Raw genomic sequence first — 57,671 nt, 5'->3', positions numbered from 1 at the left:
TGCGCCGATCCTGCGGGCATGGGATTTTCGCGCACCATCGCAAGGATGAATCAGACTGTGAAAACCGACAACGACCTCTTGACCCGAAACGTAATAGCGTCCGCATCGGCCGACACCATCGCCGTGGAGGTGAATGGACGCGAGGAGATTCGATCCTGGGATAGCGTTACATCGGCAGGCGCAACGTTCGTGAACCACGGCGAGGCAAAGATATTTGTTATCGCCATCGCCTTCGACGACGGGCGGACTTTCGTAGTGGGCGAGATTGATACGGGTTGGCCGCAGGTGATTGAGTTTCTGCACGTCGGTTTGCCGGGCGTCGAACCCTTCACATCGTGGGGGCCTCGGCTCCTGGCAGAGCCGGGCGTCGTGGCGTTGTTCGATCGAGGGGAGTAACGTTGAGCGGTTAAATGTCGAGCTCGACCGGCAGGCGTTCGGCAATACAGGTGAAGAGCGCGATTGGGTCCGAACCAAGCGCCCGCGCAATCGCGCAGAACTCGATCACATCGATCCGGCGCTCACCGCTTTCGACGTAGGAGATGAAAGGTTGTGGGCGCCCGAGCCGCGAAGCCAGTTCGACTTGCGTAACGCCGGCGTCCTTTCGTGCAGTGACGAGCACGTCCAGTAGGGTCGCGTAGGCGTCGGTGAACACTGACTTGGACAAAAGGAACCGCGCGGAAGTTCGAGGCAGTCCCTTCCCCTAGATATGAACTTCGGATATATGAGTTTCATATATTGCTGGGGGATAGCGATGCGGACGAAACTTGGTGCCGGAGCGGCCATGGCCGCCATTCTTGTGCTGGCCGCGTGCAAACCCGCGACAACGCCGGCAGCCGAGCCCACGGTAGCGGTTGCTCCCGTCCCTGCTTTCAGCGCTTCCGACGAGGCATCAATAAAGGCTGATGCCGTAGCGCGCCTTCAAAAGCGGACGACGGGCGCTGCGATCATGGGCACCCTACATTCCTGCTCCGAATATTTTTCACTCGGCATTCCGCAGATTGTCGATTCCACGCTCGGAGAACAGGCAGGAAAGGTCCGGCTACTGATCCCGATTGCCGTATTCCATCCAGAGCCATCTGGTACAGCGCCCGACATCGGCTGCTACGGCTACGCCCACCCGGGATGGCTGCTCAACCAGCCGTACAACGTCACGTTCGAGTTTCAGGTTGAGCGCTGGCAGACGGGGTGGCGGGTCGCAGAAATACAAGCCAACGGTTTTTGATCGCCGCACTTCTCGAAATAGCGACCGACGTATTGAACAGCCCTGTAGTTTAACAACTATGTGTAATAGGTATCTAATTCGACGTGTGAAAATTAATTGCCACCGAAATGGTTTTATTTGTAATTTGACTTGTCGCCATGCGAGTGAAACTCTCAGCCTTTCCAATCATCGGTCAGGGGGATGCGGATGATCGCCAGATATTTGTCGTGCGGCGTTTTGGCGATGTTGGCCGTTGGAAACGCGCACGCGCAGACGGTGCCTGGCTCATCCGATCCAGCGCGTTTGGGAGACCGTTTCCGTCCCCCAGAGACGCCCCAGGCAACGCCGGAAATAAGGGTGCAGGGCGACAATGCGACTGCACCGCCCGAGCAGGCGACAGACACGCATTTTACGCTTTCAGCCGTCACCATCGATGGCTCTACCGTCTACGCGGCCGCTGACTTCACGCCGCTGTATCAGTCGATGCTAGGTCACGATGTCACGATTGCTGACATATATCGGCTACGCGACTCGATAACCGCCAAATACCGAGCGGCGGGATACATTCTCTCGCAGGCCATCGTGCCGCCACAGAAGATCGAGGGCGGTGTCGTACATATCCAGATCGTCGAGGGATCGATCGGCGCGGTCACTATCGAGGGCGATGGAGGGAATACGCAGCTCGTGAGCGCGATGGTGGACCGCATCAAACGGTCCAGTCCTCTGAACGCTCGCGACCTCGAGCGATACACGCTGCTCATCGACGACCTTCCCGGCGTTTCGGTGAGCACGATCTTGAAGCCGTCAGTGGGCACGCCAGGAAACGCCGATCTCGTCGTCACCATCACGCGAAAGATGGTCGAGGGCTTTGCGAGCAGCGACAATCGCGGATCGCAGGCGATCGGCCCTTTTGAGTTTGCTACAGGTCTTTCTTTCAATTCCGTGCTCGGGTTGAATGAGCAGGCTTCGGTGCTGTTGGCGACTACGGCGCCCACTCGCGAGTTGCGGTATGTCTCGGGCAAGTATGCTCAGGTGTTGAACCCGGAAGGGCTGCGGCTCGACCTTGCAGGATCATACAGTCGCTCGCAGCCGGGCGGTTCACTTCACGTGCTCGATGCGCGAGGCTTCGGCACCATTCTGAGCGTCGCGCTTAGCGAGCCCGTTATCCGCAGCCGTTCCCAAACGCTTCGGATCGGCGCGAGCTTCACCTACCAAAATTCGCGCACCGACCTGCTCGGCTTCCTCTTCTCGCAAGACCGGGTGCGGTATGCGACGGCCCGCGTCTCATATGATTTTTCCGACCTCGCACTCGGGAACGCATATCCCGCCGCCAACCTCGTCGAACTTGAGATCAATCATGGCTTCGACATCTTGGGAGCCAGCCGCACCGGCTCGCCAACCCTCAGTCGCGCAAACGGGCATAGTGATTTCACGACGCTTGCCGGTGAACTCTCGCGGGTGCAGCGCCTTGGCCCGCAGTTGAGCCTTGCGGCCTCAGTGAGTGGTCAATTCGCCTTCGATCCGCTTCTCTCGTCCCAGCAATTCGGGCTTGGTGGCAGACGCTACGGTCGCGGATACGAACCGTCCGAACTAACCGGCGACAAGGGCCTGGCGGTTTCGATCGAGCCGCGTTTTGATCTGCCACGCGGGGCGCTTCCGTTCGGCGTCCAGCTTTACGCCTTCTACGAGGTCGGGAAGGTGTGGGCGAAGGCTCCGCTTGCCGGGCAACCGGGACATGAATCGTTGTCGTCTGCCGGCGGTGGCGTGCGTCTGTCGATCGCCAGCCACGTCTCCGCCGATTTCGAACTCGCCAAGCCACTCACGCACGACATTGCCTCGCGGGGGGATCGCAGTTGGCGTCCCTTGTTCGATGTCTCCGTCAGTTTTTGAGGAACGCGCCATGTTAAGCCTTCGCGCCCGCCTTCATGCCTCCGTCGTTGGTTCGGTCAGTTTTTCGCTGTTGCTCGCGTCCATGCCAACGCCAGCTGCAGCCGATCCAACCGATGGTATGGTCGTCGCTGGCGCGGCCACGATCGCGCAGCCTGCGCCTGGCACCACAGTCATCACGCAGACCAGCCAGCGCGCCATCATCGACTGGCGCTCATTTACTATCGGCGAGAACGAGTCAGCGCGCTTCGATCAGCCCAATTCCTCGTCGATCGCGCTTAACAGGATCACGGGCGGCGCGCCCACAACCATACAGGGAAGCCTTCTCGCCAACGGCCAAGTCTGGCTGATCAATCCGAACGGTATCGCGTTTGGGCGCGGGGCGCGGGTGGATGTCGCTGGGCTCATCGCCACGACGCTCGATATCGACAACCGCGACTTCATGGCGGGACGGTACACGTTCACTGGGCCAGCCGATGGGCGCGGCACGGTCACGAACGCAGGACACATCACCATCAGGGATGCAGGCCTCGCTGCGCTGGTTGCGCCTGGGGTCGAGAATTCCGGCATCATCGAAGCACACTATGGCAGGGTTACGCTCGGCAGCACGACCGGCTTCACCGTCGATTTCTATGGCGACGGCCGGACGCGCTTTCTTGCCGGTGACAGGCTTTCACGGGTGCTCGATGGTATCGGGAACGACAAGGGCCGTGTCGCGGTCACCGTGAACGCGGCCAAGGCCATCGTCGATCATTCGGTAAACCTGGACGGCGTGTCCGAGGCGACGGGACTGAGCGTCTCTGGCGGCTCCATCACGCTCACCGGTCCAGCCACCGGAAATGTATCGGTGTCAGGCACCGTCGACACTTCCGGCCCAGAGGGTACTGGCGGACATATCGACGTGACGGCGAAGGACGTGCGGCTCGCAAACACGGCGATCCTGAACGCCTCGGGCGGTAATCAGGGCGGCATCGTGCGCATTGGCGGCGACTGGCACGGGCAGGGAGATCTTCCGACCGCCAGCGCCACGACCATTGATGACGGTGCGCTTATTCGGGTCGATGCAGCGCAGGGTAACGCTGGTTCGGCGGTTGTCTGGTCAGATAACCAGACCCGGTTTGCCGGGACCATTCTCGCGACCGGAGACACGTCCGGGGGAAGCGTTGAGGTATCGGGCAAGCGCCGGCTCGACTATACCGGCGCCACCGACCTGCGCTCCGCAAGCGGTCGCGTCGGCACGCTTCTCCTTGACCCGCAGAATGTCAGGATTGCGACCACGGGCGCTACGCCCACGCTGCCCGCAAGCGGCGCGACCACGTTTGTGCCATCGGACGCAGATTCAATTCTGTCAGTTGCGACGCTTCAAAATGCTTTGGCGCTTGGAAACGTGACCGTCACGACCGGGACCACCGGCACGCAAGCCGGTGATATTACAGTGGCGAATAGCTTCTCGTGGAGCAGCGATACTTCGCTGACCCTTGCAGCCTATCGGAATGTAAATATCGCCTCTGGTGTCACGATTACCAGCACTGGCTCAGGGACCTTTGTATCCCGGGGATCGATCTTTTCAAGCTCTTTGAACTTGATTCTCCGTGCAGATACCACCGGCACAGGCATAGGAACAGTTTCCTTCGCGGACTCGACATCGAAGATTGACTTTTCTCATACTAACGGGCTTGTCTCTATATATTATAATCCCAGCGTTGATTATGCCCATCCGACGGATTATTCTGCCTTTGTTAATTTCGGTTCTGGTGATATTCGTCGACCCATATCTTATATGCTCGTGAATTCTGCGCAGAATTTGCAGGATATTAATCAGAATATCAGCGGAACGTATGCACTTGGTCGAGATATAGACGCAAGTGTCACTGCCACGTGGAATAGCGGCCAGGGATTTGTGCCCATTGCCTCCTCAAATGGTAATCCAGGAATAAACGGTCAGGACCAAGGGTTTTCAGGCCTGTTCGAGGGAGGCGGACACACCATTTCGCATTTAACGCTTAACTACGGGGCGTCAGCCAACATCCAGCAATTTGGTCTGTTCGGAGTTTTGGCCGGCGACGGCACAATCCGCAACGTGCGGCTCACCGGCATCGATTACACTGTGGGTGGAAGCACCGCCAACAGCCGCTCGGTCGGGGGCCTCGTTGGCTACGCCAATCGTGGAGGCACGTTGATCGAAAACGTTGAGGTCTCTGGCACTATCAAAACGACGTCTGGTCCTAACATATCTATGGATGTCGGCGGTATCGTCGGTACGAGCGCGGGCACCACGCAGCGAGTGCGAAGCAACGTCGCTATCTCGTCCAATGGCGCGAATGTTGGTGGCGTCGTAGGACATTGCTACTCAACGCCGGGTCCCGCCGCCTGCTATGTTTTTGAGGCCGAAGCGCGCGGATCAATCACAGCGACGCTGTCTGACCGGGAAGCCGGGTCATATGGCGGTATTATTGGGGTGCAGGAAGCAGGCGCATCGCTTGCCCTTATGAACTCGTTTTCATCCGAAGCGATCACGGTAAGTGGCGCGACCCCTCAGGCTGGTTATGGCGTCAACGTCGGAGGCTTGGTCGGAAGTGCTTCATCAGACCCGTTTTCGCCCCCTTCAACTCAGTATTCGATCGCGGTCGGCAAGATCACCGTAGGGAGCTCCTTACTTTCCTCAACGAACACGCATGTCGGTGGCGCGATGGGCCTCTATCCCGCTACGGGCGATTTTCAGCGTGATCAGGCCGTGCACGATGTCTATTGGGATACCGACACTTCCGGGCAGGGGACCAGTGCTGGCGGACCAAACGTCAAAGGCAAACGAACTGCCGATTTAAAGAGCGCGCTGCTTACTGGCTTTGACACCTCGATCTGGGCTATCGATCCAAGCGTCAACAATGGATACCCGTTCCTCAAGTGGCAATTTCCGCAGAATGCGGCCGGGACGGATGTGTCTTTCGGCAATCCGTCGCCGACTCCTACACCAACTCCGTCGCCGACACCTGCGCCAAGCCCGACGCCGACTCCAACGCCGACCCCCACCCCCACTCCAACACCGACGCCCAGTCCCACGCCGTCTCCGACACCTACGCCGTCGCCAACTCCTACCCCCACACCAACTCCCGCTCCAACGCCTTCGTACCCACCCAATACCTCCCCTGAGGCTTCAGCAGCAGGGATTACTCAGACAAGTCGTCTTTTAAATGATGTCAACGCTCTCGCCCCCTCACATTACGGAATCGGAGATTGGATAGGCAACGCCTATAGCGAAACCGTTGGATTCATTCTGGATAGAATTGGATTCGGGACTTTTGGCAATGCTGTTGGTGCCGCAGGAACAGCGAGCGATGCCGCAAAGGCGGTCGCGGGGCTTGCAGCGAATAAGTTAATTGAACTAAATACTCCCGGAAGTAACTTCAATACGATAATTAGTCTGCACGTCGATGATTTGAGAATCTACTCTTTAGGCGAAGTCACCAAGCAAACATATGGCGACTTAAAAGGTACTAGTTACAACGCATTTTCGGAAAGCGACGTGAGAGCCGCTTTGATAATTTTGGCTAAGAAAAACGGGATTATTCCGAGATAGGGCCTCGCTTTAGTAGGATAAAAAGACTGGCGTAATCATAAGTGCACAAGTTACAATTATTATTAAATAAAATGGCGATTTAGTATAGCCGCCGAATATAGAATTTGATGGTGATGATGTATCTAATTCGTCAAGGCGAAACTGAATAAAACATACGCCTAAAATCAACAGCGCACTCCATGCCACGAATACAACGCTTGAAGTAAAACCAGATTTATACCATTCGTAAATAGCAGTAACGGAAGACAATATTAGCAATATTTGCATGACAAAATTATATCATGGTGAAATTAACCTATTAAAAATCCATGTAATAGGGCGTAGACAATGAGACTTGGCATAATTCTATCGGTATTGGCTCTGACTGTGGCTTATCCTGCCTCAGCGGAAACACTAACTAACCGCGCGATCATCGCCTTAAGCGCCAGCGGCATTGGCGACGAGGCGATCATCGCCAAGATTCAATCTTCCGATGCGAAGTTTGACCTTTCCACCGAGCAGATGCTCGCGCTAAAGAAGAAGGGCGTCTCTGGCCCCGTCATTGCCGCCATGATCGCAGCTGACAATCAAAGTAAGCAGCGGGACGCTCCCCAGGCCACTGCATCGTCGGGGACGCGTGAACGGCCGTCCAGCGGAGGCGTGCTCGCGGCCAGACGCCCCGCCGGCATATATCTCGTGTCGGGCGGGCAACTCATACGCATTGATTTCAACGTCTCCGGTCAAACGAGGACTGGCGGAATGCTGGGGACGATGATGACGGGCGGTATCGCCGCCACGAGCATCAAGACGATTCTTCAAGGGGAAAGTGCTCGGGTGAAGACGAGCGAGCGAACGCCTACCTTCTATTTCTACCTCCCCGAAGGAGCTAATCAGGCCAATTTGAGCAGCTTTGAAGCCCAATCAACGACTCCCGTTTCGCCAAACGAATTTTCCCTCATTCGCCTAACGCGCAAGAATGGTAGCCGCGAGGCCCGTGTCGGACGCGTAAACATCGGCGGCGCCAAAACAGGCGTGATGGACAAGGATCGGATCGATTTCCAATATGATGAGGTTCGCCCTGGCGTCTTTTCCGTAAGGCCAGGCGTCCCGCTCACACCGGGAGAATACAGCTTCGTAATGATCGGGGCCGGTGGCGCCAAGCTCGCCCGGTTCTTCGATTTCTCGGTTCAATAACTCATATTGACGGGCGTTTCACAGGGGCGGGGCCAGAATGTGATCGATAGTGGACAAGCCCGCACGAGGGTGCCGGCAATCGCCGTTCTGACCTTGTCAGTCATCGCTCCAGCGGCAACATATGCCCAAACAGGAGCAGCGGATGGCACATATTCGCAGCCCGCTGACATGCGAACGCTTGGCGCTCAGGAGGGGCATAGTGCGCCGGCCGAGGCATTTCGACCCGAGCTGACGTGTAAGCGCCACAACGAATGCCTCATCGTCATCAATAACAATCCCGAGTACCTCGTCAGCGGCTTCTACATCAACGATGACGGGGCTAAAATGCACGACGGCTCGATAAAGTGGTCGGGCAACCTCTTTCGCCCCGATTTCATGCTACAGCTTCACCGGGCATGGTGGGTTCACCGATCGACGAAGCTCGGGTGCCTCATCCTTGCCAAAGCCGAGATACGCGAGCGCAAGCATCGGAATCATTTGTGGGAAACCGAGGTGCAGCGCTTCGACACGTGCAAGAACGCCATCCCGTACACGATCCTCTATGTGAACCCGCTTCCGGAAGATCGCAGTGCAACGGCGCCGGCCACCAAGACCGCCGCTCCAGAGGCTGAGCATTGAGCAGGGCGCCTACTGCTGACATGCGAGACAGAGATCCTCAATGACCAAGCTGGGTATCAATTTGGCCTTAATTTCGTGCCTCGTGGCCTCAGAATTCGCGATGCCGCCTGCCCAAGCACAACGCGTACGTGACCTAAGCGCCCCCGGCTGGGTGCCGATGGATTTACGTCCTTTGGGCGTCGCGCTCGGGGTACGGGCCCCTGATCCGGAAGTCTTTCGAACGCCTCCCAAGCAGGTATGCGGCATCCATCTCGGGTGTATCGTTATCGTGAACATGACCACGAAATGGGACATCGTTGGCTTCTCGTTTGATATCAGCAAGCCGGGTCACAAGCCCGTGTGGTTCAACCAGTTCACCGGGAAGCTTCACCCCAAAAGTGCAACGATATTGATGCGCATTGGCGATAAATTCATGACCGACGTCCCGTTGAAGGTCATTTTCCGTAATCGCGAGACGGGCGAGAAAATTGAGCAATTGTCATCCGTTAACCTCTTCGACGACCCGGCGCACACCAACATCATGCTAAGGGCGAATGTTGTAAATCCGCAGGTGATCGTTGAGTCTTCCCCCACCGATGCTCACTAAAAAACCGGGCGTCCGACGACGCTATAGGTGCCGCGTTGAAAACCGCCTCGTGTCTGGCATCCGCAGAGCAGCGATAGCGCATTTGGGCTGGAAGCCATGCGATTGTGGAGGCGCTTTCGCCGCCATTCAATGCACCGTCGGTCGTTCGGTGACGATTCCGCCGAGCATCTGCCGGCGCGCGCGGGTGCATGACAGTACCGTCTCGTGAATCTCGGACTCCATGATGCGGTTGAGTTCGCGTAAACCCTTGAAGGTCGCGTCGAGCGCGGTGCGGTCTGCGGCAAAGGGGTCTGCCGATACAAGATCGCAAATGCCAGCCATCATGGCGCGCAGTTCGCCGAGCTGGCCAACAGCTTTGTGGGCGCGCTCCGGCAGGTCGAGCACCTCCTCCCCGTTGAACAGCCCTTCGATAAAGCCATCCAGTTCCTGCAACCGAATCTGACCAAATCGTGCAAGATTTTCGGCGGTCGGTTCCATTGGCACCCGCGACAGACGAAACGGCTGGCTGCGTTTCTGGTGTCGCGTCAGGTCATTCCACAGTCCCTGAACCAGCGCGCCGAGCAGGTCGTTGACCTCGTCCATGCCGTCGAACACCGGTAAAGATCCGCCCCACAAGCCCTTCACGATCTGCAAGGGCGAAACCGCGAGTTCCGGTGAGGCAATGCCGCCGAGAAATCGCGTGCGCACCGCGTGGAACGGCACAGGGCAGGCGTGCCGCACAAGTAATGCCCGGATCGCTTGCTCGCCGGGAGGTTTCGTCGCCGCCTTGGTCGTCATTTCGGCTACAGCATATCAATGGGGAATTGTCGGGCCAACCCATCATCACCATCCAACAGAGAAATGCCGATCGACGTTGACGCAGGCACTGCGCGCCCGGCTTTATGATCTGCCAATATCCATCACGCCCCGCGTAGTGACCCACGGCTCTTCGAGGAGTTCCGAAAGCACCGCTTTGGGGACGCGCCAATTTGCGCCGAACGATGGCTCACTGGCGAAGGCGAACTGGCCAGAATATTGCGGTTCACCCAGCCGTTTGATGTACGCAAGGATGTTGCGCGCGTGCGTGGCGTTGGTCGTGACGGTTAAAACGTGCAGGTTCGGCAAGCCCCAATGGGTGCGGTAGGTTTGGCGACGCAGTATATCGAGATAGCCAGCGATCTTCGTGCCGAAAGCATTCTGCGCAATGTTCCTGCGCTCGATGCTTTCGGTGTTCCGATCGACCTCAACTGCAAAGAAGCGGAAACCGACGCCTGGGTATTCCAAACCGAAGAGTTCGTCGGGGATGAGCGCCTTTTGACCCATGCCCGCGATCGGGATCGCCATGGGGTTGATGGCGTCCTTCGTTTCCTGGGGACACCGTGGATGGGTGAGTATTTCCCAGCGCGGGATGTAGCGCAGGCCCTTTGATGGTGCCGTGAGTTCAAACGACGCCCCGACGCACGCCTGCATGAGTTGGTGCAGAAATGGGGCGGTGCGCAGGGGTGCGTATCGGGAGGTGATCCCGCGTTCCGCGAGCAGGGCCTTCGCCCTTGGCGCGAGATCATAGACGACGTGTTGATAGCGAGCATTGAAGCCCGCGAACTGCTGGGGTGGCCGCAACAGGAGCGGCCCGTTGGCATCACCGTTGTAAAACTCGGTCAGCCGGTTTTGGAGGTGGGTATAATCTCGCCGCAGATGGCGGGTGAACTGATACAAATAGTGCGTCGGGAGCGGCCCATGGCGGTTGATGGCTTCCAATATGATATAGTCCGCGCCGGTCAGAACGACCTTTCGGATAAGCGCGTTCGGCGGCGCAGATCGCAGGCGTCGATTGAGTTGGTCGGTTTTCACGCACAGCCAGATATCGCGTTGAAAGAACGCTGTAAAAGGTCAACATAGTTCGCGACGGACACCTTTGCGCAGCTACGGTAGCGGGTGAGCAGCCAAATTTTTTCACCACTCTGCTGAAATATCTTCGTCCGGCTGCTGTGGAGGACCGCGATCGGCAGCGGCCTGCTGAACAGACGCCGAAATTGATACCCGCGCCCGGTTGCGCTCAATGAGCTCTTCAAAGGCGTCAGGCGAGAGTTGCGGCATCAGCGCGGGAGGTTTGATCGGGATGGACACCGCCTGCGGCGTCACGTTCCGGATGTGCGCGGCGAATTGATAGCGGGGCTGGTCGAGCAGGAAGTCGGCCGTGGTGCGCATCTCCGCTGCCATCGCTCGCGCGTCTGCCGCCGACAGGCCGGATGCGAACTTGATACTGGTATTGGCGTGCAAGGATGATTTGAGGCTGCCGGTGGCCTGGTCGAGATACTGATGGGCGAAGACGCATCCACATTTGTATTTGCGCGCCTCGGTTAGCAGATCGTCGATATTGCTGCTGAAAAACGACGCGGCCTCGTCAACGATCAGGAATGTCGGCTTGCGATCGGCTTCCGGGATTGCGGCGCGTTCGAGCACGGCTTGCAGCACGAGCGAGATGAACAGCCGGCCGAAGGTGGAAGAATTCTCCTTCAGAAAATCCTTGGCCGTATCGACGAGGATCACTGCGCCTCGGTTCATCTCGGTGAAGAGGTCGACCTTTGTCTCAGGGGACGTGAACAGCCGCGCCATGGTCGGGTTTTCAATGATGGCCTGGAGGCGATACCGAATCTGCTCCTTGGTCTGCTCGAAGGTCTTGCTCATGAAATCGCGCAGGAAGAATTCGCGCGGGATCTCCGGCAGTGCTGCGATGGCGTCGGCATAAGGCGCCGGGTCGCTCATCAGCTTCATCATATCGAGGATGGTCGCGTTGCGGCCCATGGTGTTGGGCAGCGACAGCATGAGCCGGGCCACATAGCGGAAGAATACGTCCTGCTTGCCGGTGAGGCTGAGGTTTGTGAGGCCACCAAAGAGATAGTTGAACGTCTGGATGACGCCGGCCGTCACCTGCTCGCGTGTTGCCTCGTCATATTCTCCCATCCGCTCCCGGTTGAGGGCGAAGATGTTGAGTGCGGGCGGATGCTGCGTGTCGCGCGGGTCGATTATGATCAGGCGATCATCGATGCCGAGGTCGGCGTGCGTGAGCCGGCGGACCAAATCGGAATGAGGGTCGATCAGGACGATGGTGGGCGGATCGTCAGATTTGAGATCGTGCAGGATCAGGTTTTCAATCAGGGTGGTCTTGCCCGCGTTGGTGCCCCCGATGATGTGCATGTGGCTGAAGCGGTCTTCTAGCGTGAGCTTGAGCGGAACCGGGGTGGTGAACACGTCATGGAAGGGCGTGCCGGCGAGATAGGCATCCACCAGCTTGTCGAGCGGAAGCGTGCTGTCGTCGGGCAGGATGATGGGTTTCTTGCTCGCCCCGTCGTCAGGGTCCCTCCCGGTGATGGCGCACATATTTCGATAGAGCTTGCGCGTGACGGCGACAAAGAGGTGCTGCGGGAAATAGTCGTCCAGCGTCCCCCAGACTTTGGCGACAGTCAGCCGCGGCTCGGGCAGCGCATAGATGAGGGGGATGGTGAATGGCGTCGGTGCCTCCATCTCGGGTAGGTCTTCAAGGAAGCCATAGACGAGGCGGATAAGCCCGCCCTTCAATAGCCCCAGTTGCCCGTCCTTGTTGGAGAAGAAATACTGCTTGGCGTAGAGCAGGTTCCGATATTCGACGAATTCCTGCATGCTCATGCGGTGGAAGTCGGGCGGTGGCAGCTCCCAAATCTGCGGCTCAAGATCGAGCAGATCGTGCATCACGCCGATGAGGATATTGTCGATGTCATCCGGCAGGTACGGGACGGCACCATATACCGCCTTGCCCACCGTTATTTTGGTCTCCGCGAATGCGTCCTGATGCGCCTTCACCCAGGCATAGAGGCGCTCGGTTTCCTGTATCTCCCGCTGCTTCTCATTCGTGAAGCGGCGGAAGAACGGGATATAGGTCGAATCTCCGCTCAAAGGACGTGGCAGGAGTGGAGCATGAACAAGAACAGGATGACGCCGCCCGCTATCATGATTTTCTTGCGCGTTGCCGGGTCGTTCCAGTCGAACGGGAGACCGAAGGTTTCCGGTTGCGCAACGTACTCCGGATATGCGGCGCCCGGCGCCGACTCCCCATCACGATACTCCGACGCTGGCGTATAACTGAGGGCTGACGCTGGGGCGATGATCTGCGGGATTGGCGTGGTCGTCTGGGCTACGATCGTCGGCGCAGCGTTGTTGAAGTCGATGAGGATTTCCCGGCCGTCGAACGCTGACGCGGCGTGCAAATATCCCTTCAGATTCTGGCAAGCTTCCATGATCGCCTCTTCAGCGCCCATCAACTCGTCCAAGCTCTTGCACTCGATATGCTGGCCGCGCTGGAGGCTCGCGATCGAGATGTTGAGTTTCAGGCCCACCATGGCGAGCGTGGCAAGGGCTTTCAGGCTGCCCATGGTCGAGCCGTCCTGCTGCGCCGCGCTCTTGTCCAAAAGGCGTTTGGACGCCTCGCTGTTATAGATGACTTGGCTGGCAAGCTTGTACCGGCTGATGTCTTGCGCTTCGGATGGCGTGAACTCGATCCGGGCATCGAGGCAAAAGATGACGTTGGTCGTCATCACGCCGCCGGTTTTCTGCGAGCGTTTAAGCTTAAGTTGCATGATCAATTCCCCCAAGACGGGAGGAAAGCCAACGCGCGAAAAGAGTCAAGTAACGTGCTGTGATACATCCATTTTGGCTGTATTATTAGGACCGTCGTGGTTCGGTTTCGTCTATTGGATATGCGAGAGCCGAAGATATCAGATAGATTTCCTATTGTTCGTCTGCGGTTGTGTAGCGCAAACGGCAACCTCTCTTTAGGGGCGATGCCGGTTAGGCGTCGTCCCGGTCCTAGAATAAGGAAAAGAGAGGTGGGTCGGGGTGGACGTTCGGCGAATTGTGTAGCGAAATCAGTGCCAAGCCTGGGATATTCACCGGCATACACTATACGGGTGCGTATGCCGGTGTCGTGTGTCGTGTGGCGTAGAGATATGCCCATTTTGCGGTGTCGACACTGCGGGGCCGCATATCGCCGAGCCCGATGATCAAACATCGGTTTCGGTAACCACCTCGGCTTTCGGCGTGCGGATTCTGAGCGTGACCTTGGCGGGTGGGGCTTGGGCTTGCAGCCAAGCCCGAGCTTTGCGGCAAGTGCGCGGCGCAAGTTGGCGTAGGAGGCGGCAACCATAGGGTCATCGCGAGTGAGGCCGAACGCCTTCCAGTATGTCACTGGAGTATAGCAGTGATCTACTTTGCCCCGGACGCCGGACGCACCTCAACGGACAGTACTGGCTTGCCGACTACGTATAGTTTGAGCACACGTTGTACGTCGCCAGGGGTAATCCGCTCGATCCCTGATATCTCATCACGGTAAACGATGGACGCTCGGGGATCACGTAGCACGCGCTCGATACGCCCTGCCCAGTAGCCGTTCGTCTCGCGGGCCTTTTTGTGCGCCTCGATAATTGGTGCCTTCGCCCGTGCGAACGCATCGGCGTCGATCGGTTTGGTCGCCATGGCAGTAAGCTCTTCGGCAAGGACCTGCCGGAATTCGCCGAACTTTTCCGACGGTACCTCTATCCCAGCGAGCAGATAACCCTCACCCGGCAGGTCGAGATCATTGGTCACGGCGACGAACGGGGAATAGGTAAGCCCAAGCTTTTCACGGACCGTCTCAATCAATCGACCGGCCAGCAGCGCACGCGCGACCTCGAGCGCGTAGCTGTCGGCAGGCGCCGCGTAATAGTCCGTCGTCGCCCAGAGCTGTACCGCGACCGCCTGATCAGCGCGACCGTTGTGGTGAAAAACAAAGGGCGAGGCGCTTGGCCCGACCGCTGCAACGTGATCCTTGAAGAGCTCGCTCCTCGGAGAAATGGCGCTAGGGAGTGCGCCGAATGTTGGGGTGACCGCTGCGATGGCCTGATCCACGGTAAGGTCTCCGACCATGATAACATCGGCGGGCGTCGTTGTCGCAGGACGGATAAGCGGCGCGAGGTCGGCTGGCGTCGTGGCCGCGACATCGCCGACATCCGGCAGGGCTTTCCATCGTGGATCGCCGTTGTGGGTCAGAGGACCAAGGACGCGCGCAAGCACCGTTTGCGGATTGCTGTCGATTGCTGCCAGCTGGCCCTGCACCTGACCCGTGACGCGGGTGACGCCATCAGGCCGATAGGCAGAATCGGCGAAATAGGCGGCAAGAAGCTGTGTCTCGAAAGGTAGCTCGTTCGTGCGCGTGTCGCCACCTATGGCAAAGTTGGTATCACCGATCGCAAGCGACAGACCCGCATTATGCCCTTCCAACGCGCGCTGCATCGCTCCCCAGGTCAGTTTATTCGTACCGCCCTGCAACCAGGCTGGCCCGCCAAACGCTGCCAGCCACCTGCTGTGAGCCTGCTCGGGCTTCAGGCTGACTATACCGCGCCCGAACGAGACTTGTACACTGACGCCGCCTGCGATGAATTTGGTTGGCTTCACCGCGAGCCGCGTGCCGTTGGCAAAAGTAACAATTGTCACTCCTACCTCGTCGGTCGTACGCGCGATGACGTGGCCAGGTGTGCCGAAGCTGGAATAGGGCCAGGCGACCACGCTTTCCTGCCCGCCCGCTGCCAGTGTCACGTCTCGCGCCGTCGCGAGGGCTGCCGCGAGGGCCTTGTCATCTCCGCTCGTAGCGTTGCTCGATGATCGAAACGCGAGTGGACCTGATCCTGCGAACGCATCGCGGAAGGCTGTTGTCGCGTTTTCAGGCGTCACGGTTCCGGCAATTCTGTCGACAGTCGCCAGATCTTGCGCGGGATTGGTGACGACCTCATCATCGGTCACCGCGCCCACGATGGCGTTCGCGATGGCTGGGTTCGACCGGGTCGCGGCACCATCGGCGCTGGCCTGAAAGCCCGGGCGCAGAAGTGCCATCGCCCGTGCGATGTCTGCAGCGCTGATCCCCTGCCTCACCAGTCGCCTCTGTTCCACCAGCGCACCAGTCAGCGCCTCACGCCAGCGTCCGGGCGTCGGAACAATGTTCAGGGTCGTCACCTCGGCGGTGCCGAGGGCATGGTTCGACTGCACGGCGGCTGCACTGAATGGCGCGTCGGCCGCTTGTGCGCGCTCGCGAAGCCGAAGATTGAGAGCGACGAGTCCGATCAAGCGAATGAACCCCTCGCGTTCGCGCACTACTGTGTCAGCTCGTAGATCCAGCGGCCGTGTCCAGGTCAGCGTCAGCGATTCGCTGACGCCAGGTACCGTGAAGCTTTTCTCGGCGATCGGGCCTATTCGCGGCGCGCGGACAATGAGCGTCTCGCCAGAGCCGACACCATGCCAGTCGCTAAACCGCTGCTTGAGCTGAGCCTCGACGGCAACGGGATCTACCGCGCCCACGATGACAATCGTTGCGTTCTCCGGCCGATAGTTTGCCTCGTAGAAACGGCGGATTTTGCCGGCCGTTGTTGCCTTTATGCTATCGATCGTGCCGATCGGCACTCGCTCGGCCACCCCGGTTCCCGCCAGCGTGAGCGCCAGTTGCGCCTCTGCCGCCTCTTGGTTGGCCGACGCGCGCAGGCGCTCCTCAGACAGAATAACCCCGCGTTCGGCATCGACCGCAGCAGGGTCAATCTTCAGGCGTCCGCCGATCTCGCGGAACAGCGTCATTCCGGTGTCCAGTGCTGTCGCGTCCGCTTTTGGGAAGTCGAACTGGTATACCGTCGCGTTAAAGCTCGTGCCGGCGTTGGTATCAGCGCCGAAGGTGAGTCCCTGCCGCTCCAGAATGTGGACGACGTCGCCATCGGCGATATTGGCACTGCCGCGAAACGCCATGTGTTCAAGATAATGCGCAACCCCACGCTCATCGTTGCGTTCGGCTAATGATCCCGATCCGACTATCATCCGCATTGACACTGCGTTCTTCGGCGTGTCGTTGCGCTTTATCGCGTAGCGCATGCCGTTAGGCAGCTGGCCGAACCGAATGTCGGGGTCGGCCGGGCGCCCTGCATAGTCTTGCGCCCATCGCCCGTGCTGCCGCTGCGCGCCAACGATGGCCGTTGATGTGGGTGTGACTGTCTGCGAAAATGCCGATGGCGCAGGAACCACGATCGCGAGAGCAACAATCAGAGCAGGTATTGTCTTCATACTAACGAGTTCCACTTCGCGACGCGACATTTTGGGTTACTCCGTGCTGCCGCTGGACGCTTGCGTCAGCGACGGTATCACCGAAACGTTTAACGACACAATCGAGGCGCAAGCCTTCGCCCATGATGGTATTTCCCCGTAAAGCACAGACATATCAAGGATTCCACAATGATTGACGACACAAGTATTAGAGGTCCGGCACTTTTTGATCCTGCCCACTCCACTTGCCACCGAAACATGGTTAGTCGGGCAGGCGCTGAGATTCGAACGAGATCGCGCTCGGCGTGATCGAAAGCCTGACCTGTCAACACCTCGGGAAAAGCGGTGCATCTGGCGCTCTGATGCCCACAAGAAGATCACGGGGCAAGCGCCGCATCCTCGCCGACAGCTAAGGGTATCTCGTCCAGGCGATGAGGAAGCAGCGGGACATCTAGAAAACCGACGAGTCATTTGTTCAATATCTGGTTTGATAGTTGCTCGCGGATCGGATCGAATTGAGCAGTAATATCGCTCAATGTTCCATTGGTTGCTGCGTAGATTCGATCCGCTGATATAATCGTTTCCAGCCGGTGCGCGATAATCACGCGCGTGATGCCCATTTTTGCGATAGCAGCATTGACCGCTTGTTCGCACACTGGGTCTAGATGGGAGGTTCCTTCATCCATCACCAGGAGCTTGGGCGCCCGGTACAGTGCGCGCGCCAGGAGCAAACGCTGCTTCTGCCCTCCGGACACAGACGATCCCATGTCGCCGACTAACGTCTCAAACCCCATTGGCATTTTGGCGATGTCTTCTGCCAATGCTGCAGCTTGTACCGCAGCGGTGACTCGCGTCATGTCTGGCGCGTCATCGAACAGCGCGATATTGTCGGCTAGACTGCCTGCAAAAAGATGATCGTCTTGAAGAACCGCACCAATCTGCTCGTGGAACTGCTTGTGCCCGAACTGCGCGAGCGGCACTCCGTCCACCAGCACTTCGCCTTCGTCGGGCTCGACCAGCCCGAGCAGAATTTTGACCAGGGTCGATTTGCCACCGCCCGAAGCCCCGGTGATCGCGACATGGTCGCCGGGCTCAACGACAAAATTGACGCCGCGCAACACCCAAGGGTCGCTCGGACTGTAGCGGAAGCTCACGTCGCGCAATTCCATCCGCCCGGTCAGCGTCCGCTCGCTATGATCGTGGTGCGCGAAGCTGGTGTCTTGGTCGGCCAGCGCGATGTCCGACAAGCGATCGAGGTGGAGCCCGAGCATTTTGAAGGCGATTGCCTGGTCGATTAGGGATGTCGCCTTTTGCAAGAACTGCGTCTTGTAGGCGATATAGGCGAACACCATGCCGACGCTGAAGCCGCCGTCGATCACCAATCGGATCGCCAACCAGACACTGATGATGGTCTCAAGTCCAAAGATCAGCGTGTTCGCGACTTGTTGCCATACGCCGATCCGTGACAGAGCGATTCCTGCGTTCATCGAATCGGTCAGCCGGGTCTGCCACAACGCATGGCGTTGGGTCTCGCGGTTGAAGAGCCGCAGTGTAACGATGCCCCGCAGCGACTCGATCATGGTGGATTGCTCGCGGCCTGCCATGATGATGGCTTCTTCCTGCGCCTCGCGCTGGACGCCATAAGACACCGCACGCACGACTCCGTAAAGCGCGAAGGCGGCGACCGTCACCACGCTCAACAGCGGGCTATAAAGCAACATCACTGCCAGCGTGAACACGGTCAGCGATCCGTCGAGCACCGATCCAACCGCACCTTCGGTGAGGAACTGGCGAATCGGCGTGATCGACTGGAAGCGCGACAGGACATCCCCGACATGGCGCTTCTCGAACCATGCAACCGGCAAGCGGAATAAACGGCGGGCGACATTGGTCGCAATGCCGTACCCCAGTGAGGTACCCGCCGAGAGCAGAACGAACTGCCGCAGCAAGGTCGCTCCGGCATTAATCAGCGTGAACAGGCCGAAGCCGAGCGCGAGTACCGCCAGCAAGTCGCGATCCAGCGCGGGCAACGCACTGTCGAGCGCGACTTGCATGTAATAAGGGGAGGCGAGCACGAACGCCTGTAGCACCAGTGACAGGACCAGCGTCTGTACCAGAGCACGTTTGAGGCCGGTGATGCGCCGCCACAGCTGCGACAGTCGCAACTGTTCGCGTCGCTGCGCCGGTTCGAAATCGTCGGCCGGGCGCAATTCCAGCGCGACCCCGGTGAAGTGGTCCGACACTTCGGCGAGCGCGAGCCACCGCGACCGCCCATCGGGATTGTGGATGAGTGCTTTGTCGCCGCGAACCGCCTCGAGCACGACATAGTGATTCATATCCCAGTGCAGGATCGCGGGCAGGTGCAATTTGCCGAGCTGGTCGAGCGGTAGCTTGACCGCGCGCGGCGTCATCCCCAGCTGGTCGGCGGTGGCGATCAGAGACTTCAGCGCAGCGCCTCGCAGCGAGGGCTGGAAGCGCCGCCGCAGCGTACCGAGGTCCATGTCGAGTCCGTGATAGTTTGCGACCATCGCCAGCGAGGCGAGGCCGCATTCGGCAAGTTCGGTCTGCCGAACAAGACGGACGCGCTGTCGCCGCAGCAGGGCAACGTCCAGGAGAAAGCTCATCGGTCGCGCACCGCAAAAATGGGTTCGAACAGCCATTCGAGCAAGCTGCGTTTCTCGGTGATGATTCGGGCTGATAGCGCCATGCCGGGTAGAAGCCGCTGTTTTCGGCCGAACGCCTTGACCCACGGCTGAATCAGGTCGGCGGTGACCAGATAGACCGGCACTTGGCCGCTCGCAGCCTGACGTGCCACCGCAGCAGCCGAAATCTTCCGGATTCGCCCGGGGATTGTACCAAAACTCTGATAGGGAAAGGCATCCACGGAGAACCGAACTTCCTGCCCTTCGCGCAGGAAACCCGCTGCTGCAGTCGGCACATAAAGCTCGACGCTTAGTACCGCCTGTGTCGGCAGCACCATCATTAGCTGTTGCTGCGGACTAACCGGCTGGCCGATACGCGCGGTCAGCGCGGTCACCATGCCATCGACCGGCGCGACCATTGCGTAACCCCGCGACAGATCGGCTTGCGCGATCTGCTGGAGCAATGCGGCACGGCTCGCCTGCGTATTCGCGACTTGGGCTTCGGCTGATGCACCCGACTGGTCAATCGAGCGTTCAGCGGCGGCCAATTCAGCCAACTTGGCGGAGCGCAACTGGCTGAGCTGCGAAAGTTGCTGTCGACGCGACAGTAAAGTTGCTTCTCGCGTATCGATATCATGCTTGCTGATAAAGCCGTTGGCCGCGATTTGCCGGGCGTTGTCGTAGTCGGATTGCGCTGTGACGATCAGCCGCTGCTGATCGTCAGCCTGTGCATTCAGGCTAGCGAGCTCTTGCGACCCGCCGTGGACCTGTTCGCGCAGCCGCGCCTCGTCGGCTTGGGCGGCGCGCAATGTCATCGCGTTCTGGGCGACGAGTCGCGCATCCTGTTCGTTTAGCGCCCGCCGGATCCGCTCGGGGGCGGTGTTCCCGCCGATCATCGCTTCCTCCGAGCGGACATAGAGCAGCACCTGCCCGGCGTGAACATGCTGGCCCTCCGTCACCGCCATAGACTGCACTATGCCCGGCCGCGACGGAATGATCGTGGCCACGCCGCGGTCGAGTGTCACCTCGCCCGGCACCGTCTCGACGCGCGCATACGATCCCGTCGCTAGAAACGCCGCGGTTGCGATCAGTGCCGCCAAAAGCAGAAAACCAATTGCCTGCCACGCCAGTGGCGTTGCCAAACTAACTGTCCCTTGGAGACGATCGGTGCGAAATCGTAACACCTCCTCTCGAAACAGGGGAGTGCGCTGCTCTGCCCCTAGTCCAGTCATTCAGGCTTTTCCCGTCAAAGTATTCACGTCAAACGGCCCATGATCCAAAGGAAAATACGAATGCTATCAGCGTTAAGGTTGAGCCTCATAAACAGAATCCCGCTCGCCGGACCTAAATAATTTCGGCTTTGCGAGAGCGAAAAGCTGAAGAGAGAAAGCAGCAGTTCGGGCGGCCTCGGCTATTACTGCCGAACAAGGTGCTAACGGGTGCGGTGGTCGAAGCCCGGCGGTCAATAGGCGGCAACATCTACCTGTTGAAAGCCAGTCCGGCGCTACCTCTGGCCCGCGCGACGAGTAACCGAATTTACGACTGCCATTGTTCCTGTGACAGCGGTCACCTGAGCGTCCTGCTACAAGTCGATATCGTACTTGACATCGGCAACGAGAGCCCGATCCATCTCCACTAGCGCGAAGAGATTTGAGAAAAATTCTCTGCCGGGAAATGCCGCTGCTCGTGCTGCTTGACAGCGACTACGCCGAGCAGCGTCTACATACCGCTCGATCCTGACGCCCGCTAAATGTGTGACTATGTTAGCATTTCGAATGTTCCATCGCCGGCGCAGTGCCGGGTCGGGTAACGGGAATCGACCTGGAAGCGCGCACTGTCCTGAGCGCTTCCAGGCCGGACACCGTCAGGGCGATCCCGAACAAAAAACCCAGAAAGAAGACCCCAGACGATCCCGTTCCCAGTGGGGTGTACCGCAACGCGAACACGGATGCAGCAAAGAAGACCAGAATTCCCGAAATTGCGATCTTATGCTTGGTCATGACCAGCCTTTCAAAAAACGGCCCTCGTTGCGCATCTCGCAAAGGTATCGGTAGGCTATTTTTCAGCAGTCGCAAGAGTGGCAGCGATGAGCATCGTTCCGACGATCGCGCCACCCACGCCCAGCGTGCCGATCGCAACTGCGCCGATGCCGATGTACGTAAGGGCCATCACCGCTGACATGCCGCCATCGACGAGATCGCACTCTTCAAAGGAAAGTTCTTGGATCATCGGTGTATTTCCCTATTCAAAGATGGTAGGTTCAATTACTTTAGCAACTCTGCAGTCGCGCCGAGAAACGTCCCGGCAATGACCAGACCTACCCCACCGGTCGCGACGCCGACACCCACTGCCACTGCGCCGATCGCCATGTAAGTCAGATAGGCTCCGGCGGAGAGTCCGCCATCAACCGCATCAATCTCCGTCGAGCAAAGATCGACAATCGAGCCGGCCGTCCCGTGCTGGTCAGTCATGTGTTCCCTTTCAATTCAGACCGTAACCCCTTTGATCACAATCCAAAGCTCTTTGACCATAAAAGGAGGAAGTGGTCAACGCGCGATCAGGCGATGCAACCAATGTGGATGTATTTGTTGTAACCAATGTGGATGTATTTGTTTCTTTGTTCCCAGCTTGCGCGAGGATCGTACGAATACGCGTGCCGTGCAGCGCTCAACCTCAATCAGGCTACTCAGAGTTTTCCTCCGGAGCACAACTGTATGGTGGTCAGATACAAAAAAGGCCGATGGTTTCCCATCGGCCTCAAGTGACTCCGTTCAGGAGCCGGGTGTATCGCGTTCTGCGATGCGTGCGGTGAGCCAGTCGTGTACTTCCTCATCGACCCACCCAACCCTTCCAGGGCCGAGTTGCACCCGTTTGGGGAACTTCCCGGCCGCCTCCAGGCGGGCAATGTGCTGTGGGCTGTACAAGACCATCTCACGCACGTGCTTCTTCGATAGCAACCTCATGTCATGTCACTCCCGTTAGGGAGCGTCATGACGCCCAGGGTTAAGCCTCGGCGAGCAACCGTACCATGAACGCTTCGTACTTCGCCAGAGCTTCACACTTTTCTTCTACGCGGTCGTAACGATCATAGATTTCGTCGAGGACTGTCGGCGCGTGGTTGATGAGTACCTCGCAAATCTCGCGGGGTACTTTGAGCCGCGCCATGTTTGATCGGAACGTGCGGCGGATGTCGCGAAGCGTCCAATCCTTGGTCCCCGTCTCTGCCTGAATCTCCGCCTTTATCCGATTGAGGGAGCCGGCGGTGAGAGGCTTCTCGTTGCTGTACCGGCCGGGGAAATAATACGCGCCGGTGTCGGGGCGATCGGCCAGCACGCCTTGCGCGAGCGGGAGCAGCGGGATTGCGTGATCTCGGCCGTTCTTCGTGTGCTCACCTGGAATAGTGAGCACGTCATCGACGCGCCATCCCCGGTTTAAGACCGTCGTTTCCTCGTTCCGGGTGCCCCAGAGTATGAGGAGCCGAACAACGACCCGCGACCCCTTTCCCGAGGCCTTCCAAACGGCCTTGAGTTCGGCGTCTGTTAGCGTGCGGGTGCCTTTCGTATCTTTGCCGGGCGGCTCGTATCCCTCCATCGGCGAATGCTTAATCCACTTGCGCGGAGGCCGGGTGCACCATTTGAGAAAGGTACGCGCGGCGCGGTACACGTGAAGCTGTGTCGATGGTGTCTTTTTCAGCTTGTCGAGCACGGCGCTGATGTCCGTATCGTTGATGTCGGCAAGCCGGCGATGGTCGAGTCCCTTGAAGTGCTTCGTGAGCATGAGCTTCATGAGGTGCGGCCAGCGCGAGGTCGAACCCTTGTAGTTTTCGGCAAGGAATTCGTCGCGCGCGACCGCCCATGTTTTGGATACGACCTTGGCTTCAGGCGTGGTCGACAAGAGCTTTTTCGCTTCTGTGCGGGCATCAGCAAGCGAGAGGTCTGGGTATTTGCCGATCGCTTGTTTCGCGCGGCTGCGATCTCGCACGACAATCCATGTTTTCGATTTCTTGCCAACACGAATGCCGAAGCCCGCTGTCTTGGTGTCAAAGAACGTCTCGTATTTGTCGGACCCTTTCAAGGCCCGCACGCTGACGTCGGTCAGCAGCATCTTCGCCATGATCTGGCTCCTTTCTGGCTCCAAAATCTTATGGGAAAGAGCCAGAAACAGTGTCTCACATGAGCAGGGTATGAGACAAGAAATAACGTAGTTACAATAGTTTGGTTCACATATGAGCAGCCATGAGAAGGCAGAAATCGAGCTTCCCAAGCTTACGACGGGGGTTCGATTCCCCTCACCCGCTCCACTTTCCTGCCCGCCGGTGTTCGCCCGCGACTGGACAATCCCTAGAAATCCGCGCTATTCTGCCGAAATCAGGCCGTAAGCGTTCGCCCGTATTCGAATGAAGCCGCCCTAGGATGGGGGTATCATTGGGGGGTACTCGTCAAAGGCCGTTTTCCGTACCCCCGACCGATGGGGGTATCTTGGGGGGCGATTCCCCGGAAGGGCGAGGCAAATGGCGCTTACAGACATAGCGATCAGGAACGCGAAACCTGGGTCCAAGGCGACGAAGCTGACCGATGGAGCTGGCATGTTCCTTCTGGTGACGCCCGCTGGCGGTAAACTTTGGCGGCTGAAATATCGGATTGAGGGACGCGAGAAGCTGTTGGCGATCGGTGCCTATCCGGAGATCGGGTTGAGCGAAGCCCGGAAGCGGCGGGAGGATGCCCGCGCCTTGATCGCGATTGGCAAAGATCCGTCACGCGAAAAGCAACGCGGCAAGGTCCGCTCCCGAATCGACGCCGAAAACACCTTTACCGCCATCGCCGCCGAATATTGCGCGAAGCGGCGGCGCGACGGGCAGAGAGCTTGGGCGGAAGCCACCGCCACCCGTAGCGAATATCTCTTGTCCCTATTGCGCGGACCTATCGGTCATTTGGCGATCAATGAGATTGAACCGGCGGACGTTCTTACCGCTATCCGCCGGATCGAGAGCAAGGGTAGATTGGAAAGCGCGCGGCGAACGTTGCAATTGGCCAGCTCTGTTTTTCGCTACGCTGTCGCGACCGCTCGGCTGGCATCGGACCCGACCCGAGACTTGCGCGGTGCACTGACTGCGCCAACGGTAACGCATTATGGGGCCATCACCGATGCCGCTCGCGTTGGCGAATTATTGCGCGCTATCGATGACTATGACGGACAGGGGTTTACCAAGCTGGCCATGCAGATTGCTCCGCATGTGTTTGTACGTCCCGGTGAGTTGCGCCACGTTGATTGGAGCGAGATCGATCTGGACGGAGCGCTTTGGACCATTCCGGCGGAAAAGACCAAGATGCGCAAGCCGCACCATGTTCCGCTATCGGTGCAAACGGTCGCGCTGTTCCGCGAAGTCCGTTCCGCCACCGGGCCGACGGGCTACGTCTTCCCGTCGATCCGTACGCGCTCCCGTCCGATGAGCGAAAACACCATTAACGCCGGGTTGCGGCGGCTCGGTTACACTAGCGATGAAATGACCGCGCACGGCTTTCGGGCGATGGCATCGACCCTGTTGAACGAAAGCGGCAAGTGGCATCCCGACGCAATCGAGCGCGCGCTTGCGCATGGTGACAGCGACAAGGTTCGTGCGGCCTATCATCGCGGTGCGCACTGGCAGGAACGGGTCGAGATGGCGCAGTGGTGGAGCGATCATCTCGACATGCTGCGGGCCGGCGCTTCGGTCCTGCCATTTCCCGATCGTGCAAAAGCTTAGGAAATGTCGGGAAGTGGGTGGGAAGTCGACGGTCCGCTTTCAGATGCCGGAAAGCGAAAGCTGCCGTTGTCAGCTTTTCCAGTTTATGACCACGACGACGACAAACGGGATGATGGAAACCAGCGTGTTTCCGATCGCAACCCGCTTCGACATAGGCGAGCGGGCATAATGGGCAAGTCTCACGCCCGCGCGCAGTGTCCATCCCCAGCCGACGACACACAGCCCAATCGTAGCAAGCATTTGCCCAGTCATGCGGACTTCATAACCCATCTCGATTTGGTCCGCTATCGGATGCGGATCAAGTACGTCGCAATGGCAACAAATTGGGCGCTTGCCGCCGGGCAGCTTTGCGTCCCGACACCTGCCGGTCGGCTATCAGGCGGGCCGCGTAAATCGACGGCGCCGGAACGGCGAAACGTGGTGGAAACCGGACACTGAGAGTGGACCCTACATGAGTGCGGGGTATTATGGCTTAATGGACCGACACGCCGCCATCGAAATGCTCAAACGCGAAGGGTTCCACGCGTTTGAACTAACATGGAATTTCGGAGACACCATTGGGGTTGCCGCCTTGCCGTCACAGGATGGTAATATTACCTGCTATGGACTTGTGATGTATATCTTTCCAGTCGATGGTAGTCGTTGGAGTATCTTGGATACGAGGGAGGTATCCGCACCAGAACACGACTGCAGGCTCCCGCTTCGCGAGGCTGTTACGATGACTGTCGATTTCATGCGCGAGGCCTTGACGGCCACTCAGTGATATTGACCGCAACTGGGGCGGCTTGCCGTCGGGCCGCTTTCCGCCCCAAAACCTGTCGGTCGGCTTTCAGGCGAGTCGCGTCGATCGATGGCCCCGGAACGGGGAAAAGTGGTGGGGAACGGGCCGTCCGGTTCTAGTCAGTCTCGCAATGTAACGGACATACGTGTGAGGTGCGCCAGCTACAGAAATCCAAAAATAGCGGCAGACGACAAACCAAATATTCCCAGCCCGAACAAAAGACCGAAACATGCGGACCCGACGAAAAACCAAAACTGGAACGGGTCTGCGGCTCTGTCGTAATGCTGCCCTTTCACATTGATGGCCTTGTAGGCGGCCATGACATAGAGGCGATTTACCATGAAGCCTGCGACGCCGCCGGATACTACGAGCAAGGTAATGGCTATCAGCATAGATTGACTTTCAAATCCTTCGGCTACTGATAGTGGCCGGCGGCTCCAAAGTTAAACAAATGTCCGCTTTCAAGATTGTAGCTGGCACCTGCAAATGTCGCAAACTGCGAAGGATATCGGGCGCCGGCAGGCGTACGATATCCTCCAATGTAGGAACCCGCGGGCCGCGCGCGGTAGGCTATGGGGTTTTCGGTTTTTGAGGGTTTCCGGGGATCGCGCTGGCGCCTGTGCGGCGGATCAGACGTGATGCCGACGGGCCAAATTTTGGCGGGATCGGACGATGTCGTCGATGTGGCAGGGCGCAGATCGGGGCATGATCGAGGTCGATGACGGTGGTCGAGGCGCGCGGGGTCATTGCCCGAAGCGCGGTTGCTCGGGCAGATAGCGAGGCCAAGCCATGCCGGATCATGGCGCGATCTCTCGGTTCGGCGATGTGCCGGATGGCGGTGCGCGCGGCTGGCACCAGCGCTCGAAGGCTTCGATGATGACCATGTGCCCACCGCAGCACGGGCACGGTGGGCGGACGTCGGCGGGTTCCTCGATCCTGTGGTCATTGAGCGGCGGAGCAACGTTCAGCAGTTCGCGGGCGCGTTCGAGGCTGGCCTTGCGGGCGGAGCTGGCGAGCAGGCCATAGTGGCGGATGCGGTGGAACCCGCGTGGCAGGACATGGAGCAGGAAGCGGCGGATGAACTCGTTCGTCGTGAGCGTCATCACCTGCTGTCGGTCGGCGCCGCCACGGCGATAATCCTTGTAGCGGAATGTGACGCCGGCCTCATCGAAGGCGAGCAGTTGTGAATCGGCGTCCAAATCGGGACCCCCTGTGATCTTGTCGATAAGCGACTGATGAGTCCGGAGAAAGGGGTGATCGGGTGGGGTCCCAAGTGGCGCCGATTTCACGGTAACTCACCCTTTCAAATCGTTCTAGCTCAATACCTTAGCGAAACTTGATGGGGTCCCGCGTTGGACGCCGATCCACAGTTATCGGACGCAACATGCAACGCCACCGGCATCAGGAGTTCAACCGCTTCCTCAATGCGGTCGAAGCCGAGCTACCGCCCGACAAGGCCGTCCATGTCATCCTCGACAACTATGCCACGCATAAGCAGCCCAAGGTCCGCGCCTGGCTGGCTCGGCATCCCCGGTGGACCTTCCACTTCGTGCCGACGTCCTGTTCGTGGCTCAATGCCGTCGAGGGTTTCTTCGCCACATTGACCCGGCGGCGACTGAAGCATGGCGTCTTCCACTCCATCGTCGACCTGCAGGCCGCCATCAACCGCTTCATCAACGCGCACAATCAGCAGTCGAAGCTCTTCGTCTGGAAAGCCGATCCCGACCAGATCATCGCTGCCGTCCGGCGTGGGCACCAAACGTTGGAATCAATCCACTAGCTCGCCGGCGGTGTAACGCTCGCTCAGGAAAGCCGCCGCGTCCTGGCGCGGCGAGCCGGGGACTTGCCATGCGCGCGACAGGCATAGCCCGGGTATCGATGCTCGACCGCATCAGGAAGATGGAGCCCATCCACAGAATCCAGCCCCAGCCGAGGTAGAACGAGCTCGAGTCAAGATAATTCATCGGGAATCCTCCTCTGACGGCCGGCAACCAACGCAGATTCCATGACTGATCGGCCGATCGGCTGAACGGTGGCGAGGAGAACAAGATGACGTTCGCCAACCCTGGTGGCGAGCGACGGAATCTAAGCATGCCTGCGGCCTTGACGGTCGCCATGTCGACAATCGGCTGCGTAGTTTTCGGATCCTTTAGCGATGACGGATCGGCACCGCGACCGAGCGGGTCGATGATCAGACCGTTCCCGCCGATACGCAAAACGCTGATCGAGTCGAAAGCGGAGTTCCAGACCTTGCAGACGCTCGTCAAACGCTGCTGCCATTCTGTCCAGCGTTCCGGCCGCTTTGCAGCTTCGCTGTCCCCAAGCACGGACCGATCCCAAAACGCGCGTCGGCCATCGCCGCTTGAAGGGCAAAAGGTGGACGCTTCATTGACTTCGCGGCGATTTATCTTTTCACAGGCAAGGTTCGCGGCGCAATCGGCCTCATGATCGCGAGCACCATGTATACGACCGTGGCTTATGTGATCCACGAGAATGCCTGGGCGCGGGTGACGTGGGCGTGGTGGCCACATAGACGTCAGAATGTGGCCGCGGGGAAATGGTGACAGGTATTCCTGTCCTGCTTTTCGTTTCTTCGGCGGGTCCGAACAATTGTACTAGGATTACCAGCATGAAGCCACATATGCTTCCAAACAATTTGCGTGAAAACCCTTTCAAAGGGGAGCTGACTGATGAACAGTTTCAGTCGATTTTCGCGCAAAATATTTGCTATGGCGTACTCGACGAAAACTCAATCATCGCTATTACTGATGTTAAAGGTTCAATAAAGTATGCAAACGAACAATTCGTTACATTATCAAAATACTCTCTGCCAGAGATTATCGGAGAAAATCATAGAATTCTAAACTCAGGGCGCCATCCGCGCTCATTCTTCGAAGGTATGTTTCGCGATATCGCAAAAGGGAAAAAGTGGCGCGGTGAAATTCAGAACCGCGCGAAAGATGGCTCCTTCTATTGGGTCGACACGACGATCGTGCCGATCCTTGGCGAAGGGAATAAACTTCTCGGTTACGTCGCGATCCGGACCGACATCACCGACCGCAAGCAACTGGAATTTCGCCTCGCGGAGCAGGCGCAGGATCTCCTGCGCTCCAATGAGGAACTGGAGCAGTTTGCCTATGTGGCCTCACATGACCTGAAGGCGCCTCTTCGTGGCATTGAGAACCTGGTGAGCTGGATCGAGGAAGATCTCGAGTCCTCGCTTACCGGCGATACCCGCACCAACATGGACCTTTTGAAAAGCCGCGTGCGGCGGTTGGAGAGCCTGCTGGACGATCTGCTCGCCTATTCCCGTGCGGGACGCGGTGAAACGGCCAGTGATCTCATCGACACCAAGGCGCTGGTCGGGGAGCTTGTCCTACTCGTCGGCGCCCCGCTGGGCTTCAGCCTTGTCGGCGGCGAGACCCTGCCAACCTTGCACACGGCTCGTGCGCCCCTAACCCAGGTGCTGCAGAATCTGATCAACAACGCGATCAAGCATCACGACAGCCCGGCAAATGGACATGTGTGGATCGAAGCGGTTGCGTTCCCCGACGCCACCGAGTTCACCGTTACGGACGACGGACCTGGCATCCCGGAGCGTTTTCGAGAGCGCGTCTTCGGCATGTTCCAGACGCTCAAACCTCGCGATGAAGTTGAGGGTAGCGGAATGGGGCTTGCGATAGTCAGGAAGTTGGTTGACCGTCAGGGTGGAAATGTCTGGCTAACTGAGAGGGAGGCCGGGCAAGGCCTTTCGGTTCACTTCACCTGGCCACATAAATAACGGGAACGCATATATGGCGCCGATGGTAAATCTGCTGCTGGTTGAAGACGATGAAGTCGATGTCCAGGGGCTTAAGCGCGCTTTCGCAAAAAGCCGGATCGGCAATCCGATCACAGTCGCGCGCGACGGCATCGAGGCCCTTGAGATTCTGCGCGGCGAGAATGGTCAGGTCAAACTCGCCAAACCACACCTGATTCTGCTCGACCTGAACATGCCGCGCATGAACGGGCTCGAGTTTCTCGAGGCGATCCGCGCCGACGAGGATCTGAAGGCGTCGGTCGTCTTCATGATCACGACATCGAAGGCCGAAGAGGACAAGACCCGCGCCTACGAAAAGAATGTTGCGGGCTATATCGTCAAGCAGGATCCCGCCAACACCTTTATGCAAGCGGTAGCGTTACTGGAGCATTATTGGAAAATCGTCGAATTTCCCGAGTAGAGACATGACTACCCTGACCACAATTCTCCTGATCGATGACGACAAGGTCGACCGCACGATGGTGCGGAGGGCCCTTGAGAAGTCTGGACTTGAGCATATCCTCGTCGAGGCGCCGGACGGCGCGACCGGCCTTCGTCGCGCGGAAGAGCAGACGTTTGATTGCGTGCTGCTCGACTACCGCCTCCCTGATGTCGATGCCTTTGAATTACTGACTGTTCTTCTGTCGCCGAAGGGGGGTGGCCAAGCGGTCGTGATGTTAACGGGCGAGGCCGACCAGGAGATCGCCGTTCGCCTGGTGCGGGCGGGCGCGCTCGATTATCTGACCAAGGCCGAGGCGACGCCCTCGAGCCTTGCTCGGGCAATCCGCTACGCGAAGGCGCGACGGCAGTTCCTCACCGAGCTCAATGTGGCCCGTCGCGAGGCCGAAGAAAAATCGCGCGCGCTCGACATCTTAAATCGGCAGAAGACTCTTCTATTTTCAATCATCGCTCACGATCTCCGTAATCCCTTTCAGGCGCTGCTCGGCCTATCGACCATTCTATCCCAAGCTGTGTCCGCGAGAGATATCGCCTCAATCGAGCGTCGCGCCCAAGGCATCAAGGAGGCGGCGGCACAAGCCTATGCATTGATGGAAAGTCTGTTCGCGTGGGCGAGCCTGCAAATGGATACGGCGACAATTCGGTTGGTTGACGTCGACCTTGAAGAGATCGCCCGCGAAACGGTCCGAGGCGCGGCCAAGGCGGCGACTGAGAAGAATATCTCTCTTTCAACCAGCTGTTCGAGCATCCAGGTGCGCGGGCATCGCGACATGCTCGCCGCGGTGCTGCGCAATCTCGTGAACAATGCCATCAAGTTCACCCCGCCCGGCGGGGCGGTCACAATCACCGCCTGTCCGCGCAACGATCTCGTTGAAGTTGAAGTTACCGATACAGGCGTCGGTATGCCTCCACACAGGATTTCCAACCTGTTCAAACTGGACCAACGCACTTCCACGACCGGAACCGTGGGCGAACAAGGCAGTGGCTTTGGTCTTCTTCTCTGCCGTGACCTTGTAGAACAGCTCGGTACCGAGCTCACAGTCAGCAGCACTGTCAACCACGGCACAAAGTTTCGTTTCATGCTGGCTGGCGTCTTGGAACTGGCTGGGTAACCCGATCTGGGTATAAGATGCCTGTCGCGCGCTGTTCGGTCAGGCTGCCGCGCTGTCGCCGCCGACGACGTTTGGTGCGCCTAGGCCTGCGGAAGTGGTGGAGCGGCGGCTCCCCACCCTCCAGCGACCTTCCGAACGTCTGCCAACGGGCAGAAGTGCCATCAGTCGGGCGAGATGTAGCCGGGGCATATTTCTGGGCAGGGGTCTTTTCAAAGTGGCGGTGGTGTGATTCACCCTGTCGATGTCTCGCGGACGTTCTGGCCTTTTCGATGATGTCGCGTTGTCGGATGTTCGGCGCGTCATTTCGGCTATGTCGGATCAACTTGGAGCTCTTCAGGAAGCTGTAGCGACGCTGACGGCGGAAAAGTCGTCGCTGAAGACCGAGAACGAGGCGTTGAAGGACGAGATCGCGCGGCTGAAGGGATTGCTGCCGCGGCCCAAGTTCACGCTCAAGCTCAAGCCATTGGGGATCGCCTGCGCCCACTCGCGCGCTTCGACGATCCGATAGGCGGGCCAAGGACCGAGGGTATCTTTGTGGATCCGCTTCGACGCAGGGACTCGCCGCGTGTAGCGGAAGATTTTTTTCCCAGAGGGCAGGTATTCGAGCAGAAGCCCGGGGGTCTGGGGATCGGTCAATCGCCCGGTACGAAGCGCGTCGATCTGTGAATCGGCGTCCAAATCGGGACCCCCTGTGATCTTGTCGATAAGCGACTGATGAGTCCGGAGAAAGGGGTGATCGGGTGGGGTCCCGCGTTGGACGCCGATCCACACCAGAGGGGCTGGCAGGCGCGCAAGCAGCTCCATTCATTGGGGGCCTTATTGGGGGCACTTTCTCAAAGCGCTGAAATTAACAAAATGAGATAAAAAGGAAATACTATGGGAATTGGATTCCCCTCACCTCCAGCTAAGCCACAGAAATTCCTGTTTTTTTGGTTTTGCCGTCCATGGAATCGCTGCGAAATTCCATGTCGTGGGAACCCGGCGGGAACTGCTGCGGCGCGGGCACCAAATGTTGCAATCAATCTGCTGGCGAGAGCTCGACGCCATATAGGGCATGGTGCGTAAGGATGAAGAGCGTGCGGCCCTTCTCGCCTCCGACGAGCAATTGCAACGGCCGCGCCGGCACGTCGATGCGACGGACCAACTTGCCGTCGGCGGCGTAGACGAACACCTGCCCGTTCGCGACATAGAGGTTGCCGGCTGCGTCGCGCGCGACGCTTTCCCCGCCCCGCTCGGCGGCGACGCGCAGTGTCGTAACGCTGCCATCCGGACCGACCACGCCGCTATAGGTGCGGTTCTCCGAACTGTTGGTCAGGAATACGCGCTCGTCGGGATGGGCGGCCACGAGCCCATAGGCATCGAGCGAATCCGACCAGCGCCAGTTGCGATAATCGTCGGCTCCCTGATTCCACACGCGGAAGGCGGGAAGCACGAGCGATCCATCGGGCGAAACATATTCCCGCGCCTTCTCGGCGGACATCTTTTGCACGAAGAAATCCGCCAGCGGCGGGAACTGGTATGTCGCGGGATCGATGCGGTCGGCGAATTCGCCATTGGCCCAGACATTGCCGGGCAGCAGCGTCGCCGATGCGTCGTGCGGCACGGCCGGGGTGGGCGCGATCAGCTTCACGTCGGCGGGCTTGGCCGGATCTACGCTGTAGACGGTGGCGTCATGGCCCGCCGAGGACAGCACCAGCAGATTACCGGAGCGATCCACCGCCAGGCTGACCGGATCGAGCGGCGCGTCGGCGACGATCGACAGCCCTTCGCGCCGCGACCAGCCATGGATGCGTTGAAAGTGCCGGTCGACGAAATAGAGTTTGCCCTTGGCATCGACCGCGCCGCCCGCGATCGAATAGAAGCCGTCGGCGAGCTTCTCGACGCCGGGCGAGGCTGGCACCCCCGCCGGCATTGCCGCGGCGGGGAGAGACGGCAGGTCGAGCCGGGCGAACTCACGCTCGCGCACTTCCTGGCCGCTGGTCATGTCCTTGATGGCATTTTCGAACGGAAACTTTCCGGCGCGCAGATAGGTGCCGCACCCCTTGTCGTCGCAGCTCGCAAAGCCGCTCTCGCCGTTCACATGCAGGTTGCGGAAACGGATGTCGGCAGAATTGGTCAGCCTTACTGCGGCATCCATCGGCTTGATCGAGCGGGTGACGCGGTAGCCGTGGTAATTGGCGAACAGGATGTTGCGCGAATTGCGGAACTCGGTCGAGGTCGCATCGACGCCATCAACGACTTCCTGTTCGGTCTGTGGCGCGAGAAACTCCCAATTTTCGACATGGTCGAGCACGATCTCCGAGCGGTAGTGATGCTCGGCCGACAGTTCGTAGACATGCCCTGCCGTCTTGGTGCCCGACACGTAGAAACCCGCCTGGGCCAGCGTGTTGGGCGACCAGATTGCCGCGAAGGTGCCGCCGCCGCCATCGGTGACCCAGATGCTGGCATGCTGGCCATCGAAGCGCGCGCGCGCGTCCCCGAAACCGATCGGGCTGCCCTTGGTCAACAGGGTGCCGCCGCCGCCCTGGATCTTGACGTCGTTGACCATCGACGCCGCGCCGGCCTTCCACAGCAAGGCGGTGGCGCGCGGATTGACGCCGCCGGTCCACAGGCCGAGCCCCGAGACGATCGCGTCGCCGCCGCGCGCGCTTTCGAGCAGCGCTTTGGCGCCGCCGACCCCCCTATAGGCGGGCGTCTCGTCGGGCAGGTACAGGTGCGTAAGGCTTGGATGCAGCGCGATGAGGACGCTGTCGGGACGCAATCTGATCGTGTCGGTAACGCGGTAGCGCCCGATCGGGAGATAGAGCACGCGGTGCGTATCGACCGCGCGCTGGAGCGCCGCAGTATCGTCGGTCGCGTCGTCGCCCGCCACGCCGAGATCGTGGACATTGATCCAGTCGCTGACCGGTGGCAGCGCGGCAATGGCAGGTTGGCGCCGTGCCGGCATGCGCGCGAGCGGCACTATCGTCACATCGGTGGCGAACGCACCGATCGTGCCCAGCCCGGGCAGTTTCAGGCCGTGGGAGAAGTCGCTGACGCGATATTGCCGGCCATTGCCGGCCACCGTCCTGCCGCTGTCGCGAAAGCGCGCGAAGACCGGCGTGTTCACCGCGAGCGCGTTCTCGAAGCCAATCTGGGTGAAGACGCTGTTCTCCTCGGAGATCAGCACGCCCGCATGCGACACATTCTCGAACCGGACATCCTTGCCCCACAGCGAGTCCGAATAGCCGCGATCGATCTCAATCCCGATCGGCACGTCGCGGATCGCGACGTTGACCAGCGTCAGGTCGACCTCATGCTCGCGGATCGCGGCGTCGCGCTGCCCCTCGAAATCGGAATCGAGCAGCGTGAACTGCCACGCCGGCGACGTCTTCTCCGTGAGAATGCCATAGCGGCCGCCATGGAAGTGCAGATCTTCGGCCTCGTTGCCGGCCTGATAGATCCCGGCCAGTCCCGATCCGAGGCGGAAATCGATGTGGCGCAGGAAGCCGTGCTGCGCGACGCGAAAGCGCACCGCGACGGCACCCGCATTGCCGGCGCCGATCTCGAAATCGACATTCGACAGGGCCGAATAGAAGGTGCCGGAATTGGCGTCGGCGATCCCCTTGTCGAACGGCACGCTGGTCGGCGGCGGCACGGGCACCGTACCGACGCGGTATTGATCCTCGCCGGTGAAGCTGACCATCGCCGCGACGCCCGTGGCGAAGCCGGCGGCATTGTCACCGAGAATGATGACGGGCCTTGTCGCGCCGACGCCGAACACGCGCACCGCCGGTCGCACTAAGATCGTCCGGCTGATCCGGTAGCGACCCGATGGCAGAAAGACCACGCCGCCGTTCCCGCCCGCCGCCGCCGCGTCGATCGCGCGTTGCAGCGGGACGCTGTCGTCGGCGCGTCCGTCGCCGACGCCTTTGACGATGACCGCCTTCGGGTCGTTCGGCAGGCTGCGATAGACCGAGGTCGATCCGGCGAGCGCCGGGACGGGCGCGAGCAGCAACGCCGCGCACGAGAGGCGAAACACCCTCATCTTCATTCTCCCGATCCAACCATGCGATAACGTCGCCCTGCGTCCTTCACGCGCGGAGCACCGCGCGCCGGATCGTGATCAGGACGTGAGCAGCGTGAGCGACTGTGCCGCGATCGCGACCTGCGTGCGATTGCGCACGTTGAGCTTGCGCATCAGCGCCGTCATATGCGCCTTCACCGTTGCCTCGGCGATGCCGAGGTCGAACGCGATCTGCTTGTTGAGCTGGCCCAAACGGACACCGCGCATCACCTTGAGTTGGGTCGGCGTCAGCCGCACCGGCGCATCGGCCGCCGCCATGACATAGGGCAGCGCGACCGGCGCGGTCATGTCCCGATGAGAATTCTGGGCGTTCGCCGTCATGTCATCCTCGCTCCCTTGGCTCTTCCGCCTGTCGTGTCGCGGATCGCTCGCGTAACCTGATCCGGTCCCGTTCCGGTTTTTCCAGAATCAGTTGGACAGGTTTCAGTATGTTCGTCAAATATGCCCCGGATCAAGCCTTTTCTGTAGTGCGACGTAAATATCTGTCCTACAGGTTGCGCAGGACCGGGAGATGAATCGACCGCCGGAACAGGGGAGGACGGCGATGCCGGAAGCGTTTGAACGTCGTGCACTGCGGCTCGGGTCGCGACGGTGAACGGTGCCGATCTCCGCCTGGTGATGGCCGCGGTCGCCGGCATCGCGCTGGCGATCCTGATGATCGTGCGCGGGCGCCTTCACCCCTTTATCGGCCTGCTGTGCGGCGCCTTCGCGGTCGGACTGCTTGCCGGCCTGCCGCTCGCCGATACCGCCAAGGCAGTGCAGAAGGGCGTCGGCGACATTATCGGCGGCACCGGGCTGGTCGTCACGCTCGGCCTTTCGCTGGGCGCCATGCTGCATCTGTCGGGCGCGGCGGCCTCGCTCGCCACCGGCGCATTGCGGCTGACCGGGCGCAAGGCCGCGCCCTGGGTGACGCTGGTGGTCGCGATCATCATCGGCCTGCCGTTGTTCTTCGAAACCGGGCTGGTGCTGCTGCTGCCGATCGTGGTGGCGGCGGCAAAGGCACTGCCCGATGATGGCGACCGCGACGGCGCCAAACTCCGACTGATCATGCCGGCGCTCGCCGGCCTGGGCGTGGTCCATGCGCTCGTCCCGCCGCATCCGGGGCCGCTGCTCGCGGTCGAGGCGTTGCACGCCAATCTCGGCCTGACGATGCTGTATGGCATCATCATCGCGATTCCGATCGCGATCCTGGCGGGACCGGTGCTGGCGCGCTTCACGACGCGCGGCGTCACGCTGGTCGAACCCGTGCTTGAAGATCCCGTGCTCGACCTGGCGCCGCCGCTGCGCAGGGTGTCGCTGTTCATCGTGCTCCTGCCGGTCGTGCTGATCGCGACGGGCGAAATCGGCAAGCTGGTGCCCGGGCTCAAGGATTCGACATGGCTTGCCGCGGCGGCCAATCCGGTCCTTGCGCTGCTCGTCACCAACCTCCTTGCCCTGCCGCTGCTGTTCGGTCGCAGGCTGAGCGAGGCGACGATCCAGGACGCGGTGTGGCACGAGACGATGGGCGCGGCCGGGGCGATCCTGCTCGCGATCGGCGCGGGCGGCGCGCTCAAACAGGTATTGGTCAGCGCGGGCCTGTCCGACCTGCTGGCGCGCGTGGTGATGATGTACGCCATTTCACCGCTGCTGCTCGGCTGGCTCGTCGCGGTAGCAATCCGGCTCGCCGCCGGATCGGCGACGGTCGCGACGATTACCGCGGTCGGGATCATGCCCGGCGTGGTCGCGGCATCGGGCGCGTCACCCGAACTGGTGGTGCTGGCGATCGGTGCCGGCTCGGTCTTTTTCAGCCATGTCAACGATCCCGGCTTCTGGCTCGTCAAGGGCTATGTGGGCACGAGCACGCCCGATACGTTCCGGACCTGGTCGATGCTCGAAACCGTGATTTCGGTGGCCGGACTCGCCATGGTGGCGGGGCTCAGTTACATTGTCTGACCCGCGGCACCGTCCGCGCACCGGCGTCGAGAGGTCTTTCGTGCAAGAGGGAAGGCTGGCGGACCGCGCGTACACCGCGATCGTCCAGATCATCAATAATGACGACCTCGCCGTCGGGGACCGGCTGCCGTCCGAGGCACGGCTGGCGGAAACCTTCGGCATGTCGCGCACCATCGTGCGCGAGGCGCTGGTCCGGCTCGCCGCCGACGGCATCACCGAGGCGCGGCGCGGCGCGGGCTCCTATGTCAAGCGTCGGCCGTCGGAACGGCTCGGCTCGCACATGCCGTTGCAGGGGCTGGCGGCGACGCTCGGCACCTATGAAGTGCGTTTCGTGCTGGAGGCCGAGTCCGCGCGGCTGGCGGCGCAGCGTCGCTCACATGAACAGATGGAGGCGATCGAGTCCGCGCTGGCCGCCCTGCGCAAGGCGCTGCTGTCCAGCGCGCCCGCGCATGACGAGGATTGGGTGCTGCACCGCGCGATTGCCGAGGCCACCGGCAACAGCGCCTTCGTCGCCATTTTCGATCACCTGCAGGAGGAAGTCATCCGCATCCTGCGCGCCGGAGTCGATATTTCGCGCTCGCGCCCCCCCGAGGTGATCGGCGCGATGATGGACGAGCATGATGCGATCGTCGATGCGATCCGGGCGCAGGATGCGGACGGCGCGGCGCTGGCGATGCGCTGGCATCTGTCGCAGGGCCGAAAGCGACTTATGCCGTAATCAGCGTGCGTACAGCCTGACAGCGTTTCGCGCCCAGGCTAGCGCATCGGCGCACAACGCCTCGGCCGGGCGATAGGCGGCCAGCGTGATCGCACGCTCGTCCGCAGCCGGTCGCTCGAGCGCCGCGAACTGGCTGTCGATCAAGCTCGGCGGCATGTAATGCCCACCCCGTTCGGCGAGGTGCGCGGCAATGTCGTCGCGATCGCCGTCGAGCAAGACGAACAGGAGCGGCACCTTCGCCGTCGTTTCGAGCCGCTCGCGATAGGATCGCTTGAGCGCCGAACAGGCCGCAACCGCAATGCCTTCGCGCACGACCGCCGCGCCCACCGCGCCGCCGAGCCGGTCGAGCCACGGCCAACGGTCGGCGTCGGCGAGCGGCTGGCCGGCACGCATCTTGGCGATGCTCGCCGCGGCGTGAAAATCATCCCCGTCAAGGGCCGGGCATGCGAGGTGTGCCGCGAGGTGAGCGGCCAGCGTCGATTTTCCGCATCCGCTGACCCCCATCACGACGATCGCGGAAGGCGGCAGGCCGGTCATGTCCCGCTGAAGTGGCACCGCGCGTCCTCGGCTTTCGTTGGCGTTCGCGCGCGGCTTCGGCCACGCATCCGGAAGCGGTGCTATTGGATGCGCGGCGGCCTTTGACCATTGCGACCTTTGTCGCAGTCGCCGCCACGCGTGCTTGCGCCTATCCGCGGTGATATCCGGCACCGCGATGCCGAGATCACGTGAAAGGTGGAGAGCGATGGCGGCCAGGGCAACGAGCAGAATCGCGGGGTGTCTGATCGCCGCGACGCTGCCGACCGGCGCGGTCGCCGCCGCACGGCCGACGCCATCGGTTTCGGTCTTCGCGACGGCCCCGAACGACCCCCGTGCGGTACTGGTCAAGGCGCGCGGCGATGGCGTGACCGACGACACCCCCGCGATCCAGGCGGCGATCGACGCGGCTGCGGCCAAGCCGGGCGGTGGCATCGTGTTCCTGCCCGCGGGCCGGCATCGCCTTACCCGCACCATTTACATATGGCCGGGCGTGCGCCTGTTCGGCGTCGGCAAGACGCGGCCGGTGCTGTTGCTCGCGCCCGCCACCCCGGGCTTCCAGCGCGGTGTCGGCAGCATGGTGTTCTTCACGGGCAACCGCCCCGGAACGCCGGGACCTGCCGGTGTCGTCGCGAACAAGGTGCCGGTGCCGCCGCCGACCAGCGTGCCCTTCGATCCGGCGATTGCCGATGCCAATTCGGGCACCTTCTATTCAGCGCTGTCGAATGTCGACTTCGAGATCGGCGCGGGCAATCCCGCGGCGACCGCCGTGCGCATGCACACGGCGCAGCACAGCTATCTCAGCCATATCGACTTTCATCTCGGCTCCGGTCTGGCCGGCATCTACCAGGTCGGCAATCTCGGCATGGACCTGCGTTTTTTTGGCGGGCGCTATGGCATTCTGGCCGAAAAGACCTCGCCTGCCTGGCAATATACGCTGCTCGATTCGTCATTTGAGGGTCAGCGCGATGCCGCGATCCGCGAGCATGAAGTCGGCCTGACGCTCGTCAACGTCGCGATTCGCAAAGCGCCGGTCGGGATCGAGATCGACCCGGGTTATTCGGATTCGCTGTGGGGCAAGGATGTCCGGTTCGAAAATGTCTCGCGCGCCGGCGTGATCATCAGCAACGAAGGCAGCGTCTTCACCCAGATCGGTTTCGACAATGCGCTTGCCAGCGGCACGCCGGTCTTCGCGCGCTTTCGCGACAGCGGCAAGACCGTGGCGGGACCGGCACCGCGCTATCGGATCAAGAACTTCAGCTACGGGCTGACGCTGCCGGCACTGGGCCAAACCGGCCAGTTCGCAACGCAGATCGATTCCGCCCCGCTCGCCGCGCTGCCGCCACTGCGCGCGCCGGCAATCCGCCGCTTCCCGGATACGGCCTCGTGGAGCAATGTCCGCGATCTCGGCGTCAAGGGCGACAATATCGCCGACGATACTGCCGCGCTCCAGCGCGCGATCGACACACACCGCGCGCTCTATTTCCCTGCCGGCTTCTACCGCGTCACCAATACGCTCAAGTTGCGCCCCGATAGCGTGCTGATCGGCCTGCACCCCGGCATGACGCAGATCGTCCTGACCGACGACACGCCGGCCTATCGCGGGGTCGGCGCGGCCAGGGCGCTGATCGAAAGTGCCACCGGCGGCGATGCGATCATCTCGGGGCTCGGACTCTTCACAGGCGGGGTCAATCCCCGCGCGACCGGGCTGTTGTGGCGCGCCGGCGAGCAATCACTGGTCGACGACGTCAAGTTCCAGGGCGGGCACGGCACCGACCTTGCCGATGGCAGCCGCTTCGATCCCTATAACGCCAACCACAGCGCCGACGCCGACCCACGCAAGCGCTGGGACGGGCAATATCCCAGCCTGTGGGTGACGGGTGGCGGGGGCGGCACCTTCAACGGTGTCTGGACGCCCGATACCTATGCGCAGGCGGGGATGTACGTTTCGGATACGACGACGCCGGGCCATGTCTACGAACTGTCGGCCGAGCATCACGTTCGCGCCGAGATCGTGCTCGATCGGGTGCGCAACTGGGAATTCCTCGCGCCCCAGACCGAGGAAGAAGCCGGCGAGAGCCGCAACACGGTCGCGCTGGAAGTGCGCAATTCGCGCAATATCCTGTTTGCCAATTATCATGGCTACCGCGTCACGCGTTCGCTCCAGCCGGCGCCGACAGCCATCAAACTCTATGGCGCGACCGACATCCGGTTCCGCAACCTCCACGTCAACGCGGAGAGCGGCTTTTCCACCTGCGACGCCAATGGCTGCGGGACGTATCTGCGCGCGAGCAAATATCCGTTCGAAAACGCGATCCAGGACGTGACGCGCGATGCGGAGGTGCGCGAGCGCGAGTTCGCGGTGCTCGACGTGACCGACGCGACCGCGCCCGCCGCCGCGCTCACGCTTGCGCCGGTCGAACGGCTCGCCGGCGATTTCCACGCGCTCGGCGGCGGCGCCGTCGATGCAGCGGGCAAACTCTATTTCATCGACCGCCAGGTTCATCGCATCCATGGCTGGTCGGCACAGGAAGGGCTGACCGTCATTGCCGATGCCCCGCTCGATCCCGTGAACCTCGCGGTCGACCGGTCGGGCAACCTGCTGGTCCTGTCCTCGGAAGGGTCCGAGGCGACCGTCTACAGCATCGCGCCCAGCGCGCCGCACATGGTGCAGGTGATCGCGCCGACGCCCGCTGCCGATCGACCGGACGCGCGCATCGCGCTGCCCGGCAGCTTCTGGAACAATGGCGAGTTCCGCGACCAATATGATCCGGCGACCGACCATTTCACCACCCTCACCGAGATGTTCGCGCGCGATGTGGCGGTGCCGACGCGCCGCAACTATGTCTCGCCCGACGGCAGCCTCGCTTTGCCCGCCTATCGCGTCTGGCAGCAGGGACCGGCCAATCATCTCGGCTGGCGCTTCTCCGACACGCTCGATACCCATGGCTGGGTTACCGGCAAATCCGGTGAGCGCGTCTATGTCGCCAACGGCTCAGAGGACCGGACCTATTCCGGGCTATTGGGCGCCGGCGGCGCGGTGACCGACCTCAAGCCCTTCGCCGCGCGCGGCGGCGAGAGCGTCGCGGGGGGGCCCGACGGGCGCGTCTATGTCGCGAACGGCCAGGTGTTCGTGTATCGCGCCGATGGCAGTGAAGTCGGCCGGATCGACGTGCCAGAGCGGCCGTTGCAACTGCTGTTTGGCGGCGCGGACGGGCGTACGCTGTTCATCATCACGCATCACGCGCTCTATTCGGCGCGGCCATAGCACGCTGCCTGCCGCCCTCTTTGCGACCATGGTCGTAGATGAAGGCAGCGTGATGTTCCGGTACAGGCAGGAAGAGAATGGCGCACGGTCTTACCGAGATCGATGCGCCGAAAGACAAACAGGGGATGGATGATGGGGATGATTTCACGTGATCGCGGCGCGCTGACGAGCCTGCGTGTTACCGCTACCAGTATTGCCGCGCTCGCCACCGCGCTGAGCGTCGCGCCCGCCATGGCGCAGGCTGGGCCGGCGCAGTCCGCCAACCTGCCCGCGGCGCCGGCGCCGGAGCCGGACAAGGGCGGCGACATCGTCGTCACCGGCTCGCGCATCACGGCGAGTGGCTTCACCGCACCGACCCCGACGACGGTCATCGGTGAAGAGCAAATTGCCAACAATGCGCAACCCAACCTCTTCAACACGATCGCGCAGCTGCCGTCGTTGCAAGGCTCGACCGGCGCAGCGACGGGTACCTTCAGCACCTCGAGCGGCCAGCAGGGGCTCAGTTCCTTCTCGTTGCGCGGCCTCGGGGCGATCCGAACGCTGACCTTGCTCGACGGCCAACGCGTCGTCGGCGCCAATGTGACGGGCGTGCCCGACATCAGCATGTTCCCGCAGCTGCTGGTCAAGCGCGTCGACGTGGTGAACGGCGGCGCGTCGGCGTCCTACGGCTCCGACGCGGTCGGCGGCGTGGTCAATTTCATCACCAACACGCGCTTCGTCGGCTTCAAGGCCAATGTCGAGGGTGGCATCACCCGCTATGGCGACGACAAGCAGGCGCTTGCCCAGGCGGCCTGGGGCACGGCACTCTTCGATGACCGGCTGCACCTGATCGCCAGCGGCGAATATGACCATGAGGACGGTGTCGGGCCGGGCGATTTCGGCACCGACCTTGCGGGCAGCCGCAACTGGTATCGCGCCTCGACGCTGGTCAATACCGGCCAGGCCAATAACGGCCTGCCGCAGTTCAATTATCGCGACTATGCCCAGCCCTATCAATATGCCCGCTACGGCCTGATCAACAACGGCCCGCTGCAAGGCATCGCGTTCGACCAGAACGGGGCGCCGTACAATTTCAATTACGGGTCGAATGGCACGCCCACCGGCACCGGCGGCGTGACGGGGTGCTTCCCCGGCAACGCCTTTTGCGTCGGCGGCGACCTGAGCGGTGCGCCGGGCTCGGGCGCGTCGCTGAAATCGTCGCTGGAACGCATCAACGGCTTCGGCCGGATCGGCTTCGACTTCGCCGAAAACAACGAGATCTACCTGACCGTCAATGTGGCGCAGGTGAAGACCAGCAACCAGCCGAGCCCCGGCTACAACCGGCCCAACCTGACCGTCCAGTGTGCGAACCCGTTCCTGCCGCAGCTGGTGCGTGACCGCTGCGCCACCGCCGGCATCACTCAGTTCAACTTCGGCACGAGCAACGGCAATTTCCCCGATCCCAGGGTCTCGACCAATCGCCGGCAATATCGCTTCGTCGGCGGATTGAAGGGCAAGTTCGATCTCGGTGGGACCGACTGGCATTATGACGCCTATTACGAGCATGGCACGACCATCTCGGACATCGACGTGGACGACATCGTCCTGCAGAACCGTTACGTCGCCGCGACCAACGCGATCACGCTGAACGGCGCGATCGTCTGCGCCGATGCGGGTGCGCGCGCGGCGGGTTGCCAGCCCATCAACATCTTCGGCAATGCCACGCCATCGGCAGCGGCGCTGGCCTATGTCACGCCCGCCAACGGCCCGTTCCAGCACACCAAACTGACGCAGGACGTCGCCAGCCTCAACTTCTCGGGCCAGCCGCTCAATCTATGGGCGGGGCCGCTCTCGGTCGCCTTTGGCGGCGAGTATCGCCGCGAGTTCTATACCGTGAACGCCGATCCCTACGGCGCGGGCGTCTCTACGATCAGCCCGAACAGTGCAGCTTATCCGGTCGATCCGCTGCTCAATTCGAGCCTGGGGAGCAACTGGGCGGCCGGCAACTACAAGAATGGCGGCGGCAAATATGACGTTTATGAAGGGTTCCTCGAACTCGACGTGCCGCTGTTCAAGGGTGACTCGATCGGCCGAGCGAACCTGAACGGCGCCGCGCGCGTCACGCATTACAGTACGTCCGGCACGATCTGGGCATGGAAGCTCGGCGGCACCTGGGAGACCCCGCTCACCGGCCTGCGGCTGCGCGCGGTGACCTCGCGCGACGTGCGCGCGCCCAATCTGTCGGAGCTGTACGCCGCACCGACCGTCACCACGCTGCCGAGCTTCAACGACCCGTTCCACAATGTCGCGGTGCAGGCGTTCCAGAACACGGTCGGCAACCCCAATCTGAAGCCCGAGACCGCGCGCAACACCGAAGTCGGCATCGCGCTGTCGCGTCCGTCGTTCCTGCCGGGGCTCAGCATTTCGGTCGATTATTACAGCATCAAGCTGAGCGGCGTGATTTCCACGCTCTCGGCGGCGCAGATCGTTCAGTTCTGCAAGGACGGGCTGCAGACCTTCTGCGGCGGCTTTGTGCTCGACAGCCCGGTGCAGGGCGGGAACTTCATCAACGTCCAACCGTTCAACCTCGCCTCATGGAAGACCAGCGGGTTCGACATCGAGGCGAGCTACCAGTGGCGCCGGCCGCTCGGCCTGCCGGGCAACTTCACGATCCGCGCGCTGGGCACCAATGTCCGCGAATTCCTCGTCGCGGCGGGGATCGCCGGCGTCGACACGGTCGATCAGGCCGGCGCCAATACCGGCAACACGCCGCATTGGAAGTGGCTTGCGACGCAGACCTATGACACCGAGCGGTTCAGCATCACGCTGCAGCAGCGTTGGTTCTCGGACGGCGTGTTCGGCAACCAATATGTGGTGTGCACGACCGCATGCCCGGCATCCACCGCGAACCACCCGACGATCGACTTCAACAAGATGAAGGGTGCGTTCTACTTCGACATCGGCGGTACGCTGAAAATCACCAAGGGCATCGGCGCCTACTTCAAGGTCGACAATGTGTTCGATCACGATCCCGCGCCGGCGCCGCAGACCAATACCGGTCTCGACGTGAACCCGGCGCTCTACGACACGCTCGGCCGCATCTATCGCGTCGGCGTGCGCGTGACGTTCTGAAGCATCGACTGAGTCCCTCCTCCGAGTTGGCGAAGGTCGTGGCAATCGCGCTGTTCCGGGCTGCAGGATGCGGCCCGGCGGTGTGCGGCGGAACCCTCGCCAACTCGTTTTTTTTGGGGCGGGCCCATGTCAATGCGCGCTACGCGCCACATTGGCAGATCGCCGGCGGACCTAGAACAGGATGTTATCGGTTTGAATCGCATCCTGCTCTATAATCCTTTGTTGTCGCGGGATTTGTAGCGAAAAATCGGTTCCCACATTTTTGCATCCCGCGCTAGGGGCGGGCCTCGGCGAGTTGGGTTCTGCTTCGGCTCATTGACGAAGGCGGTACGGCTTTGGCAAGCCGCGACCGGACACCGCGCTGGCTACCGCCGATCGTAAACTTGCCGGCCTGTTCGGCCAGGAGCGTCACTTCGTTGGAGAGATTGCGCGCGGCGGCCGAGGTCTCTTCGACCATCGCCGCATTCTGCTGGGTGGCATGGTCCATCGCGCCGACCGCGCTACTGATTTCGCCGACCGCGGCCGATTGCGCACCGTTATCGGTCGCCATGCCGGCGAGCAGCTTGTGGACCTCGCCGACATCGCCGGAGATGTTCGCCAGAGCGCCATCGACCTTCTGCACCAGGTCGACCGCTGCGACGATGTCGGTCTGCGTCGCGGTAAGCTGCTCCCGCGCACGGCCGGCTTCTTCCTCGGCACGCATCGCCAGTGCCGAGACCAGATCCGCAACGACCGCAAAGCCACGCCCGGCCTCACCGGCCCGGCCTGCTTCGACCGCGGCGTTCATCGCCAGCACGCGGGTCTGAAAGGCGATCTTGTCGAGCCCTTCGATCACGCCATCGATGCCCTTGGCGCTCTCCGCCACGCGCCCCATCGCCTGGACCGCCTCATCCGCGATCGCGCGTCCGCTCGAGACGGTCGTGATTGCGTCGTCGGCGCGATCGACCGTGCGCCCGGCGGCAAGCGTGGTTGCCTTGAGCCGCTCGCTCATCTGGGCGATCGCGGCGGAGGTCTGTTCAAGGCTTGCGGCATTGCTCTCCGTGCGCCGTGCGAGATCCTCCGACGCCGTCGCGATCTCGCCGGCGCCGCTGTGGATCGTCGTCGTGCTCTCGGCAACCGAGCCGATCAGCGTGCGGAGATTGCCGACTGCTTCATTGTAGCTGTCTTCAAGCGCGGAAAAGTCGGACGGCAATCCGTTCAGATCGCGCGACACGTCGCCCGACGCAAGCATGGCAAGCGCGCCTGCCAGCGTCTCGATTGCCGCTTTCCGTTCGACCTGGGCCTGTTCGAAATAGATCGAAACCGACAGGTCCATATCCAGCAGCGCCGCCTTGACGATCGCGATGCTCGCATCGCGTGCGCTCGCGGTACGGAACAGTTTCATCAGGCGGCGCAGTGGCGAATGCTCCCGCGCGATACCCTTGAGCAGTTCCTCCAGCACCAGGGCATAGGCACCGATATACCAGCGCGGCTCGAGTCCGATTCGCGCATGGACCGATCCGACCCGGCGAACACTCGCATGGAACTCGTCGTCGAAACGACCCCCCGCTATACGCAGCCAGTGGGCCTCTTGCGCGGCGCTGGCGCGGGCCATGTGCGCATCGTCCTTGAAGAAGGCGCTGGTGGCGGGAGTAATACGCGCCTGCGCATAGAAGCGGGCGAGCGCACTGCCGATGATCTTGCGGACGAATGGCTGGAGGCCGGCGAGCTGGGCGCGTTGCGCGTCGCCGATCGCCATGAAGGCGAGCCGCGTGCTGATTTCAGGGTTCGACATGGGATCCGGTTCCTCCTCGGTTCGGAGGTCTGCTCCGGGGCCAACGCGCTCTTTTTGATCTTGGTTAATTATAGCGCGGCGGCGCATGTGAGCGCGCCAGCATGGAAATATAAGCTGTTTGGCGCGCCTGCGTTTTTTTGAATGACGGGGGCACGTGCGACCGCCGTGACGCGCGGAACCGGAACAACGGTTGACGGCAATTCTATCGTGACATATATTTCTGTCATGACAGAAATTGCAGTCGAGTCGCCAGGCCTGCCTCCCGCCATCGAGCAGTTCGTGCTGCGCTGGGGTGACATGGGCGGGCAATGGGGCGTCAACCGCTCGGTCGCGCAGATCCATGCGTTGCTCTATGTCGCGGAACGCCCGCTGACCGCCGAGGACATTGCCGACACGCTCGGCATGGCGCGCTCGAACGTCTCCAACAGCATTCGCGAGCTGCTCGCCTGGAAGCTGATCCGCCGCGTCCCGATGCTGGGTGACCGGCGTGACCATTATGAGGCCGAGACCGACCTGTGGCAGATGGTCAGCCGCATCGCGCAGGGGCGCAAGGAGCGCGAGATCGACCCTGCCGTCGCGGCGCTGCGCCATGTGCTCGATGCCGCCGAGGGCGATACGCGCGTCGGCAATGTCGCGCGCGCGCGGCTCCACGAATTGCAGGGTTTCGTGACGACAATCGATGGCTGGTACGATCAGATGCTGACCGTCCCGCCGGCCAAGATCATGGCGCTGATCAAGCTCGGTGCGCGCGTCGTGAACCTGCTCAGCTTCGGTCGGGGCAAGGCGACGAAGGCACCGCCCGGTTGAACATTTGCCTGTAAATTTCTCTTTCAACAGAAATATCTGAAAGAACTTCGAAGGGACGGGACATGATCGCGACCAGCTTCGTTCGCAGTATACCGACCAAGCACGACAGACCCACACCGGGGCAGCGGGGCGAGGTCGCCCGGCTCGATAGCCGCTTCCGCGCTTTGCTCGGCGCGGCGGCATGGGCGCAACTGCCCGCCGCGGTGCGCGCGCGCTTTGCGCACCGCGCCGGCGACGATGTGGTAACGAGCTACACCGGCGCCGTCGTCACGTGCCGCATGAACCGTGCCGGCTGGCTGCTCGCCCAGGCCTGCCGATTGATCGGTGCGCCGCTGCCGCTGGGTCGCGACACGGGGATGCCCGCCGCGGTGGTGGTGACCGAGGATGGCGCCAGCGGGGGCCAGCACTGGACGCGGCTGTACGGTCGGCCACGCGGCTTTCCCCAGGTGATCCGCAGCACCAAGCGCTTCGTCGGCGTGACCGGGCTCGAGGAATATCTCGGTGCCGGCTTCGGCATCGCGCTGCGCGTCCGGGCCGACGCGACGGCGCTGCACTTCGACAGCGATCATTACTTTCTCGCGCTCGGCGCACGCCGGCTGCGCCTGCCGCGCTGGATCGCCCCCGGGGCGCTGACGATCAGCCATATCGATCGCGGCGGCGGCGCGTTCGATTTCGTGCTGGTCCTGCGCCATCGCTGGCTCGGCGAGCTGATCGAGCAGCATTGCCGCTTCCACGATTGCCCTGCCGGTCCCGCAGCGGGGAGTCTGGCATGACCACTTTGTTATGGATCGCGCTCGCGGCGCAAACCCTGATGGGGGCGTTCGATACGATCTGGCACCACGAAGGAAGCGAGCGGCTCGCCTGGCGGCCCGCCCAGGCGCGCGAGCTGCGGCTGCACGGCGTGCGCAATCTGATCTACGCGGCGCTCTTCGCGGTGATCGGCTGGCGCGAGCCGCATGGCCTTGCCGCCTGCGGCCTGCTCGTCCTGCTGGCGATCGAGCTGGTCATCACTTTGTGGGATTTCGTCGAGGAGGATCGCACACGCCACTTGCCTGCCAGCGAGCGCGTTACCCATACCCTGTTGACGCTGAATTATGGCGTGGTGCTGGCGATGCTCGTGCCGCTGTTGCTCGGCTGGGCGACGCAGCCGGGCGCGTTCGTCGCGGTCGATCATGGTGTGTGGCGCTGGCTCGCCACGCTCGCCGGCGCGGCGGTGGCGCTGTCGGGCGTCCGCGATCTCGCGGCGGCGCGACGCGCGGTCCGGTTGCTCGCCTCCGACCCGGCGTCGCTCGCTGCCGGCCTGTTCGGCCATTGGTCGGTGCTCGTCACCGGCGGCACGGGCTTTGTCGGGCGCCGGCTCGTCGCCGCGCTGGTCGCCGCCGGGCATGAGGTGACGGTGCTGACGCGCGACCGGGCGACAGCGGCGCAGCTGCCGGCACCGATCCGCATCGTCACCGCGCTCGACCAGATCGCGCCGGAGACGCGGATCAACGCCATCGTCAATCTCGCCGGCGCGCCGATCGCGGCCCGCCCGTGGACGCTCGCGCGGCGGCTTCACCTGGTGCGCTCGCGCGTCGCGATGACGCGCGCAATCGTCGCTTTCGCCGCGCGGCTGGATCGTCGGCCCGATGTGCTGATCAGCGGCTCGGCGATCGGCTGGTACGGCCTGCACGGCGACGCCTTACTCGACGAACGCAGCGCAGGGCGCGAATGCTTCAGCCGTCGCCTGTGCCTCGCCTGGGAGCGGGCAGCGTCGGGCGCCGGCGATCACGACATCCGCACCGTGCTGTTGCGGACCGGGCTGGTGCTCGACGGCGAGGGCGGCATGCTCGCGCGCCTGCTGGCGCCGTTCGAATTCGGCCTTGGCGGGCGGCTCGGCAGCGGGCGGCAATGGATGAGCTGGATCCACCGCGACGACCTCGTCCGCCTGATCGTCCACGCGATCGCGCGCCCCGACCTTGCCGGGCCGCTTAATGCCACCGCGCCCACCCCGGTCACCAATGCGCACTTTACCGCGGCGCTTGGTCGCGCCCTGCATCGACCGGCGATCCTGCCGGTGCCGGCCGCGCCGCTGCATCGCCTGCTCGGCGCCTTCGCCGACGAGCTGCTGCTCGGTGGTCAGCGCGTCGTGCCCGCGGCGGCGCTCGCCAGCGGCTTCCGCTTCGTCTATCCCACCATCGACGCCGCGCTGGGGGCGATCGTCGGTAACCGGCGTTTCATGTCGACCGCGGCACGGCCGATACCGACGACGCTGGCGACAGGAGCATCATGATCCCGCCCTTCGATTTCATCGGCCGCAAGGCCAAGCAACGCCTGGTCGGAGAGGTGCGCGCGCTGTTCAACGATCAGGACCGTGGCGAGAAACCCGTCGCGCGCCGCGAAGACGGACTGTTCGGTCCGCAATCGGTGGTGTGGCGCGTGCACGGCGACGTCACCTCGATGATGGTCGGTGGCGTCACCGCGCTGCTGCTGCAGATGCTCCATCCGGCGGTGCTCGCCGGGGTGTGGGACCACAGCAATTTCCGCACCGACATGATCGGCCGCTTGCGACGCACCGCGCGCTTCATTGCGGTGACCAGCTATGGCGGTCGCGACGACGCCCTGGCCGTCATCACGCGGGTGCGTGAGGTCCATGATCATGTCCGCGGCACCTTGCCCGACGGCACTGCCTATACCGCCAATGATCCCGCGCTGCTCGCCTGGGTGCATGTCAGCGAGGCGGTGAGCTTCCTCGACGCGTGGATCCGCTATGCCGAGCCGACGATGCCGATGCACGACCAGGACCGTTATTTCGCCGAAATGGCGATGCTCGGCGAGATGCTCGGCGCTGCGCCCGTACCGCGCAGCCGCGCCGAGGCGATGGCGCTGATCGCCGACTTCCGTCCCGCGCTATCGGTCACCGATCGCACGCGCGAGGTCGCCCGGCTGGTGCTCGACCAGAAGGCGCGCAGCGCCGCTTCGGCGCCGGTCCAGGCGATGACCTTCCAGGCCGCAGTCGACCTGCTGCCGGCATGGGCGCGGGCGATGCACGGGCTGCACGCCCCGGTGCTGACGCGGCCGCTGGTGCGCGCCGGCACCTATGGTGTCGCGAAGACGCTGCGCTGGGCATTCAGCTGAACGAGGCCGATCGCGGCGTTCGTGCGTTGGCGCGGGAATGACCCGGCTTTTTCATGTCAGCGACGTGCATTTCGGTGCCGAGGATCCGCTCGCCATCGCCTGGTTCGATGCGCTGGTGAAAGCCGAGTGTCCCGATGCGGTGGTCATGACCGGCGACCTGACGATGCGCGCGCGCTCGGCGCAGTTCGCCGCCGCCGCCGACTGGCTGCAACAGCTCGGCGTGCCCGTCACGGTCGAGGTCGGCAATCACGACCTGCCCTATTTCAACCCGTGGAAGCGGTTCGTCAGACCCTATCGCCGCTATGCGGCGGTCGAGCGCCGCGCCGAACGCGCGCTCGATCTGGACGGGGTGGCGATCATACCGCTCAAGACGACCGCACGCGTTCACTGGCGGATCGACTGGTCGAAGGGCCATGTCGCGAAAAGCGCGCTCGCCGAGACGCTCGACCGTATCGCCGCGCTGCCGGCGGGGAAGACGGTGCTCGTCGCCTGTCATCACCCGCTGATCGAATCCGGCACGCGTTCTTCGGGGCGGACGCGCGGCGCCCGTGACGCGCTGCACGCGCTGGCCGGGGCAGGGGTCTCGGCGATCCTCAGCGGGCATGTCCACGACCCGTTCGATCTCGTGCGTGAGGTTGCCGGGCATGCCATCCGCATGATCGGCGCCGGTACGTTGTCGGAGCGCGTGCGCGATACGCGGCCCTCGTTCAACGAGATCCGCGTCGATCGCGGCGCGTTGACCGTCGTGCCGCGCGTGATGGGCTGATCAGCGCAGCCAGCGCAGCATATGCGGGAAGGGGGCCACGCCGCGCGCTTCGGCATCGCGCTGCGGTACCGCCATGCCCCAATATTCGAGCATCGGCGTTCCGACGTAGCCGCCGTTCGCGAAATTGTCGGCAAGGTAGCCGCCGCCACCGCGATAGCCATGATCATGGAAGACGAGCTTCGGGTCGATCCCGGCGGCGAGCGCTGCGGCATAGGACCAGGCGATCGTCGCCATTTCCTCGGCCGGGTCGCTGCTGACATCGCTAAGCGTCGGGCGGAGCGCCGGGTCGGTCACCGCGATATGGCCCGCCTCGTGCAAGAGGTCGCCCGGCCATTCCAGCCGCGCGGGATCGATCACCAGCGCCCCGTCGGTCACCGTCATCGCCGGCAGCGCGGTCTGACCCGCGACCGGCGCGATCACGACCGGGATGCCGATGTGATCGAGAAAGGCGAGGATCGCGCGGGCGTCGGGGCTGTCGAAGGACATGATGCCTCCTGCCTCGGCGGCACGACCGACCGCAAGCCCCTTCACCGCTAAAACAGGCTGGGATGCGCGCCCGCGCTCGGTGCGTGACCCTCGATGCCGAGCAGCAGCGCCTTGGCGTCCAACCCGCCGGCAAAGCCGGTCAGCGCGCCGCTCGACCCGATGACGCGGTGACACGGCGCGATGATCGAGATCGGGTTGCGCCCGTTCGCGGCGCCGACCGCGCGGCTTGCCGACGGTCGACCAATCTGCCGCGCGATCTCGCCATAGCTGCGCGTCTCGCCGAACGGGATGGTCAGCAACGCCGCCCACACGCTCTTCTGGAATTCGGTGCCGCGGAAATCGAGCGGGACGGTGAACGCCGTCAGCGTGCCGGCAAAATAAGCGGTGAGTTCGCGGGTGGCGTGGCGAAGGATAGGGTCGTCATCGCCCTCGACCATCGTGCCGAGCCGGACGCGGTCCGGATCGTCATCCTGCCACAGGATCGCCGTCAACCCGGTCTCGCTCGCCACCAGCGTGAGTTCGCCGACCGGCGAGGGCATCGTCGTGAAGCGCAAGGTCATTGCTCGTCTCCCTTCATCATGCCGGCCTTTTGGCTGAACCAACGCGCGGCGGCTTCCCGTCGCTTGCCATCAAAGCCACGCTGGCGCCGCGCAACGAAAAAGGGCGGCCCGTTGCCGGACCGCCCCTTTTCGTTCGCGTGAAAGCGAAAAAGCTTAGCGCTTCGAGAACTGGAAGCTGCGACGCGCCTTGGCCTTGCCGTACTTCTTGCGCTCGACCGTACGGCTGTCGCGGGTCAGGAAGCCTGCTGCCTTGACCGGTGCGCGCAGGATCGGCTCGAAGCGGGTCAGTGCCTGGCTGATGCCATGCTTGACCGCGCCGGCCTGGCCCGAAAGCCCGCCGCCCTTGACGGTGCAGATCACGTCATACTGGCCGGTGCGCTCGGCAACGCCGAACGGCTGGTTGATGACGAGACGCAGCGTCGGACGCGCGAAATAGACTTCCTGGTCGCGACCGTTGATCGTGATCTTGCCCGTGCCCGGCTTGATCCAGACACGTGCCACGGCGTCCTTGCGACGACCGGTCGCATAGGCGCGGCCGAACTTGTCGAGGATCTGCGCGCGCAGCGGGTGCGGCTCGCGTGCCGGGGCCAGCGGGGCGGCGGGGGCATCGCTGCCGGCATCGGCGGCGGCGACCGGAGCGGCCGCTGCCTGGTTGGCCAGATTGGCCAGGTCGGAAAGGGACTGACGGTTGTCGGACATTACACGCCCACCTTGTTCTTGCGGTTCATGGCACCGATATCGAGGACTTCGGGGTTCTGCGCTTCGTGCGGATGCTCGCTGCCGGCGAAGATGCGCAGGTTGCGCATCTGCTGGCGGCCCAGCGGGCCACGCGGGATCATGCGCTCGACGGCCTTTTCAAGGACGCGCTCGGGGAAACGACCATCGAGCACCTTGCCCGCGGTAATTTCCTTGATGCCGCCGGCATAGCCGGTGTGCTTGTAGTAGATCTTGTCCTTGAGCTTGTTGCCCGTGAACGCGACCTTCTCGGCATTGATGACGATGACATTGTCACCGCAATCGACATGCGGGGTGAAGCTCGTCTTGTGCTTGCCGCGCAGCACGTTGGCGATGATCGACGCGGCGCGACCGACCACCAGGCCCTCGGCATCGACGATAAGCCATTTCTTCTCCACCTCGTGCGGCTTGACCGACTTGGTGGTCTTCATCAGCGCCTTCATGGGGCCAGACCTTTTTTGCTCGAGGCGCTCGCGCGCCTGCTTTCAAACGACACGCGCCGCCCCGGGCGGGACGGCGCTGTTGGCGGGCTAATGTCGCCGGAGCTCGTGAAAGTCAAGCATATCGGCGGGTTTCACGACGGGTATTGGGATACCATCGGCTATTCGCTGGTGGAATTCTGCGCCCAATCGGCCGCCGATGCGTCGGTTTCGACCGTCCAATGCTCGATCACCGGCACGTCGTAATCGTGCAGCGCCGCGATCCGCGCGCGCAGGGCAGGGGCCGCCGTGATGCTCGTCTTGAACAGCACCGCGACCTCGTCGGCCTGCTCGATCGCGCCATCCCAGCGATAGATCGAGCGCACCTGGTCGAGCGTCGCGCAGGCGGCGAGGCGCTCGCCGATGACGGTGCGCGCCACCAGCTCGGCGCGGGCAGTGTCGCCGAAGGTGGTGCGAACCAAAGCGATCTCGCTCATCGGGCCAACCGCCCGGTCGCATGGGCGCCCCACACCGTCGCCGCGACGAGCAGCGCGCCGGTCAACTGGTGGAGCGCAGCCAGCGTGATGCTCACATCGGTCATCACCGTCGCGATGCCGAGCAGGATCTGCGTGCCGAAGGCGATGTGGATCGCGCGCGACGCGGCGCGATCGCTGCGCTTCGCGACGCGCGCCAGCACGACCAGCGCCGCGACTGCGGCCCAGGCCCACCAGCGATGGATGAAATGAACGATCGCCGGATCGTCGACCAGCGCGGCGAGTAGCGGTCGCGGCTCGGTCTCACCGGGGAAGAAGGTACCGTTCATCAGCGGCCAGCTGTCGCTGACGCGCCCGGCGCGCAGGCCCGCCATCAGCGCGCCGTAAAACAGCTGCACGAACAGTACGACCAAGGCCACCGCACCGACCAGCGTCAGGCGGGCGGGGCGGGCGGTTGCGTCGCGGTCGAGCGCGCGCAAGTCGAGCGCGGTCCAGATCATCCCGCCCAGCGTGAACAAGGCGGTCAGTAGATGCGCCGCGAGCCACAACGGGGCGACCTCGGTGCGTGCCGACAGACCCGATCGCACCATCAGCCAGCCCAGCGCACCCTGCAGGCCGATCAGCGCGAGCAGCGCGACCAGACGCACGAGATAGCCCTTGGGCACCCGGCGCCGGACCGCGAACCATACAAGCGGCAAAGCAAAGGCCAGGCCGATGATCCGGCCGAGGAAGCGGTGGAGATATTCCCAGAAGAAGATTGCCTTGAACCCGCTCAGCGTCATGCCCTGGTTGAGCGCGGCATATTGCGGAATCTCGCGATAATGCGCGAATTCGGCCTGCCACTGCGCATCAGTCAGCGGCGGGATGATGCCGGTGATCGGTTTCCACTGCGTGATCGACAGGCCCGACTCGGTGAGCCGGGTGATGCCGCCGACCACGACGATCGCGAGGATCAGCGCGGCGACGAAGAACAGCCAGTTGGCGACGACACGCGGTCGGGCGGGGGTGGCGAGCGATGAGGCCTGGAGCATGCCGCGCCTCTAGCCGCTGGCGGCGGGCGCGTCGACTCGGCAGCGGGCGCCCTTTCGTGAAGTCGGCAGCCGACCCTCGCCAAGCCGAACAGCCGAATGAATTCACCACATGAAAGTGCGCGGGCGATGGTTTATTTGTTCGGTGAATCGATTCGTGAGGGGGAATTCGATGAAGCGCTGGGCCGTTTTGCTTTTGTCGGTGGTCGTCGTTGCTTCGCTCGATGGCTGTTCGCAGCGACCGGCGCATGTTCTTCAGGTGGAGGACAATAAATGGCTGCCTGAACCGGGCTATAGCTGGATCCCGCGGTCGAGGGCAATTGGGTGCCGGCCGACGGCTATGTCTGGAACAGCAATGGCGACATGACGAAAGGCGTGCACTGGCAGCCGGGCATCAAGAGCAGCGGCTTTCCCAATGTCTTTGCCGCCACGGATGCCGATCACTGGGTACCCGCCGATGGTTATCGTTGGCGCTCGGAGTCGCCGACCGAGATGCGCGTCGACTGGAATCCCGGTCAGGCAAGCCAGACCTACGCCCATATCGCTGCCAGCCCGACCGAAGGTTCGTGGCTGCCCCAGCCAGGTTATGCCTGGTCGACGCCCGGCCAGTTGTCGGCGGGGGGCTGGACGCCGGGCGTTCGACACCCGCTCTATAGCCATGTCACGGCGGCGCAGACCGAGGGCTATTGGGACGCCGACCCCGGCTACACCTTTACGATCACCGACAGTCTGGCGAGTGCCACCTGGACGCCCGGGCAGCCGAGCCCGAGCTATGCCAACCTCGTCTCGGGAGCCGATGAGGGTCGATGGGTTCCCGCCGAAGGGTACCGGTTTGCCAACACCGACCCCAATGATTTCACCGTCGTTGCGTCCGACGATGGCAGCAGCGGGTTCGACAAGTTCATGCGGGTCGCGGTCCCGGTCGTCGCGGCGATCGTCGCGAACAGCTACGCGCAACCGCAGAGCAACGACTCGGCCTTCCAGCGCGGCTTCATCCGGCCTGCCGCCGCCGCGGTGCGCGACGAGAGCATCAAGGAGGCGATCCGTCAGGCGCAATAATGCGCGATTCATCTAGCATATTCGTCGATGTTATATTGTAACCCGCCACCATCTATGCCACATAGCGCCCGCAATGACGGCGCATGTCCATAACCATTCCCCCGCTTTCCACTGGCTGGAAGCGCGCTTCGATCGATTCGCGATCGGGCTGTCGGGGCTGTGTGCGATCCATTGCGTCGCCAGTTCGCTGCTGCTGGCGCTGGCCGCCTCGGCCGGCGGTTTGCTCGATCCGCGCATCCATGAAGTCGGGCTGAGCTTTGCCATGCTGTTCGGCATCGTCGCGCTGGGCCGCGGCGTGATGAGCCATGGCTATATGCTGCCGGCGGTGGTCGGTTCGGCCGGGCTTGGCATGATGGCGGGCGCGATCACCATGCCGCATGACGGCGGCTATGAGACGGTGTGGACCCTGCTCGGCGTCGCAATCCTCGCGCTCGGCCACGATCTCAATCGCCGGGCGACTTACTGATCGCTCCGCTTACCGATCGTTCTCTTGTGATCGGCCTCCACCGCGCCTAGATTCCCTAGCATGGCCTCGCATCAGCACAAGCATTACGAACCGCAGGGCGCCGACCTCGCCCGCGCCGCGCAGGCGACGCTCGAGCGCGCCGGCGAGCAATGGACGGCGATGCGCGCCCGCATCTTCGAAACCTTGACCGGTTTCGACAAGCCGGCCTCGGCCTATGACATTGCCGAGGCGGTGTCGAAATCGGAAGGGCGGCGCGTCGCCGCCAACAGCGTCTACCGCATTCTCGACCTGTTCGTCGGCGCGAACCTCGCGCGCAAGGTGGAGAGCGCGAACGCTTATGTCGCCAACGCCCATCCCGACTGCGAGCATGACTGCATCTTCCTGGTATGCGACGAGTGCGGCCAGACCACGCATCTCGACGACGACCATATCACCAAGGGAGTGCGCGCGGCCGCAATCGCGGCAGGGTTCACGCCCGAACGACCGGTGATCGAAGTGCGCGGCAAATGCGCCGAATGCGTCGGTTGAGGAACGCCTGATTTCGTCCCCGTGCCGGGGGCGAAAGTTGTTAGGCCGTGTTGACAAAGGGGATTCCCAATAGCGGCAGTATCTGATTCAGGGTGGCTTTTGGGAGGCTGCCTTGATCCGTGGTTTGATGAGCGACGAAGAATGGAGCTGCCTTAAGC

The 57,671-nt window shown here is 62.1% G+C and carries 51 protein-coding genes and 3 pseudogenes; 26 read left to right on the top strand and 28 right to left on the bottom strand.

Annotated elements, in window-relative coordinates:
* The first annotated feature begins 18 nt into the window (after positions 1 to 18).
* Complete coding sequence (locus tag U1839_RS21240; protein WP_332805574.1) at positions 19 to 396, top strand: hypothetical protein; 378 nt, start codon at positions 19 to 21, stop codon at positions 394 to 396.
* A 10-nt stretch (positions 397 to 406) separates the two neighbouring features.
* On the opposite strand, the gene U1839_RS21235 is transcribed toward U1839_RS21240, so the two are convergent.
* Positions 407 to 652, bottom strand: a complete 246-nt coding sequence (locus U1839_RS21235) for a helix-turn-helix domain-containing protein (protein WP_332805573.1) — start codon at positions 650 to 652, stop codon at positions 407 to 409.
* A gap of 129 nt (positions 653 to 781) precedes the next feature.
* Between U1839_RS21235 and U1839_RS21230 the strand changes: the two genes are divergently transcribed.
* From U1839_RS21230 to U1839_RS21205, 6 genes are all read left to right on the top strand, one after another.
* Positions 782 to 1,222 (top strand): hypothetical protein, encoded by a 441-nt coding sequence (locus tag U1839_RS21230; RefSeq protein ID WP_332805572.1) that lies wholly within the window; start codon positions 782 to 784, stop codon positions 1,220 to 1,222.
* A 186-nt stretch (positions 1,223 to 1,408) separates the two neighbouring features.
* A complete protein-coding gene (locus tag U1839_RS21225) occupies positions 1,409 to 3,091 on the top strand; it encodes a ShlB/FhaC/HecB family hemolysin secretion/activation protein (RefSeq protein ID WP_332805571.1) in 1,683 nt (560 codons plus the stop codon).
* Positions 3,092 to 3,101: 10 nt separating this feature from the next.
* Positions 3,102 to 6,665 carry a two-partner secretion domain-containing protein gene (locus tag U1839_RS21220; protein WP_332805570.1) on the top strand — a complete coding sequence of 1,188 codons (3,564 nt, stop codon included), beginning with the start codon at positions 3,102 to 3,104 and terminating at the stop codon, positions 6,663 to 6,665.
* A gap of 327 nt (positions 6,666 to 6,992) precedes the next feature.
* Entirely contained in the window at positions 6,993 to 7,838 is an 846-nt protein-coding gene (locus tag U1839_RS21215; protein ID WP_332805569.1) for a hypothetical protein, read from the top strand.
* Positions 7,839 to 7,907: 69 nt separating this feature from the next.
* Positions 7,908 to 8,456: a hypothetical protein gene (locus U1839_RS21210; RefSeq protein ID WP_332805568.1), complete on the top strand. Its 549-nt coding sequence runs from the start codon at positions 7,908 to 7,910 to the stop codon at positions 8,454 to 8,456.
* Between the two features lie 40 nt (positions 8,457 to 8,496).
* Positions 8,497 to 9,042 (top strand): hypothetical protein, encoded by a 546-nt coding sequence (locus U1839_RS21205; RefSeq protein WP_332805567.1) that lies wholly within the window; start codon positions 8,497 to 8,499, stop codon positions 9,040 to 9,042.
* Between the two features lie 126 nt (positions 9,043 to 9,168).
* Here the strand turns inward: U1839_RS21205 and U1839_RS21200 are convergent, their stop codons facing one another.
* From U1839_RS21200 to U1839_RS21145, 13 genes and pseudogenes are all read right to left on the bottom strand, one after another.
* Positions 9,169 to 9,819: a hypothetical protein gene (locus U1839_RS21200; RefSeq protein ID WP_332805566.1), complete on the bottom strand. Its 651-nt coding sequence runs from the start codon at positions 9,817 to 9,819 to the stop codon at positions 9,169 to 9,171.
* 102 nt (positions 9,820 to 9,921) lie between these two features.
* The gene (locus U1839_RS21195) at positions 9,922 to 10,872 is read right to left on the bottom strand and encodes a replication-relaxation family protein (RefSeq protein ID WP_332805565.1); all 951 of its coding nucleotides are present in this window, start codon (positions 10,870 to 10,872) and stop codon (positions 9,922 to 9,924) included.
* Between the two features lie 102 nt (positions 10,873 to 10,974).
* Positions 10,975 to 12,954 carry a type IV secretory system conjugative DNA transfer family protein gene (locus U1839_RS21190; RefSeq protein ID WP_332805564.1) on the bottom strand — a complete coding sequence of 660 codons (1,980 nt, stop codon included), beginning with the start codon at positions 12,952 to 12,954 and terminating at the stop codon, positions 10,975 to 10,977.
* Positions 12,951 to 13,634 carry a hypothetical protein gene (locus U1839_RS21185; RefSeq protein ID WP_332805563.1) on the bottom strand — a complete coding sequence of 228 codons (684 nt, stop codon included), beginning with the start codon at positions 13,632 to 13,634 and terminating at the stop codon, positions 12,951 to 12,953. Before U1839_RS21185 ends, U1839_RS21190 begins: the two co-directional genes overlap by 4 nt.
* A 2-nt stretch (positions 13,635 to 13,636) precedes the next feature.
* Positions 13,637 to 14,248 (bottom strand): annotated as a pseudogene (locus tag U1839_RS26840) (MucR family transcriptional regulator); the annotation flags it as partial.
* Between the two features lie 11 nt (positions 14,249 to 14,259).
* Positions 14,260 to 17,130 (bottom strand): M16 family metallopeptidase, encoded by a 2,871-nt coding sequence (locus U1839_RS21180; protein ID WP_332805562.1) that lies wholly within the window; start codon positions 17,128 to 17,130, stop codon positions 14,260 to 14,262.
* Positions 17,131 to 17,576: 446 nt separating this feature from the next.
* Positions 17,577 to 19,733 carry a peptidase domain-containing ABC transporter gene (locus U1839_RS21175; RefSeq protein ID WP_332805561.1) on the bottom strand — a complete coding sequence of 719 codons (2,157 nt, stop codon included), beginning with the start codon at positions 19,731 to 19,733 and terminating at the stop codon, positions 17,577 to 17,579.
* A complete protein-coding gene (locus U1839_RS21170) occupies positions 19,730 to 20,893 on the bottom strand; it encodes an HlyD family secretion protein (protein WP_332805560.1) in 1,164 nt (387 codons plus the stop codon). Before U1839_RS21170 ends, U1839_RS21175 begins: the two co-directional genes overlap by 4 nt.
* A gap of 621 nt (positions 20,894 to 21,514) precedes the next feature.
* On the bottom strand, positions 21,515 to 21,751 hold the full coding sequence (locus U1839_RS21165; protein ID WP_332805559.1) for a hypothetical protein: 237 nt from the start codon (positions 21,749 to 21,751) through the stop codon (positions 21,515 to 21,517).
* A 55-nt stretch (positions 21,752 to 21,806) separates the two neighbouring features.
* Positions 21,807 to 21,980, bottom strand: coding sequence for a hypothetical protein (locus tag U1839_RS21160; RefSeq protein ID WP_332805558.1), 174 nt, complete (start codon positions 21,978 to 21,980; stop codon positions 21,807 to 21,809).
* 35 nt (positions 21,981 to 22,015) lie between these two features.
* Complete coding sequence (locus U1839_RS21155; RefSeq protein ID WP_332805557.1) at positions 22,016 to 22,222, bottom strand: hypothetical protein; 207 nt, start codon at positions 22,220 to 22,222, stop codon at positions 22,016 to 22,018.
* A gap of 300 nt (positions 22,223 to 22,522) precedes the next feature.
* A complete protein-coding gene (locus U1839_RS21150) occupies positions 22,523 to 22,714 on the bottom strand; it encodes a helix-turn-helix transcriptional regulator (RefSeq protein WP_332805556.1) in 192 nt (63 codons plus the stop codon).
* 40 nt (positions 22,715 to 22,754) lie between these two features.
* Positions 22,755 to 23,864 carry an integrase arm-type DNA-binding domain-containing protein gene (locus tag U1839_RS21145; RefSeq protein WP_332805555.1) on the bottom strand — a complete coding sequence of 370 codons (1,110 nt, stop codon included), beginning with the start codon at positions 23,862 to 23,864 and terminating at the stop codon, positions 22,755 to 22,757.
* Positions 23,865 to 24,261: 397 nt separating this feature from the next.
* On the opposite strand from U1839_RS21145, the gene U1839_RS21140 reads away from it, so the two are divergent.
* Positions 24,262 to 25,494 carry a tyrosine-type recombinase/integrase gene (locus U1839_RS21140; protein ID WP_332805554.1) on the top strand — a complete coding sequence of 411 codons (1,233 nt, stop codon included), beginning with the start codon at positions 24,262 to 24,264 and terminating at the stop codon, positions 25,492 to 25,494.
* Between the two features lie 69 nt (positions 25,495 to 25,563).
* On the opposite strand, the gene U1839_RS21135 is transcribed toward U1839_RS21140, so the two are convergent.
* From U1839_RS21135 to U1839_RS21125, 3 genes and pseudogenes are all read right to left on the bottom strand, one after another.
* Positions 25,564 to 25,764, bottom strand: coding sequence for a hypothetical protein (locus U1839_RS21135; protein WP_332805553.1), 201 nt, complete (start codon positions 25,762 to 25,764; stop codon positions 25,564 to 25,566).
* A gap of 672 nt (positions 25,765 to 26,436) precedes the next feature.
* Positions 26,437 to 26,667: a hypothetical protein gene (locus U1839_RS21130; protein ID WP_332805552.1), complete on the bottom strand. Its 231-nt coding sequence runs from the start codon at positions 26,665 to 26,667 to the stop codon at positions 26,437 to 26,439.
* A gap of 405 nt (positions 26,668 to 27,072) precedes the next feature.
* Positions 27,073 to 27,468 (bottom strand): annotated as a pseudogene (locus U1839_RS21125) (transposase); the annotation flags it as partial.
* A 173-nt stretch (positions 27,469 to 27,641) separates the two neighbouring features.
* On the opposite strand from U1839_RS21125, the pseudogene U1839_RS21120 reads away from it, so the two are divergent.
* The 6 genes and pseudogenes from U1839_RS21120 to U1839_RS21100 form a co-directional block, all read left to right on the top strand.
* A pseudogene (locus U1839_RS21120) lies at positions 27,642 to 28,055 on the top strand (IS630 family transposase); the annotation flags it as partial.
* Between the two features lie 269 nt (positions 28,056 to 28,324).
* Entirely contained in the window at positions 28,325 to 28,723 is a 399-nt protein-coding gene (locus U1839_RS21115; protein ID WP_332805551.1) for a hypothetical protein, read from the top strand.
* Positions 28,720 to 28,839, top strand: a complete 120-nt coding sequence (locus tag U1839_RS26835) for a hypothetical protein (RefSeq protein ID WP_443030650.1) — start codon at positions 28,720 to 28,722, stop codon at positions 28,837 to 28,839. The genes U1839_RS21115 and U1839_RS26835 overlap by 4 nt, the downstream gene beginning before the upstream one ends.
* Before the next feature lie 65 nt (positions 28,840 to 28,904).
* Entirely contained in the window at positions 28,905 to 30,056 is a 1,152-nt protein-coding gene (locus U1839_RS21110; RefSeq protein ID WP_332805550.1) for a sensor histidine kinase, read from the top strand.
* Positions 30,057 to 30,069: 13 nt separating this feature from the next.
* Positions 30,070 to 30,495: a response regulator gene (locus tag U1839_RS21105; RefSeq protein ID WP_332805549.1), complete on the top strand. Its 426-nt coding sequence runs from the start codon at positions 30,070 to 30,072 to the stop codon at positions 30,493 to 30,495.
* A 4-nt stretch (positions 30,496 to 30,499) separates the two neighbouring features.
* Positions 30,500 to 31,645 carry an ATP-binding response regulator gene (locus tag U1839_RS21100; protein ID WP_332805548.1) on the top strand — a complete coding sequence of 382 codons (1,146 nt, stop codon included), beginning with the start codon at positions 30,500 to 30,502 and terminating at the stop codon, positions 31,643 to 31,645.
* Positions 31,646 to 31,978: 333 nt separating this feature from the next.
* Here the strand turns inward: U1839_RS21100 and U1839_RS21095 are convergent, their stop codons facing one another.
* The 3 genes from U1839_RS21095 to U1839_RS21085 form a co-directional block, all read right to left on the bottom strand.
* Positions 31,979 to 32,449 carry an Arm DNA-binding domain-containing protein gene (locus U1839_RS21095; protein WP_332805547.1) on the bottom strand — a complete coding sequence of 157 codons (471 nt, stop codon included), beginning with the start codon at positions 32,447 to 32,449 and terminating at the stop codon, positions 31,979 to 31,981.
* 214 nt (positions 32,450 to 32,663) lie between these two features.
* Positions 32,664 to 35,672 carry a glycosyl hydrolase family 28-related protein gene (locus tag U1839_RS21090; protein WP_332805546.1) on the bottom strand — a complete coding sequence of 1,003 codons (3,009 nt, stop codon included), beginning with the start codon at positions 35,670 to 35,672 and terminating at the stop codon, positions 32,664 to 32,666.
* Between the two features lie 78 nt (positions 35,673 to 35,750).
* Positions 35,751 to 35,999: a helix-turn-helix domain-containing protein gene (locus tag U1839_RS21085; RefSeq protein WP_332805545.1), complete on the bottom strand. Its 249-nt coding sequence runs from the start codon at positions 35,997 to 35,999 to the stop codon at positions 35,751 to 35,753.
* A gap of 303 nt (positions 36,000 to 36,302) precedes the next feature.
* Here U1839_RS21085 and U1839_RS21080 point away from each other — a divergent pair, with 303 nt between their 5' ends.
* Positions 36,303 to 37,643, top strand: a complete 1,341-nt coding sequence (locus U1839_RS21080; protein WP_332805544.1) for a GntP family permease — start codon at positions 36,303 to 36,305, stop codon at positions 37,641 to 37,643.
* 40 nt (positions 37,644 to 37,683) lie between these two features.
* Positions 37,684 to 38,361, top strand: coding sequence for a FadR/GntR family transcriptional regulator (locus tag U1839_RS21075; protein WP_332805543.1), 678 nt, complete (start codon positions 37,684 to 37,686; stop codon positions 38,359 to 38,361).
* Here the strand turns inward: U1839_RS21075 and U1839_RS21070 are convergent, their stop codons facing one another.
* Complete coding sequence (locus U1839_RS21070) at positions 38,362 to 38,916, bottom strand: gluconokinase (RefSeq protein ID WP_332805542.1); 555 nt, start codon at positions 38,914 to 38,916, stop codon at positions 38,362 to 38,364.
* Positions 38,917 to 39,103: 187 nt separating this feature from the next.
* Between U1839_RS21070 and U1839_RS21065 the strand changes: the two genes are divergently transcribed.
* Together U1839_RS21065 and U1839_RS21060 are read left to right on the top strand one after the other, a co-directional pair.
* Positions 39,104 to 42,163 (top strand): glycosyl hydrolase family 28-related protein, encoded by a 3,060-nt coding sequence (locus U1839_RS21065; protein WP_332805541.1) that lies wholly within the window; start codon positions 39,104 to 39,106, stop codon positions 42,161 to 42,163.
* Positions 42,164 to 42,301: 138 nt separating this feature from the next.
* The gene (locus tag U1839_RS21060) at positions 42,302 to 45,274 is read left to right on the top strand and encodes a TonB-dependent receptor plug domain-containing protein (protein WP_443030649.1); all 2,973 of its coding nucleotides are present in this window, start codon (positions 42,302 to 42,304) and stop codon (positions 45,272 to 45,274) included.
* A gap of 274 nt (positions 45,275 to 45,548) precedes the next feature.
* On the opposite strand, the gene U1839_RS21055 is transcribed toward U1839_RS21060, so the two are convergent.
* The gene (locus U1839_RS21055; RefSeq protein ID WP_332805540.1) at positions 45,549 to 47,048 is read right to left on the bottom strand and encodes a methyl-accepting chemotaxis protein; all 1,500 of its coding nucleotides are present in this window, start codon (positions 47,046 to 47,048) and stop codon (positions 45,549 to 45,551) included.
* A gap of 225 nt (positions 47,049 to 47,273) precedes the next feature.
* On the opposite strand from U1839_RS21055, the gene U1839_RS21050 reads away from it, so the two are divergent.
* The 5 genes from U1839_RS21050 (at position 47,274) to U1839_RS21030 (ending at position 51,738) form a co-directional block, all read left to right on the top strand.
* Positions 47,274 to 47,855, top strand: a complete 582-nt coding sequence (locus U1839_RS21050) for a GbsR/MarR family transcriptional regulator (RefSeq protein WP_332805539.1) — start codon at positions 47,274 to 47,276, stop codon at positions 47,853 to 47,855.
* A 62-nt stretch (positions 47,856 to 47,917) separates the two neighbouring features.
* Positions 47,918 to 48,628, top strand: a complete 711-nt coding sequence (locus tag U1839_RS21045) for a DUF4166 domain-containing protein (protein WP_332805538.1) — start codon at positions 47,918 to 47,920, stop codon at positions 48,626 to 48,628.
* Positions 48,625 to 50,127: a TIGR01777 family oxidoreductase gene (locus U1839_RS21040; protein WP_332805537.1), complete on the top strand. Its 1,503-nt coding sequence runs from the start codon at positions 48,625 to 48,627 to the stop codon at positions 50,125 to 50,127. Before U1839_RS21045 ends, U1839_RS21040 begins: the two co-directional genes overlap by 4 nt.
* Positions 50,124 to 50,972, top strand: a complete 849-nt coding sequence (locus tag U1839_RS21035; protein ID WP_332805536.1) for an oxygenase MpaB family protein — start codon at positions 50,124 to 50,126, stop codon at positions 50,970 to 50,972. Before U1839_RS21040 ends, U1839_RS21035 begins: the two co-directional genes overlap by 4 nt.
* 37 nt (positions 50,973 to 51,009) lie before the next feature.
* Positions 51,010 to 51,738, top strand: a complete 729-nt coding sequence (locus tag U1839_RS21030) for a metallophosphoesterase family protein (protein WP_332805535.1) — start codon at positions 51,010 to 51,012, stop codon at positions 51,736 to 51,738.
* On the opposite strand, the gene U1839_RS21025 is transcribed toward U1839_RS21030, so the two are convergent.
* From U1839_RS21025 to U1839_RS21000, 6 genes are all read right to left on the bottom strand, one after another.
* Positions 51,739 to 52,224, bottom strand: a complete 486-nt coding sequence (locus tag U1839_RS21025) for a hypothetical protein (RefSeq protein ID WP_332805534.1) — start codon at positions 52,222 to 52,224, stop codon at positions 51,739 to 51,741. It lies immediately after the preceding gene.
* A 47-nt stretch (positions 52,225 to 52,271) separates the two neighbouring features.
* The gene (locus U1839_RS21020) at positions 52,272 to 52,784 is read right to left on the bottom strand and encodes a methylated-DNA--[protein]-cysteine S-methyltransferase (RefSeq protein ID WP_332805533.1); all 513 of its coding nucleotides are present in this window, start codon (positions 52,782 to 52,784) and stop codon (positions 52,272 to 52,274) included.
* A 153-nt stretch (positions 52,785 to 52,937) separates the two neighbouring features.
* Positions 52,938 to 53,483, bottom strand: coding sequence for a 30S ribosomal protein S9 (gene rpsI, locus U1839_RS21015; protein ID WP_332805532.1), 546 nt, complete (start codon positions 53,481 to 53,483; stop codon positions 52,938 to 52,940).
* Positions 53,483 to 53,962 carry a 50S ribosomal protein L13 gene (gene rplM, locus U1839_RS21010; RefSeq protein WP_332805531.1) on the bottom strand — a complete coding sequence of 160 codons (480 nt, stop codon included), beginning with the start codon at positions 53,960 to 53,962 and terminating at the stop codon, positions 53,483 to 53,485. The genes rpsI and rplM overlap by 1 nt, the downstream gene beginning before the upstream one ends.
* Before the next feature lie 158 nt (positions 53,963 to 54,120).
* Complete coding sequence (gene cutA, locus U1839_RS21005) at positions 54,121 to 54,435, bottom strand: divalent-cation tolerance protein CutA (protein ID WP_332805530.1); 315 nt, start codon at positions 54,433 to 54,435, stop codon at positions 54,121 to 54,123.
* Positions 54,432 to 55,463: a COX15/CtaA family protein gene (locus tag U1839_RS21000; RefSeq protein ID WP_332805529.1), complete on the bottom strand. Its 1,032-nt coding sequence runs from the start codon at positions 55,461 to 55,463 to the stop codon at positions 54,432 to 54,434. Before U1839_RS21000 ends, cutA begins: the two co-directional genes overlap by 4 nt.
* A gap of 321 nt (positions 55,464 to 55,784) precedes the next feature.
* Between U1839_RS21000 and U1839_RS20995 the strand changes: the two genes are divergently transcribed.
* The 3 genes from U1839_RS20995 to U1839_RS20985 all read left to right on the top strand — a co-directional run bounded on the left by U1839_RS20995 (position 55,785) and on the right by U1839_RS20985 (position 57,513).
* The gene (locus U1839_RS20995) at positions 55,785 to 56,519 is read left to right on the top strand and encodes a hypothetical protein (protein ID WP_332805528.1); all 735 of its coding nucleotides are present in this window, start codon (positions 55,785 to 55,787) and stop codon (positions 56,517 to 56,519) included.
* Positions 56,520 to 56,592: 73 nt separating this feature from the next.
* Positions 56,593 to 56,985, top strand: coding sequence for a MerC domain-containing protein (locus tag U1839_RS20990; RefSeq protein ID WP_281128272.1), 393 nt, complete (start codon positions 56,593 to 56,595; stop codon positions 56,983 to 56,985).
* Between the two features lie 60 nt (positions 56,986 to 57,045).
* Positions 57,046 to 57,513, top strand: coding sequence for a Fur family transcriptional regulator (locus U1839_RS20985; protein WP_332805527.1), 468 nt, complete (start codon positions 57,046 to 57,048; stop codon positions 57,511 to 57,513).
* Positions 57,514 to 57,671 lie beyond the last annotated feature (158 nt).

The organism is Parasphingomonas halimpatiens (assembly GCF_036663795.1).
Taxonomy (GTDB): Bacteria; Pseudomonadota; Alphaproteobacteria; order Sphingomonadales; family Sphingomonadaceae; genus Sphingomonas.
This window is presented reverse-complemented; position numbering and strand designations above follow the sequence as displayed.

Bases quoted from the DNA above. Each gene is read 5' to 3' on its own strand.
- U1839_RS21130 (WP_332805552.1), bottom strand. From the start codon at position 26,667: ATGCTGATAGCCATTACCTTGCTCGTAGTATCCGGCGGCGTCGCAGGC.
- U1839_RS21110 (WP_332805550.1), top strand. From the start codon at position 28,905: ATGAAGCCACATATGCTTCCAAACAATTTGCGTGAAAACCCTTTCAAA.
- U1839_RS21225 (WP_332805571.1), top strand. From the start codon at position 1,409: ATGATCGCCAGATATTTGTCGTGCGGCGTTTTGGCGATGTTGGCCGTT.
- U1839_RS21240 (WP_332805574.1), top strand. From the start codon at position 19: ATGGGATTTTCGCGCACCATCGCAAGGATGAATCAGACTGTGAAAACC.
- U1839_RS21050 (WP_332805539.1), top strand. From the start codon at position 47,274: ATGACAGAAATTGCAGTCGAGTCGCCAGGCCTGCCTCCCGCCATCGAG.
- U1839_RS21055 (WP_332805540.1), bottom strand. From the start codon at position 47,048: ATGTCGAACCCTGAAATCAGCACGCGGCTCGCCTTCATGGCGATCGGC.
- U1839_RS21140 (WP_332805554.1), top strand. From the start codon at position 24,262: ATGGCGCTTACAGACATAGCGATCAGGAACGCGAAACCTGGGTCCAAG.
- U1839_RS21165 (WP_332805559.1), bottom strand. From the start codon at position 21,751: ATGACCAAGCATAAGATCGCAATTTCGGGAATTCTGGTCTTCTTTGCT.
- U1839_RS21020 (WP_332805533.1), bottom strand. From the start codon at position 52,784: ATGACCTTGCGCTTCACGACGATGCCCTCGCCGGTCGGCGAACTCACG.
- U1839_RS21185 (WP_332805563.1), bottom strand. From the start codon at position 13,634: ATGCAACTTAAGCTTAAACGCTCGCAGAAAACCGGCGGCGTGATGACG.
- U1839_RS21095 (WP_332805547.1), bottom strand. From the start codon at position 32,449: ATGGAGCTGCTTGCGCGCCTGCCAGCCCCTCTGGTGTGGATCGGCGTC.
- U1839_RS21205 (WP_332805567.1), top strand. From the start codon at position 8,497: ATGACCAAGCTGGGTATCAATTTGGCCTTAATTTCGTGCCTCGTGGCC.
- U1839_RS21220 (WP_332805570.1), top strand. From the start codon at position 3,102: ATGTTAAGCCTTCGCGCCCGCCTTCATGCCTCCGTCGTTGGTTCGGTC.
- rpsI (WP_332805532.1), bottom strand. From the start codon at position 53,483: ATGTCCGACAACCGTCAGTCCCTTTCCGACCTGGCCAATCTGGCCAAC.
- U1839_RS21000 (WP_332805529.1), bottom strand. From the start codon at position 55,463: ATGCTCCAGGCCTCATCGCTCGCCACCCCCGCCCGACCGCGTGTCGTC.
- U1839_RS21155 (WP_332805557.1), bottom strand. From the start codon at position 22,222: ATGACTGACCAGCACGGGACGGCCGGCTCGATTGTCGATCTTTGCTCG.
- U1839_RS21180 (WP_332805562.1), bottom strand. From the start codon at position 17,130: ATGAAGACAATACCTGCTCTGATTGTTGCTCTCGCGATCGTGGTTCCT.
- U1839_RS21115 (WP_332805551.1), top strand. From the start codon at position 28,325: ATGACGTTCGCCAACCCTGGTGGCGAGCGACGGAATCTAAGCATGCCT.
- U1839_RS21085 (WP_332805545.1), bottom strand. From the start codon at position 35,999: ATGACCGCGCCGGTCGCGCTGCCCTATGTCATGGCGGCGGCCGATGCG.
- U1839_RS21175 (WP_332805561.1), bottom strand. From the start codon at position 19,733: ATGAGCTTTCTCCTGGACGTTGCCCTGCTGCGGCGACAGCGCGTCCGT.
- U1839_RS21160 (WP_332805558.1), bottom strand. From the start codon at position 21,980: ATGATCCAAGAACTTTCCTTTGAAGAGTGCGATCTCGTCGATGGCGGC.
- U1839_RS21100 (WP_332805548.1), top strand. From the start codon at position 30,500: ATGACTACCCTGACCACAATTCTCCTGATCGATGACGACAAGGTCGAC.
- U1839_RS21215 (WP_332805569.1), top strand. From the start codon at position 6,993: ATGAGACTTGGCATAATTCTATCGGTATTGGCTCTGACTGTGGCTTAT.
- U1839_RS21145 (WP_332805555.1), bottom strand. From the start codon at position 23,864: ATGGCGAAGATGCTGCTGACCGACGTCAGCGTGCGGGCCTTGAAAGGG.
- U1839_RS21060 (WP_443030649.1), top strand. From the start codon at position 42,302: ATGATTTCACGTGATCGCGGCGCGCTGACGAGCCTGCGTGTTACCGCT.
- U1839_RS26835 (WP_443030650.1), top strand. From the start codon at position 28,720: ATGATCGCGAGCACCATGTATACGACCGTGGCTTATGTGATCCACGAG.
- U1839_RS21030 (WP_332805535.1), top strand. From the start codon at position 51,010: ATGACCCGGCTTTTTCATGTCAGCGACGTGCATTTCGGTGCCGAGGAT.
- U1839_RS21065 (WP_332805541.1), top strand. From the start codon at position 39,104: ATGGCGGCCAGGGCAACGAGCAGAATCGCGGGGTGTCTGATCGCCGCG.
- cutA (WP_332805530.1), bottom strand. From the start codon at position 54,435: ATGAGCGAGATCGCTTTGGTTCGCACCACCTTCGGCGACACTGCCCGC.
- U1839_RS21105 (WP_332805549.1), top strand. From the start codon at position 30,070: ATGGCGCCGATGGTAAATCTGCTGCTGGTTGAAGACGATGAAGTCGAT.
- U1839_RS21135 (WP_332805553.1), bottom strand. From the start codon at position 25,764: ATGGGTTATGAAGTCCGCATGACTGGGCAAATGCTTGCTACGATTGGG.
- U1839_RS21090 (WP_332805546.1), bottom strand. From the start codon at position 35,672: ATGAGGGTGTTTCGCCTCTCGTGCGCGGCGTTGCTGCTCGCGCCCGTC.
- U1839_RS21040 (WP_332805537.1), top strand. From the start codon at position 48,625: ATGACCACTTTGTTATGGATCGCGCTCGCGGCGCAAACCCTGATGGGG.
- U1839_RS21045 (WP_332805538.1), top strand. From the start codon at position 47,918: ATGATCGCGACCAGCTTCGTTCGCAGTATACCGACCAAGCACGACAGA.
- U1839_RS21025 (WP_332805534.1), bottom strand. From the start codon at position 52,224: ATGTCCTTCGACAGCCCCGACGCCCGCGCGATCCTCGCCTTTCTCGAT.
- U1839_RS20985 (WP_332805527.1), top strand. From the start codon at position 57,046: ATGGCCTCGCATCAGCACAAGCATTACGAACCGCAGGGCGCCGACCTC.
- U1839_RS21150 (WP_332805556.1), bottom strand. From the start codon at position 22,714: ATGAGGTTGCTATCGAAGAAGCACGTGCGTGAGATGGTCTTGTACAGC.
- rplM (WP_332805531.1), bottom strand. From the start codon at position 53,962: ATGAAGGCGCTGATGAAGACCACCAAGTCGGTCAAGCCGCACGAGGTG.
- U1839_RS21230 (WP_332805572.1), top strand. From the start codon at position 782: ATGGCCGCCATTCTTGTGCTGGCCGCGTGCAAACCCGCGACAACGCCG.
- U1839_RS21035 (WP_332805536.1), top strand. From the start codon at position 50,124: ATGATCCCGCCCTTCGATTTCATCGGCCGCAAGGCCAAGCAACGCCTG.
- U1839_RS21200 (WP_332805566.1), bottom strand. From the start codon at position 9,819: ATGACGACCAAGGCGGCGACGAAACCTCCCGGCGAGCAAGCGATCCGG.
- U1839_RS20990 (WP_281128272.1), top strand. From the start codon at position 56,593: ATGACGGCGCATGTCCATAACCATTCCCCCGCTTTCCACTGGCTGGAA.